This window comes from Flaviaestuariibacter amylovorans, from assembly GCF_039541815.1.
GTDB classification, from domain to species: domain Bacteria; phylum Bacteroidota; class Bacteroidia; order Chitinophagales; family Chitinophagaceae; genus Flavisolibacter; species Flavisolibacter amylovorans.
In genome coordinates, this window is the sequence record NZ_BAABGY010000001.1 from 401,185 (window position 1) to 457,859 (window position 56,675).

At 60.6% G+C, this 56,675-nt stretch carries 54 protein-coding genes (2 of these 54 only partly in view); 25 read left to right on the forward strand and 29 right to left on the reverse strand.

Annotated features, from left to right (window positions below):
- Both ABD937_RS01655 and ABD937_RS01660 read left to right on the forward strand, forming a co-directional pair.
- Positions 1-593, forward strand: the 3' end of a protein-coding gene (locus tag ABD937_RS01655) for a PKD domain-containing protein (protein ID WP_345252875.1). Its footprint begins 9,025 nt before the window's first position; 593 of the gene's 9,618 nt are visible here — the last part of the coding sequence; its start codon lies beyond the left edge, outside the window; it ends in the stop codon at positions 591-593.
- A 5-nt stretch (positions 594-598) separates the two neighbouring features.
- Positions 599-1,621, forward strand: a complete 1,023-nt coding sequence (locus ABD937_RS01660) for a PorP/SprF family type IX secretion system membrane protein (RefSeq protein ID WP_345252876.1) — start codon at positions 599-601, stop codon at positions 1,619-1,621.
- 258 nt (positions 1,622-1,879) lie between these two features.
- On the opposite strand, the gene ABD937_RS01665 is transcribed toward ABD937_RS01660, so the two are convergent.
- Entirely contained in the window at positions 1,880-2,332 is a 453-nt protein-coding gene (locus ABD937_RS01665; RefSeq protein WP_345252877.1) for a PPC domain-containing DNA-binding protein, read from the reverse strand.
- A 75-nt stretch (positions 2,333-2,407) separates the two neighbouring features.
- Here ABD937_RS01665 and ABD937_RS01670 point away from each other — a divergent pair, with 75 nt between their 5' ends.
- Positions 2,408-5,179 (forward strand): CHAT domain-containing tetratricopeptide repeat protein, encoded by a 2,772-nt coding sequence (locus ABD937_RS01670; protein WP_345252878.1) that lies wholly within the window; start codon positions 2,408-2,410, stop codon positions 5,177-5,179.
- A gap of 108 nt (positions 5,180-5,287) precedes the next feature.
- Here ABD937_RS01670 and ABD937_RS01675 read toward each other — a convergent pair whose 3' ends face one another.
- The 6 genes from ABD937_RS01675 to ABD937_RS01700 all read right to left on the reverse strand — a co-directional run bounded on the left by ABD937_RS01675 (position 5,288) and on the right by ABD937_RS01700 (position 11,849).
- Complete coding sequence (locus ABD937_RS01675) at positions 5,288-6,034, reverse strand: anti-sigma factor family protein (protein ID WP_345252879.1); 747 nt, start codon at positions 6,032-6,034, stop codon at positions 5,288-5,290.
- On the reverse strand, positions 6,024-6,635 hold the full coding sequence (locus ABD937_RS01680; protein WP_345252880.1) for an RNA polymerase sigma factor: 612 nt from the start codon (positions 6,633-6,635) through the stop codon (positions 6,024-6,026). The genes ABD937_RS01675 and ABD937_RS01680 overlap by 11 nt, the downstream gene beginning before the upstream one ends.
- Positions 6,636-6,667: 32 nt before the next feature.
- Positions 6,668-7,822, reverse strand: a complete 1,155-nt coding sequence (locus ABD937_RS01685; protein ID WP_345252881.1) for a glycosyltransferase family 2 protein — start codon at positions 7,820-7,822, stop codon at positions 6,668-6,670.
- Positions 7,823-8,186: 364 nt separating this feature from the next.
- Positions 8,187-8,642, reverse strand: coding sequence for a DUF983 domain-containing protein (locus ABD937_RS01690; RefSeq protein ID WP_345252882.1), 456 nt, complete (start codon positions 8,640-8,642; stop codon positions 8,187-8,189).
- A gap of 10 nt (positions 8,643-8,652) precedes the next feature.
- Positions 8,653-9,936, reverse strand: a complete 1,284-nt coding sequence (locus ABD937_RS01695; protein WP_345252884.1) for a UDP-N-acetylmuramoyl-tripeptide--D-alanyl-D-alanine ligase — start codon at positions 9,934-9,936, stop codon at positions 8,653-8,655.
- A 362-nt stretch (positions 9,937-10,298) separates the two neighbouring features.
- Positions 10,299-11,849 (reverse strand): SUMF1/EgtB/PvdO family nonheme iron enzyme, encoded by a 1,551-nt coding sequence (locus ABD937_RS01700; protein ID WP_345252886.1) that lies wholly within the window; start codon positions 11,847-11,849, stop codon positions 10,299-10,301.
- A 215-nt stretch (positions 11,850-12,064) separates the two neighbouring features.
- Here ABD937_RS01700 and porU point away from each other — a divergent pair, with 215 nt between their 5' ends.
- The 6 genes from porU (at position 12,065) to ABD937_RS01730 (ending at position 20,503) form a co-directional block, all read left to right on the forward strand.
- Positions 12,065-15,487, forward strand: a complete 3,423-nt coding sequence (gene porU / locus ABD937_RS01705) for a type IX secretion system sortase PorU (RefSeq protein WP_345252888.1) — start codon at positions 12,065-12,067, stop codon at positions 15,485-15,487.
- A gap of 75 nt (positions 15,488-15,562) precedes the next feature.
- Positions 15,563-16,768, forward strand: coding sequence for a type IX secretion system outer membrane channel protein PorV (gene porV / locus ABD937_RS01710; protein WP_345252890.1), 1,206 nt, complete (start codon positions 15,563-15,565; stop codon positions 16,766-16,768).
- Between the two features lie 575 nt (positions 16,769-17,343).
- On the forward strand, positions 17,344-17,823 hold the full coding sequence (ispF, locus tag ABD937_RS01715; RefSeq protein ID WP_345252892.1) for a 2-C-methyl-D-erythritol 2,4-cyclodiphosphate synthase: 480 nt from the start codon (positions 17,344-17,346) through the stop codon (positions 17,821-17,823).
- 34 nt (positions 17,824-17,857) lie between these two features.
- Positions 17,858-18,301: a dUTP diphosphatase gene (dut, locus tag ABD937_RS01720; RefSeq protein ID WP_345252894.1), complete on the forward strand. Its 444-nt coding sequence runs from the start codon at positions 17,858-17,860 to the stop codon at positions 18,299-18,301.
- Between the two features lie 5 nt (positions 18,302-18,306).
- Positions 18,307-19,122, forward strand: a complete 816-nt coding sequence (lolB1, locus tag ABD937_RS01725) for a lipoprotein insertase outer membrane protein LolB1 (RefSeq protein WP_345252895.1) — start codon at positions 18,307-18,309, stop codon at positions 19,120-19,122.
- A 49-nt stretch (positions 19,123-19,171) separates the two neighbouring features.
- Positions 19,172-20,503, forward strand: a complete 1,332-nt coding sequence (locus ABD937_RS01730; RefSeq protein WP_345252896.1) for a murein hydrolase activator EnvC family protein — start codon at positions 19,172-19,174, stop codon at positions 20,501-20,503.
- Between the two features lie 200 nt (positions 20,504-20,703).
- Here the strand turns inward: ABD937_RS01730 and bshA are convergent, their stop codons facing one another.
- Positions 20,704-21,840: an N-acetyl-alpha-D-glucosaminyl L-malate synthase BshA gene (gene bshA / locus ABD937_RS01735; protein WP_345252897.1), complete on the reverse strand. Its 1,137-nt coding sequence runs from the start codon at positions 21,838-21,840 to the stop codon at positions 20,704-20,706.
- Positions 21,841-22,008: 168 nt separating this feature from the next.
- Between bshA and ABD937_RS01740 the strand changes: the two genes are divergently transcribed.
- A complete protein-coding gene (locus ABD937_RS01740) occupies positions 22,009-23,397 on the forward strand; it encodes a M20/M25/M40 family metallo-hydrolase (protein WP_345252899.1) in 1,389 nt (462 codons plus the stop codon).
- A 221-nt stretch (positions 23,398-23,618) separates the two neighbouring features.
- Here ABD937_RS01740 and ABD937_RS01745 read toward each other — a convergent pair whose 3' ends face one another.
- A complete protein-coding gene (locus ABD937_RS01745; protein ID WP_345252901.1) occupies positions 23,619-24,320 on the reverse strand; it encodes an SAM-dependent methyltransferase in 702 nt (233 codons plus the stop codon).
- Complete coding sequence (locus ABD937_RS01750; RefSeq protein ID WP_345252902.1) at positions 24,317-25,075, reverse strand: EI24 domain-containing protein; 759 nt, start codon at positions 25,073-25,075, stop codon at positions 24,317-24,319. Before ABD937_RS01750 ends, ABD937_RS01745 begins: the two co-directional genes overlap by 4 nt.
- A 384-nt stretch (positions 25,076-25,459) precedes the next feature.
- Between ABD937_RS01750 and ABD937_RS01755 the strand changes: the two genes are divergently transcribed.
- The 3 genes from ABD937_RS01755 (at position 25,460) to rimM (ending at position 27,486) form a co-directional block, all read left to right on the forward strand.
- Positions 25,460-26,071, forward strand: coding sequence for a DNA-3-methyladenine glycosylase (locus tag ABD937_RS01755; protein WP_345252904.1), 612 nt, complete (start codon positions 25,460-25,462; stop codon positions 26,069-26,071).
- 144 nt (positions 26,072-26,215) lie between these two features.
- Positions 26,216-26,674, forward strand: a complete 459-nt coding sequence (gene rpsP / locus ABD937_RS01760) for a 30S ribosomal protein S16 (protein ID WP_345252906.1) — start codon at positions 26,216-26,218, stop codon at positions 26,672-26,674.
- A 293-nt stretch (positions 26,675-26,967) separates the two neighbouring features.
- Positions 26,968-27,486 (forward strand): ribosome maturation factor RimM, encoded by a 519-nt coding sequence (gene rimM / locus ABD937_RS01765; RefSeq protein ID WP_345252907.1) that lies wholly within the window; start codon positions 26,968-26,970, stop codon positions 27,484-27,486.
- 173 nt (positions 27,487-27,659) lie between these two features.
- On the opposite strand, the gene ABD937_RS01770 is transcribed toward rimM, so the two are convergent.
- Positions 27,660-28,289 (reverse strand): DinB family protein, encoded by a 630-nt coding sequence (locus ABD937_RS01770; protein ID WP_345252909.1) that lies wholly within the window; start codon positions 28,287-28,289, stop codon positions 27,660-27,662.
- Positions 28,290-28,632: 343 nt separating this feature from the next.
- A complete protein-coding gene (locus ABD937_RS01775) occupies positions 28,633-29,235 on the reverse strand; it encodes a Crp/Fnr family transcriptional regulator (RefSeq protein ID WP_345252910.1) in 603 nt (200 codons plus the stop codon).
- A 287-nt stretch (positions 29,236-29,522) separates the two neighbouring features.
- Between ABD937_RS01775 and dinB the strand changes: the two genes are divergently transcribed.
- The 3 genes from dinB to ABD937_RS01790 all read left to right on the forward strand — a co-directional run bounded on the left by dinB (position 29,523) and on the right by ABD937_RS01790 (position 32,976).
- Complete coding sequence (gene dinB / locus ABD937_RS01780; protein WP_345252911.1) at positions 29,523-30,683, forward strand: DNA polymerase IV; 1,161 nt, start codon at positions 29,523-29,525, stop codon at positions 30,681-30,683.
- Complete coding sequence (locus tag ABD937_RS01785; protein WP_345252912.1) at positions 30,683-31,423, forward strand: FkbM family methyltransferase; 741 nt, start codon at positions 30,683-30,685, stop codon at positions 31,421-31,423. The genes dinB and ABD937_RS01785 overlap by 1 nt, the downstream gene beginning before the upstream one ends.
- A 176-nt stretch (positions 31,424-31,599) precedes the next feature.
- The gene (locus ABD937_RS01790; protein ID WP_345252913.1) at positions 31,600-32,976 is read left to right on the forward strand and encodes a dipeptidase; all 1,377 of its coding nucleotides are present in this window, start codon (positions 31,600-31,602) and stop codon (positions 32,974-32,976) included.
- A gap of 191 nt (positions 32,977-33,167) precedes the next feature.
- Here the strand turns inward: ABD937_RS01790 and ABD937_RS01795 are convergent, their stop codons facing one another.
- On the reverse strand, positions 33,168-33,641 hold the full coding sequence (locus tag ABD937_RS01795) for a hypothetical protein (protein WP_345252914.1): 474 nt from the start codon (positions 33,639-33,641) through the stop codon (positions 33,168-33,170).
- A gap of 77 nt (positions 33,642-33,718) precedes the next feature.
- Here ABD937_RS01795 and ABD937_RS01800 point away from each other — a divergent pair, with 77 nt between their 5' ends.
- The 5 genes from ABD937_RS01800 to trmD all read left to right on the forward strand — a co-directional run bounded on the left by ABD937_RS01800 (position 33,719) and on the right by trmD (position 36,998).
- Positions 33,719-34,909, forward strand: coding sequence for an acyltransferase family protein (locus tag ABD937_RS01800; protein WP_345252915.1), 1,191 nt, complete (start codon positions 33,719-33,721; stop codon positions 34,907-34,909).
- Entirely contained in the window at positions 34,872-35,291 is a 420-nt protein-coding gene (locus ABD937_RS01805; protein WP_345252916.1) for an RNA-binding S4 domain-containing protein, read from the forward strand. The genes ABD937_RS01800 and ABD937_RS01805 overlap by 38 nt, the downstream gene beginning before the upstream one ends.
- A gap of 92 nt (positions 35,292-35,383) precedes the next feature.
- Positions 35,384-35,818 (forward strand): energy transducer TonB, encoded by a 435-nt coding sequence (locus tag ABD937_RS01810; protein ID WP_345252917.1) that lies wholly within the window; start codon positions 35,384-35,386, stop codon positions 35,816-35,818.
- An 82-nt stretch (positions 35,819-35,900) separates the two neighbouring features.
- On the forward strand, positions 35,901-36,317 hold the full coding sequence (locus tag ABD937_RS01815) for an energy transducer TonB (RefSeq protein ID WP_345252918.1): 417 nt from the start codon (positions 35,901-35,903) through the stop codon (positions 36,315-36,317).
- 6 nt (positions 36,318-36,323) lie between these two features.
- On the forward strand, positions 36,324-36,998 hold the full coding sequence (trmD, locus tag ABD937_RS01820; protein WP_345252920.1) for a tRNA (guanosine(37)-N1)-methyltransferase TrmD: 675 nt from the start codon (positions 36,324-36,326) through the stop codon (positions 36,996-36,998).
- A 302-nt stretch (positions 36,999-37,300) separates the two neighbouring features.
- On the opposite strand, the gene ABD937_RS01825 is transcribed toward trmD, so the two are convergent.
- Both ABD937_RS01825 and upp read right to left on the reverse strand, forming a co-directional pair.
- Positions 37,301-38,314, reverse strand: a complete 1,014-nt coding sequence (locus tag ABD937_RS01825) for a PorP/SprF family type IX secretion system membrane protein (RefSeq protein WP_345252921.1) — start codon at positions 38,312-38,314, stop codon at positions 37,301-37,303.
- Between the two features lie 62 nt (positions 38,315-38,376).
- A complete protein-coding gene (gene upp / locus ABD937_RS01830) occupies positions 38,377-39,027 on the reverse strand; it encodes a uracil phosphoribosyltransferase (protein ID WP_345252923.1) in 651 nt (216 codons plus the stop codon).
- 329 nt (positions 39,028-39,356) lie between these two features.
- Between upp and ABD937_RS01835 the strand changes: the two genes are divergently transcribed.
- A complete protein-coding gene (locus ABD937_RS01835; RefSeq protein ID WP_345252924.1) occupies positions 39,357-40,448 on the forward strand; it encodes an anhydro-N-acetylmuramic acid kinase in 1,092 nt (363 codons plus the stop codon).
- A gap of 213 nt (positions 40,449-40,661) precedes the next feature.
- Entirely contained in the window at positions 40,662-41,681 is a 1,020-nt protein-coding gene (locus tag ABD937_RS01840) for an aspartyl protease family protein (RefSeq protein ID WP_345252925.1), read from the forward strand.
- Positions 41,682-41,818: 137 nt separating this feature from the next.
- Here ABD937_RS01840 and ABD937_RS01845 read toward each other — a convergent pair whose 3' ends face one another.
- The 6 genes from ABD937_RS01845 to ABD937_RS01870 all read right to left on the reverse strand — a co-directional run bounded on the left by ABD937_RS01845 (position 41,819) and on the right by ABD937_RS01870 (position 49,077).
- Positions 41,819-42,664 carry a hypothetical protein gene (locus ABD937_RS01845; RefSeq protein WP_345252927.1) on the reverse strand — a complete coding sequence of 282 codons (846 nt, stop codon included), beginning with the start codon at positions 42,662-42,664 and terminating at the stop codon, positions 41,819-41,821.
- Between the two features lie 146 nt (positions 42,665-42,810).
- Positions 42,811-43,719 carry a YsnF/AvaK domain-containing protein gene (locus ABD937_RS01850; RefSeq protein WP_345252928.1) on the reverse strand — a complete coding sequence of 303 codons (909 nt, stop codon included), beginning with the start codon at positions 43,717-43,719 and terminating at the stop codon, positions 42,811-42,813.
- A 34-nt stretch (positions 43,720-43,753) separates the two neighbouring features.
- The gene (locus ABD937_RS01855; protein ID WP_345252929.1) at positions 43,754-44,254 is read right to left on the reverse strand and encodes a YsnF/AvaK domain-containing protein; all 501 of its coding nucleotides are present in this window, start codon (positions 44,252-44,254) and stop codon (positions 43,754-43,756) included.
- 207 nt (positions 44,255-44,461) lie between these two features.
- Entirely contained in the window at positions 44,462-46,123 is a 1,662-nt protein-coding gene (gene ade / locus ABD937_RS01860; protein ID WP_345252930.1) for an adenine deaminase, read from the reverse strand.
- A gap of 243 nt (positions 46,124-46,366) precedes the next feature.
- A complete protein-coding gene (locus ABD937_RS01865; RefSeq protein WP_345252931.1) occupies positions 46,367-48,073 on the reverse strand; it encodes a hypothetical protein in 1,707 nt (568 codons plus the stop codon).
- Complete coding sequence (locus ABD937_RS01870; RefSeq protein ID WP_345252933.1) at positions 48,070-49,077, reverse strand: NHL repeat-containing protein; 1,008 nt, start codon at positions 49,075-49,077, stop codon at positions 48,070-48,072. Before ABD937_RS01870 ends, ABD937_RS01865 begins: the two co-directional genes overlap by 4 nt.
- A gap of 151 nt (positions 49,078-49,228) precedes the next feature.
- On the opposite strand from ABD937_RS01870, the gene ABD937_RS01875 reads away from it, so the two are divergent.
- Positions 49,229-49,846 (forward strand): DUF1684 domain-containing protein, encoded by a 618-nt coding sequence (locus tag ABD937_RS01875; protein ID WP_345252934.1) that lies wholly within the window; start codon positions 49,229-49,231, stop codon positions 49,844-49,846.
- 159 nt (positions 49,847-50,005) lie between these two features.
- Positions 50,006-50,998, forward strand: a complete 993-nt coding sequence (locus tag ABD937_RS01880) for a glycoside hydrolase family 43 protein (RefSeq protein WP_345252935.1) — start codon at positions 50,006-50,008, stop codon at positions 50,996-50,998.
- A 254-nt stretch (positions 50,999-51,252) separates the two neighbouring features.
- On the opposite strand, the gene ABD937_RS01885 is transcribed toward ABD937_RS01880, so the two are convergent.
- The 8 genes from ABD937_RS01885 to ABD937_RS01920 all read right to left on the reverse strand — a co-directional run.
- Positions 51,253-51,576, reverse strand: a complete 324-nt coding sequence (locus ABD937_RS01885) for a hypothetical protein (protein WP_345252936.1) — start codon at positions 51,574-51,576, stop codon at positions 51,253-51,255.
- A 28-nt stretch (positions 51,577-51,604) separates the two neighbouring features.
- The gene (locus tag ABD937_RS01890) at positions 51,605-52,282 is read right to left on the reverse strand and encodes a hypothetical protein (RefSeq protein WP_345252937.1); all 678 of its coding nucleotides are present in this window, start codon (positions 52,280-52,282) and stop codon (positions 51,605-51,607) included.
- 223 nt (positions 52,283-52,505) lie between these two features.
- Positions 52,506-53,243 (reverse strand): hypothetical protein, encoded by a 738-nt coding sequence (locus ABD937_RS01895; protein ID WP_345252939.1) that lies wholly within the window; start codon positions 53,241-53,243, stop codon positions 52,506-52,508.
- Between the two features lie 194 nt (positions 53,244-53,437).
- Positions 53,438-53,797, reverse strand: coding sequence for a hypothetical protein (locus ABD937_RS01900; protein ID WP_345252941.1), 360 nt, complete (start codon positions 53,795-53,797; stop codon positions 53,438-53,440).
- Positions 53,798-53,913: 116 nt separating this feature from the next.
- A complete protein-coding gene (locus tag ABD937_RS01905; RefSeq protein WP_345252942.1) occupies positions 53,914-54,483 on the reverse strand; it encodes a hypothetical protein in 570 nt (189 codons plus the stop codon).
- Positions 54,484-55,010: 527 nt separating this feature from the next.
- A complete protein-coding gene (locus ABD937_RS01910) occupies positions 55,011-55,616 on the reverse strand; it encodes a hypothetical protein (RefSeq protein ID WP_345252944.1) in 606 nt (201 codons plus the stop codon).
- 152 nt (positions 55,617-55,768) lie between these two features.
- A complete protein-coding gene (locus ABD937_RS01915; protein WP_345252946.1) occupies positions 55,769-56,254 on the reverse strand; it encodes a hypothetical protein in 486 nt (161 codons plus the stop codon).
- A 139-nt stretch (positions 56,255-56,393) separates the two neighbouring features.
- Positions 56,394-56,675, reverse strand: partial view of a hypothetical protein gene (locus ABD937_RS01920; protein WP_345252948.1) — the 3' end only. It continues 375 nt past the right edge of the window; 282 of the gene's 657 nt are visible here — the last part of the coding sequence; the start codon falls outside the window, past its right edge; its stop codon occupies positions 56,394-56,396.

Consider the following 56,675-nt stretch of genomic DNA (forward strand, 5'->3'; position numbering starts at 1 on the left):
TCGACGGCGCCGACTGCTTTACCGATACGGCCTTCGTGACCGTAGCCGTAGGGCGCTACCCGACGGTAAGCCTCGGTCCTGATCTCGTGCTCGCCACCGGTTCGCGGCAGCCGCTCAACACGGTGGTCGTCAACGGGCCGATCCGCGACTGGGCCTGGTCGCCCGCTACGGACCTTAGCTGCAGCAACTGCCCGCTGCCCTTCGCCACGATCCGCAACGACGTCACCTACTCAGTGATGGTGACGACGCCGTATGGCTGCTCGGCCACCGACACGCTCCGCATCAAGGCCTTCTGCAAGGAGACGCAGGTATTCATGCCGAATGCCTTCACGCCCGACGGCGACGGGGTCAACGACGTGTATTTCGTGCAGGGCTCAGGCATCGCGCGCGTAAAGACCTTCCGCATCTTCAACCGCTGGGGCGAGCTCGTGTTCGAAAAGAATGCGGTCAATGCCAATGACGTCACCGCTGGCTGGGACGGCCGCATCCGCGGGGTGCCGGCAAGCCCGGACGTATACGTCTACACCGTAGAAGTACTGTGCGAGAACCATACACCCTATACCTATAAAGGAAACGTAACCTTGTTAAAATGATCGCCATGAAAAAGATACTGATGGGGGCGGGGCTGCTGGCCCTCGCCATGACGGCGGAAGCGCAGGACATCAACTTTTCGCAGTTCTACGAGCTGCCGATGCTGCGGAACCCCGCGCTGGCGGGCACCTTCCGCGGTGATATCCGCGGCACGGCCGCCTTCCGCAGCCAGTGGGGCTCTGTGACCACGCCGTTCAAGACGGCCTCGCTGGGCACGGAGCTGCGCCTCGGCGCGGGCGCCAACTCCGACAACTACTTCGCGGTAGGCATGCAGCTGACGCAGGACGTGGCCGGCGACTCGAGGCTCAGCCGCACACAGGCGCTGCCGGTGCTGGCCTTTCATAAATCGCTCAACGGCGAAACCGATACCTACCTCTCCGCGGGCTTTATCGGTGGCTGGGTGCAGCAGCGGTTTGATGCGGCTGCGCTCACCTTCTCCGACCAGTTCGTGAACGGCGCATATAGTCCCACCAATCCCACGCGGCAGCGGCTGCCCGCCTCCAACGTCACGTATATGGACGCGGGCGCCGGCATCACCTTCAGCTCTGTGCTGGGCTATGATGTCCGCTACTATGCCGGCGTCGCGCTCTTTCACTTCAACCAGCCAAAGGTGGCTTTCGATGCGGCCAGCGACATCCGCCTCAACCAGAAGCTGATGATCAACGCGGGCCTCTCGGCACCCACCAGCGACCTCGACCGCGTCATCCTTTACGGCGACCTGTTCTTCCAGGGCGGGCACCGGCAGTTCCAGGGCGGGGCCATGTACCGCCACGGGCTCTTCGAGGCCGACGACGATTACGGTGTCGCCCTTTCGCTCGGCGGCTTCTACCGCTGGGGCGACGCGGTGGTGCCCGTGGTGAAGCTCGATTATTACAACTGGGGGGTGGGGCTTACCTACGACATGAACGTGAGCAAGCTGACGAAGGCCTCGACGCTGCGGGGTGGCTTTGAGCTGACCGTGCAGTACCGCAACTTCCTGAACGTGCGCAGCTCCTCGGCCAACAAGGTGCGTTGCCCGGTAAGCTTATAGGTAGTTTAGTCAGTGATTTGGAAGGCGCACGAAGTGCGCCTTTCTTGTTTGATGAACCGGCCGCTAGCGGCCTATTCACGCAACGGCGCGGCGACGCAACGCCCTTTTGAAAAGTACATGATGACGGAAACGCTTTTTTCTATCCTGGTACGCTGAGGCAACGGGTGGCGCCGTGCGATATGCGTCTCTACGCAACATTCGTTTCGCCGCGCCGCCCTTCGCCGCGCCGCTGCGTGCATACGGTGAGCGCAGCGAACCCTACTCCTTCGGCCGCACCTGCAGCTCCTCCCAAGGCGTGGTGCCGTCTTTTTCGCGGGTGAAGCGGAGCCCCGTGTCTTCCTGCAGCACGATCTCGGCGGTGGTGTAGATGAGATTGCCGTCGAGCAGGTGCCCACCGATCGTGCGGCCGGTGCTGTCGGCAATGGATAGGTGAATATGGGAGCCGTTCTTCGATACCGTGCCGCTGAGGCTTACGATCTCGAAGTGGCCGTCGCCCCGGGATCCGTCGGGCTGATTGGCGAAGCGAATGTTGTAGGAGGTCAACGAACCCGCGCAGGTAGCGATCCAGCCAGCTTCGATGCCGGCCCGGTCGGCATAGGCTTGTAGCTCTTTACGGAGGTCGGCGCCCGGTTTCAGGCGAAAGGCATGGGTCTTCGTCATATCGGAGCGGCAGGCGGTGAGGAATAGCAGTAGCGGCAGGAGGCGTTTCACGCCACGAACATACGAATTGCCTGCGGCGGCGGGGCGGGCGATTGCGCATTGCCGCTAAAGCAGGAACTTTAGGGCGTGTGGCGTTCCGTAACCTTATGCTTCCTCCTGCTGGCTGCCGGCTGCCCTGCGCTGGCCCAGGTGCCCCCTGCCGCGCGGGCGCGCTTCACCGAAGCCGACCGCTACTACGGGCAGGCGCTCCTGAGCGGGCTTACCGACGAGGCGGCCGAGGAGCGCCTCAACCGGAAGGCGCTGCAAGGCTTCCAGGCCTTTCTCCGGGAGCCGCTGCCGCCGGGGCGTACATCCGATTCGCTGCTGCTCGCGGCGCATATCAAGGCGGGAGAGCTCGAGCAATACTTCGGCGATAACACCCGCGCCCTCGCACACTACACAGCCGGTATCGCCGCACACCGACGCGCCCGCTTGCTGCCCGATTCACTCCTGTTCCGTCCGTATATCTTCTGTGGCATCATCTCCTATGCGCACAGCCGGCTCGACAGCGCCCGGTACTACTTTGACCTGGCGGAGCGGGTGCAGGCAGCCTACCCCAAGCCGCTTCACGAGTCGGAGCGGCTGTACAACAATATGGGTGCGATCTTTTTCGAGGCCGGCAACTACCGGCAGGCGCGCAATTATTTCGAGAAGGCGCTCGAGGTGCTTCCGCGCAGTCATCCCTATTACGCCGCGCAGTACGTCAACTACCGCAGCAACATCGCCGCGGGGCTTGTGCGGCTCGAGGAGTACGACAAGGCCATGGCCGCCTACCGCGAGCTGCTTGCCTACGGCGCACATGCCAACGAGATCCGCAACGTGATGGGCATCATCCGCCTGCGGCAGGGCGCGCCCGCCGAGGCGATCCGGCTGTTCCGGCAGGTGCACTACGGGGATGCCCGCGCCGCCGGCCTCCACAACGACCTCGCGCAGGCCTTTCTCGAAAACAGGCAACCCGATTCGGCGGCAAGGCACATCGTGGAAGCGATGACCCTGGGCCGCCGCTACAACGGCGACCGGCCTTCGACGGCGCTTGGCCAGAGCCTCAAGCTGCGCGGCGACCTCGCCCGCATGCTGGGCCGGTACGACGCCGCGCTTGCCGATTACCAGGGGGCGCTGCATCAATTCTATCCTGCCTTCACCGGCACACAAGTGGCTGATAACCCGACGCGGTATTCCGGCCTCTTTCCCTATCTCAACGTATTCCAGGCGCTGCTTGCCAAGGCGGAAGTGTTGCAGGAACAATATGCCCGTGGCGGCGCGCTGGTGCGCGGCGATGCGGCACTCGCAGCCTATCGCTCCGCCTTCGCACTCGTAGACCATATTGGCCATACGTATGAAAGCGACGAGGCAAGGCTCTTCCTGCAGAAGGCGCGGTACACGGTGCATGGCAAGCCGATCGACCTGGCGTTTGCACTCTACCGGAGCACCGGCAACACGCAGTACCTCGAGGGCGCGTTTACGTTCGATCAGCAAAACAAGGCTGCGGTGCTGGCCTACAACGAAGGGACCTGGCGCAATGCGCGGGGCGGCGACACGCTCTGGCAGCGGGAGCAGGCACTGCGGGCCGACATCACACGCTGGTCGCTACGGGCACAGCGCAGCCAGGATTCAGCAACGCGGGCGACCGCGGAGGCGGCCATCCGCAGCGGCGAGATCGCGCTCGGGAAGCTGCGGCGACAACGTGCCGAACGTCATCCCCTGGCGCTCCCGGAGCTGCCCTCCGTAAAGCACCTGCAACAGGACTTGCTCGATAACGATACCCGTCTTCTTTCCTTTCACCTCGCGGGCAACCAGCTTACGACCTTTGCGCTTACGCGTGATGGCTTCACCGGGCTGCAGCAACCGCTTTATGCCGGCTTCCACCGCGAGCTCGAGGCCCTTGTACGGAGCCTGCGCGTCCCCGACAGTGTCCGCACGGATGCTGCTGCGGTGCAGCGCCTCCACCGCCTCCTGCTGGGGCCGGTGCGCGGGCCACAGAAGCGCCTGCTGATCATTGCCGACGACGAGCTGCACTACCTGCCGTTCGAAGTGCTCCACGACGGCGCGCGCTATGTGGTCGAAGACCACCGCGTGCAATACCAGTATTCCACGGCGCTGCTGAAGAAAGAGCGGCTGGCGCTGGGCGACGCGCGCGTCCTGGCGTTCGCGCCATTTGCCCGCAGCGGCTTCTCCGGCGGTGGCCTCTCGTTTGCTGCCCTGCCGGCGACATCCGTAGAAATACCCTCCGGCGCGGGCCGTGCCTGGACCGGTGCCGACGCCACCCGGCAGCGTTTTCTCGACGAGGTGGCCCGCTATGATATCGTGCACCTCGCCACGCATGCCGTGGCCAATACGGAGCAGCCCGCGCTCTCGTACATCGCTTTTGCACCCTGGGCGGCTTCAAAACCTGAGGCTGCGCTGCTCTATGCCGGAGAGATCTACGACCTGCAGCTGCGGCGCAACCGCCTCATCATCCTCAGTGCCTGCGAAACGGGCAGCGGGGCGCTGGTGCGGGGCGAGGGGTTGCTCAGCCTGAGCCGTGCCTTCGCCTACGCCGGCTGCTCGAACATCATTACCTCGCTCTGGAAGGCCGACGACGAAGCCACCGCGGCCATCATAAGAAGGGTGCACCATTATCTTGAAAAAGGCGATGCCCCCGATGCAGCGTTGCAGCAGGCCAAGCGCGATTACCTCGCCGACCCGAAAGTGCACCCGCGCCGGAAGCTTCCGGCATACTGGGCGCACCTGGTGTACTCGGGTGCATTGCCGGAGGCGCGGGATACGCGGTGGATGCCCTGGCTTACCAGTGGGCTGGCAGCCGCGCTGCTGGTACTTCTCTGGATCGGTTGGAGGCGGAGGAGGAGCCGCTTCCCATGAGTGGGTTTTTTGGCCGACCGTATAATTACGGGTGCATGCCTTTCCAGCAAATGTAAAAAGCGGCAATCGCCGCTTTTTTGATGCTCATTATCGATTACGTGGCCCTCGTTAGTCAAGTGTTTGTACCTGCCTGATCATCTCTTCGGTCACCCGGCCGTGATACAGGTGTGCGGGGTTGTTGCGGATCGGGAGCAGCAGGTCCAGTGCTTCGAGGGGGCGTTTCAGTTTGATGAGGGCGAGTGCGCGGTAATAGGCCGCGTCTTCCGCAAACGGTCCTCCTTCAAGGGGTTGCAGCAGCGCCGCCGCTTCGGAGGCCCGGTTCAGGTGCAGGGCAGAGAGGCCAACGAGCAGCCGTTGTTGGGGCGACAAGCGGCTGTTCGGCTCCTTTCCCAGCGCATATGCCTGTCCGTATTTCTCCTGTGCGTATGCCGCCTCGATCGGCGACGCGGTATCGCTTCCCCGTTGCGCCGAAAGATCGTAGTTGATAAAATGGCGCGTGTATACCTGGTTCGGCGTCAGGTGCGTGCTGTCGTACCAGCGGATGCCAATCCAGAGTCCGGCGAGCACGGCGGCCGCGGCGAGTGCGGGGCGCAGCCAGCGCAGCGGCCGCACCGGTGCTTCTTTTCGTGCGGTGGCTTCTGCGGGGATCGCCTCGTGCTGCCTGCGTGCGGCCGCCACCTGCTCGTTCAGCGCTCCCCAGTGCAGCGCGCGGGCAGCGAGCCGCAACCGCTCGTAGCCTGCCTGCAGCTCGGGCTCCTGGCGGAGGCGGGTCTGCAGGGAAGCTTCTTCGGCGGGGTCAAGCGCGCCGTCGAGATAGCGGATCAGCAGTTCTTCATCGGTATCACTAAGGGGCATACAGCAGGTTTTTTAGTTGTTGGGCGAGGGCAGGTTCCGATTCGATCAGTTCCGACAGCTTTTTCAGGCAGCGGTGCTTCTTGTTCCGCGCCACCTGCTCGCTGCCAAGGCCAAGGTCGGCGGCGAGCTCGCGCATGGAGCGCTCCGCGTAGTAAAAGCCGGTAAGCAGTTCGCGGCAGCCTGCACCAAGCCGCTCCAGCGTTGCCTGCAGCCCTGCACTCGCCTCCTTGTGCTCCAGCAGCTGCGTGGCACTCTCCGGCAGCGCGTCGCGCTCCTGCTCGAAGATCGCCGCCCGGTCCTGTGCGCGGCCGCGGCGGCGCAGCTCGTTGAACCACTTGTTGCGGGTCATGGCGAACAGGAAGGTCCGGATGCCCGACTCTTCGCGGTACCGTCCGTCCTGCACGCTGTATACGAAGGCGAGCGCTACTTCCTGGAACACATCCTGCCCGTCGTCGTACGTGCCGCCGTGGCGTTGTACCAGGGCCGCCATATCCGCCGCATAGGTAGCATACAGCCGGGCGATGCCTTCGCCCGCGCGGCGCCGGTCGCGCAGCAGTGCCAGGAGTTCGATGTCGGTGTCGATCGTTGAACCTTTATTCATTAGTACCGGCTGCCGGTGGTTTTGTAATCAAGCTACCAATTTTTTTCGCCCTTGTCGGCACGGAGCTCCGAAAGCGGGTAAAAGTGCCCGCGCCACCAGATGCCACCCTGCGCCAGGTTGGTGACCGCTGCGCGCAGCATCACCCATACCAGCACGGCCCCGGCTGCCGGCACCAGCAATCCGTGCCCGAGGCGGCTGTACTTACCCCGGCCCGTACCCACGGCACCGAGCTGACCCAGCAGCACCAGTGCAGCGAGGATCCATTCGCGCGGACCGCCGAAGAGCACCAGCAGCGGGAGCGGCAGCACCAGGAACAGGAGGGTGGGCAGCACGCCGGCCACCAGCAGCAGCGGCAGGCGGTAGTTGTATACCGAGAACATGTTCTTCATGAGGCCGTCTACGAAGGCTCCCACGCTGTCGTACCATTCGAGGGCGATGGCGCCGCGCCCGTAGAGGGCGTCGCAGCGGCCGCCGGAGGCCTTGATGCGGGCGCCGAGCTGCAGGTCGTCGTCGGGGCGGAGGGCGAGGGCTTTGTGCGTGCCGGCGCGCTCGTAGGCGCTGCGGCGCACGAGGTTGAACGCGCCCACGCCGATCGTGGCCGAGCTCTTGGGATCCCGCACGGCCCAGGGGCGCTGCCGCATCTCGAGCATCGTGGCAAAGGTGGAGAGGAGCGCATTCAGGGCTTCGGAGCGGGAGCGCACGTAGGGGAGGAGCGTGAGGTGGTCGAGCCGGTGGCGGCGGCTCCAGGTAAGAGCCTGCAGGAGGGTGTCGGGGGCAAATTGAATATCGGCGTCGGCAAAGAGGATCCACTCTTCGCTGCTGGCGCGGTAGCCTTCGTAGAGCGCGTGGTTCTTCCCGAGCCAGCCGGCCGGCAGCTCCGCGATGGTACGTACCTGCAGCTGCGGGTAGCGCTGGGCATAGTCGGCGAGGATGGCGCCCGTGCCGTCGGTGGAGCGGTCGTTGACCAGCAGGATGCGCAGGTTCGGGTAGCGGAGGCGCACCAGCGTGTCGAGCGCCCCGGGGAGGTCGGCTTCCTCGTTGCGGATGGCGATGATGAGGGCCACGGCTTCGGTGCCTGGCTCCGGTGCCACATCAGCCAGGAACGGGATGCGGCGGCGGTAATAGGTGAGCGCCACTGCAAGGCCGGTCCAGAATAGCGCGGCGAGGATCCCGTAGTAAAATAGCATCGCGGCAAATGTACTGTGCTGATGAGGTAATGTGCTGATGGGGTAATGTGCTAATGGGGTAGTAAGCAAATAGAGATAATGCGAACAGGAAATAAGGACCAAGGAATGGAGAGAAAGCACGCGGATTCTTATGATCGATACGATGAGCGTGGGTGGAGGCATTATGAGACACAGCATTCGGTCTACCCGTAGCGGCGTTTGTGATGTACGTGTAAGATTTGTATGACATTGGCATCGGGAGGAAGAACGCAAGCACCGGAAAGCATACGCACTTCCACCAGGGAAAAGCAGGAGTAATAAGTTCCGTTCCACAGAGTCACCCCTTCCCTTGGGGAAGGGGCCGGGGGATGGGCTGGGGGTGAGGTCACCAGTTATTGGCTTGCTCCGCATTATGACGCTCGCCGGCATCGGGCGGGTTGGTGCGCCAGTGCGGGTCGTACGAAACGAAGCAGGAGAGCCAGAAGGCGCGGGAGAAGCGCATCAGCCAGGGCTGCCCCAGCAGAAGCCCCACCGAGTTGCAGCCCAGCCACCAGAAGAAGCGGCGGTCGGAGAACGAGAAGCCGATGAGCAGCCACCAGAGCAGGAACGACAGGGCGCTGATGGCCACGGCGATGAGGTAGCTCACGTACCCGGTGCCATAGTAAAAGCCGACCTCGATCTCCGTGGGTTGTGCGCATACCGGGCAGGCGCGGTGCATCTCCATGTTGCGCCCCACGCGTAGCGACACCGGGTGCTGAAAGAGCGCCCCTTTGCGGCAGCGCGGGCAGTAGCAGCCGAGCAGGGTAGACAAATAGCCACGGGTGGCGCCTTCGGGATGCATCGGGGAAAGCTTATAGGTAGTCGAGCACTTGCTCCATACCGGTGCTGCGCGAGCCTTTCACCAGCAGCTGCGCGTCCTGCACGTTCTGCTCCTTCAGCCAGGCGCCGGCCTCCTGCGCGGTGGCGAAGCGGCGGTACGGGTGATCGATCTTCCCGAAGTCGCCGCCTACGAGCAACACTTCCTGCCAGGGATATTCGGCGATCAGGGACGCTATGCCCTCGTGCTCGGCAAGGCTTTCTTCACCCAGCTCGGCCATCGCGCCCAGCACGAGCCATTTGCGCCCGCCGCCCGCGCGGGCGAAGTTCTCGATGGCGAGGCGCATGCTGCTCGGGTTGGCGTTGTAGGCATCGAGGATGATGCGGTTGGAGCCTTTCTGCACGAGCTGAGAGCGGCTGTTGGACGGCGTATAGGCCTCGAGGGCTTCCCGGATCTTTTCGGGCGCCACGCCGAAGTGCCGCCCGATGGCCACGGCGGCGAGCACGTTGGGCAGGTTATAGCCGCCCACGAGCTGCGTGCGGACCGTTCCTTCGAAGCCGCGCGTAAACGCCACTTCGAGGAAGGGATCAGACTGCACGGCATCGCCGGTGTAGGCGGCCGCGTGCGTGCCGTAGGTTACGAGCTCCACGATGCCGGTGCTCATGGTATGGAGGTAGTCGTAGTCCCAGTTCACGAAGGCGGTGCCGCCGGTAGCGCGCAGGTGGTCGAAGAGCTCGCCCTTGCCTTTGCGTACGCCTTCCACGCCGCCGAAGCCTTCGAGGTGGGCTTTGCCGCAGTTGGTGATGAGGCCGTGCGTGGGCAGCGCCACGCGGCAATAAGCCGCGATCTCTTTCTGGTGGTTGGCCCCCATCTCGATGATGGCGAATTCGGCATCATCGCGCACCTTGAGGAGCGTGAGCGGAACGCCGATGTGGTTGTTCAGGTTGCCTTCGGTGGTATAAGTACGGTAGCTCGACGATAGCACCGCGTGAATGAGTTCCTTCGTGGTCGTCTTTCCGTTGGAGCCGGTGATGCCGATGAAGGGGATGCGGAACCGGCTGCGGTGGTGCAGGGCGAGCTCCTGTAGTGCCGTGAGCACGTCGGGCACCAGGAAGGTCTTCCCGTCAACCGCATAGGCCTCCTCGTCGATCACACAGGCGGCCGCGCCCGTTTGGAGGGCCTGCTGCACAAAGGTATTCCCGTTGAAGTTGGGTCCTTTCAGGGCAAAGAACAGATCCCCTTCCTTCAGCTTGCGTGTGTCGGTCTGCACCGAGGGAAAGTTGCGGTACAGCTCGTATAGACGTTCGATCGAAGACATGAGCAAAGGTAATATGCTAATGGGGTAATGGGGTAATGGGGGAATAGGAGATTGAGTTTTGGAGGTTTTGGAGGTTTTGAGGGTTTTAAAGGTTGGGTGCCAACTAGCCCACGGCTTCAGCCGTGGGTTTTCGATTTTTACCAGCCCATGGCTTTAGCCATGGGTTTTCGAAAGGTGGGCATTGATGGATTAGTTGTGGCAGTGAGAGACGGTCAGGCGTATTAAAAGTACGCTTCCCGGTTACCTCAACGACATCTGCTCTGTAGGCGACCAATTACCAATAAACAAATAGACCAATAGACCAACAGATAAAGAAAAGCCCCGACCTGCGTCGGGGCTTTTCTTTATCTGTTGAAACGTGATTAGCGCTTCTGCTTGCGGGCTTTCCAGTAGTTGCCGGTCTTGCGGCCCTGGCCTTCGGGGCTGCCCATACGGTCCATGGCGCAACGGAAGCCGACCATGCTCGACGCCTGCTCTTCTTCCATGTAGCGGCGGGTGCCGGGGCTCAGCCAATAGGCGCGGTCGTTCCAGGAGCCACCCTTGTAGACGCGGCTCTTGTCGGAAACGAGGGTCGTCTTGCCGTAGCCGTAGGAGGCTTCGGAGAGGGTGTCGCCGTCGAGGAAGTTGATCACGTTGCCGCGCTGGTAGTTGCGGCGGGTCTTGCTTTCTTCGTCGGTCACGGCTTCCATCTTCACGCGGCCCAGGGAGTCGATCTCGGCTTCGCCGTTACCGTTCTTATAGAGCTTCATGAACTTGTTGCCACGGAAGGGCGCTACGTCGTCGGCATCGAGGGAGGTGAGGGGACGGTATACGTCGGATACCCACTCGCTCACGTTGCCGGCCATGTTGTAGAGACCGAAGCCGTTGGGGAAGAACGACTGAACGGGCGCGGTGTAGATGGCGCGGTCGTTAAGACCACCGGCCACACCGGCGTTGTCGCCGGCGCCACGCTTGAAGTTCGCCATGAACTGGCCATGCCAGGAGCCGTGCTTCGTTTCGCGGAGGCCGCTGTAGTTCATGTTGGCCGTCCAGGGATACACCTGCTTGTTGGTCACGAGTTCCTCGCCGCGCTTGCCTTCCTTCTTGGAGGGGCGGGGGTTGTTGTTGACGTAGCCGTAGGCCGCGTACTCCCACTCGGCCTCGAAGGGCAGGCGGTAGTCGGGCATCAGGATACCGTCTTCCATCGTCACGTTTGTGCGCGGGGTGCCCTGGGGCGTCTTCAGCGGGTTCTTCTTGGAGGTTGCGGTCTTGCCGGGCTGGGCCTGGTAGAGACCGAGGAGGTACGACTTCGTGGTGAAGTTCTGCTCCTGCTGCTGCGAGGCGATGCCCTGGGCGGACACATAGCCTTTCTTCATCAGGATGCCTTCGTTCACGCGGTCGGAGCGCCACAGGCAGAAGTCGTGGGCCTGCTTCCAGCTCACGCCCACCACCGGGTAGTCGTTGAAGCCGGGGTGACGGAAGTAATATTCTACGAGGGGCTCGTTGTAGCTGAGCTCGGAGCGCCATACCATCGTATCGGGGAGGGCGGCGTCGAGGATCTTCTTGTTGGCGGGGTCGTCGGCGGGGAAAATGCGGTTCAGCCAGAACAGGTACTCGCGGTAGTGCACGTTGGCCACCTCGGTGCGGTCCATATAGAAGGAGGGAACGGTCACGCGGCGGGGAATGTTCGCCCAGTCGCCCATGACGTCTTCTTCCGTCTGGCCCATGGTGAAGGTACCGCCGGGAACGAATACGAGGCCCGGGCCCGTGCCCTGGTCCTTCGCCTTGGCTACCTGGTAGCCGCCCATCTTTTTGTCGTTGTAGTTCCAGCCCGTGACGTCGGACTTACCACCTTTGTTCTTCTTGCCCAGGATGCCGCAGGAGGAGAGCATCGCTGCCGAGGATAAGAGGATTACGAAATTTTTCACTTGCATAGTGCGTTTGATTTGTCTTTCAGAAGGACAATTGAATTGGGGTCCGGGGAGAACCTTCAGATTCGAATACCATTAACGCCGCACTTACGGTATTATTGTATCCGCCTCGGCGGAGGTTCTTCATGGAGATTGCGAATATAGAAAGATTGTGCTAAAACCGGAAGCGGTTTTCGTTTTTTTGGGGATATTACAGTCTGATCTGTTACTTTATTACGATGACTGCCTTTTGCCGCTCTTTATTGCTGTTTGTGGGGATGGGTTTGTGGATGCCGGTGCTACGCGCGCAACGCACGTATAAAGACCATTCGGTGCTGGTCTCGGGCTCCTGGTACCGGGTGGCGGTGCCGGCCGAGGGCGTCTATAAGATGGACGCGGCCTTCCTGTCGGGCCTCGGCCTCGGAAACAATATTCCTTCCTCCGCCCTCCGCGTCTGGGGCGCCACGCCGGGCATGGTGCCGGAGGCCAACGCCACTGCCCGCGTCGACGATTTCCGGGAGATCGCCCTGGCCGTTTCCGACGGGGGCGACGGCTCCCTGGGCGGGTCCGACTACGTGCTGTTTTACGCCCCCGGCCCCAACCCCTGGCAGAAAGACTCCCTCAACCGCTCCTTCACCCACCGCAAGCACCTCTATAGCGACGTCGCCTACTACTACGTCACCGTGGGAGGCACCGGCCGGCGCATCGCCACCGCCACCGCCACGCCTGCGGCCCCCCAGGCCGTGACGGCCTTCGACGAGCGCTACTTCTACGAAAAAGACTCCGTCAACTTCCTCTCCAGCGGCCGCGAATGGTTCGGCGAGGAGTTCTCCGCCCTGCCCGGCCGGAGCCTGTCGCGCTCCTTTGCCGTACCGCTGGGCGGCGCCCTGCCCGGCACCCAGGTAGGCCTCCGCACCCGCGTGGTGGCCCGCTCCATCGGCGCCGGCAGCCGCTTCGACATCGCCCTCAACGGTGCCCCGGCCCTCCAGGCAGGCGTGCTGCCCGTCACCGGTATCTACAACGACCTCTTTGCCCAGGCCACGCTTCAGCAAGGCGCTACCATCCTGGCCGGGAATACACTCAACCTGACCTACAACTACCTGCCCGGAGGCCCTAACGCCCAGGGTTGGCTCGACTGGTTCGAGGTCGTGTACCGCCGCCAGCTCGCGTTTTCGGGGAGCGGACAGCTCCTTTTCCGCGACTGGAGCACCGTGGGTACCGGCACGGCCACCTTCCGGATCGGGGGCGCCCCCGCCGGCGCCGAGGTCTGGGACGTGACCGACCCCTTTGCTCCCGAGCGGATGCCGGCCACGGTAGCCGGGAACGAGCTTTCGTTCAGCCGAACGACGGAGCGCCTCCGCGAGTTTGCCGCCTTCGGGGCCAGCCTGCCGGTGCCTGTAGCTGCCGGGGCCGTGCCTAACCAGGACCTCCATGCCACGACACCCGCCGACTACCTCATCATTACCCACCCCGACTTCCGCCCGCAGGCGCTGCAGTTTGCGGCCTTCCACCAGCAGCGCTCCGGCCTCCGCCCGGTAGTGGTGACCACCAGCGAGGTATTCCACGAGTTCGGCGGCGGCGCCCCCGACCCGGCGGCCCTGCGCGACTTCGTCAAGATGTATTACGACCGATACCGTTCCACCTGGACGGCCTCCGGCAAATACCTGCTCCTGCTGGGCCGCGGCTCCTTCGATCCCAAGGACCGGGTGCGCAACAACACCAACTACGTTCCCGCCTGGGAAAGCCCCTCCTCGCTCGACCCGCTCTCCACCTACACCTCGGACGATTTCTACGGTTTTCTTGACGACAACGAGGACATCAACACGCAGCTCATCACCAATACGCTCGACATCGGCATCGGCCGCATCCCGGTGCGCAGCGCCGCCGAGGCCCGCAACTTTACCGAGAAGCTGCTCGCCTACCACAGCCCGGCCTCCCTCGGCCCCTGGCGCAACAACGCCACCTTCGTGGCCGACGACCAGGACCTGAACCTGCACCTCGAGGACGCCGAAACGATGGCGGCCACCACGCAGGCGCGCGCACCCTTCCTGAACCTGGCCAAATTCTACCTCGACGCCTACCGGAAGGAGGGAGGCACCGCCGGCGGCACCTACCCCGCCGCCAACGCGGCCATCAACAACAACATCCTCAACGGCACCCTCATCTGGAACTACAGCGGCCACGGTGGCTATGCGCGCCTCGCGGAAGAAACGATCCTCGACCAGGACATCGTCAACAACTGGAACAACGCCAATCGCCTTCCGCTCTTCATTACCGCTACCTGCGATTTTGCGCCCTACGACCTGCCGGGCATCAACTCGCTGGGGGAGAACCTGATCGTACGGCCGAAGACCGGTGCCATCGCCCTCATGACCACCACGCGCGTCGTGTTCGCGTTCTCCAACCGCATCATGAACGACAACTACCTGCGCATTGCCCTGGAGCCGGATGCCAATGGACGCTACAAGACACTCGGCGAAGCCGTGCAGGCCGCCAAGAACTTCACCTATATCAATAACGGCGACATCACCAACAACCGGAAGTTCGCCCTCCTCGGCGATCCCGCCATGACCCTCGGCTTCCCGAAAGGCCGCGTGCGCCCGACGCTCGTGAACGGCCGCCCGATCGCCACCGCCGATACGCTGAGCGCCACCGAGTTTGCCGAGATCGAGGGCGAGGTAACCGACGTATCGGGCGCCCGCCTCACCGACTTCAACGGCACCGTGTCGCTGACCCTCTTCGACAAGCCGCAGGCCGTGCGCACCCTGGGCAACAACCCTACTAGCCCGCCGGTGACCTTCCAGACACAGACGGCCACCCTGTTCCGCGGCAAGGTGAGCGCCACCGGCGGCACGTTCCGCTTCCGCTTCCGGATGCCGCGCGACCTGAATTTCCAGTACGGCGCGGGCCGAATGAGCTTTTATGCCCAGGACAGCAGCCGCGATGCAACGGGCGTTACGGGCAACGTGCAGATCGGCGGCATCGCCCCCGGCGCACCCACTGATAAGGAAGGGCCCGCCATCCGCGCCTACCTCAACGACGAGCGCTTCGTGAACGGCTCCGTCACCAACCAGAACCCCGTGCTGCTGCTGCGCCTCGCCGATACCTCGGGCATCAACACCGGCTCGGCGGGCATCGACCACGACATCGTGGTGACGGTAGACGACAACAACCGCCAGTATTACGTGCTGAACGATTTCTACGAGACCGACCGGGACTCCTACCAGAAGGGCAGCGTGCGCTTTCAGCTGCCGGAGCTGGCCGCCGGCCCCCACAAGCTCACCATCAAGGCCTGGGACGTGCTGAACAACTCGAGCACCCATACCCTGGAGTTCACGGTGGCCCGCGACGAGGACCTGGTGCTCGATCACGTGCTCAATTACCCCAACCCCTTTACGACGAAGACGCAGTTCTGGTTCGAGCACAACAAGCCCGGTATGGACCTGCGCACGAGCGTGGAGATCTATACCATTACGGGTAGAATAATAAAAACGATCCGCCGCACAATAAACACCGATGGAAACCGTTCGAGTGACGTCGACTGGGACGGTCGCGACGAATTTGGCGATCGGGTGGGCCGTGGTGTCTACCTGTATCGCCTGAGTGTGGAAAGTGCCGATGGACGCAAGGCGAGCCGCCTGCAGAAATTGGTGATTTTGTGAGGAGAACCTTCCGGAAGAAAAAATTGACGTTACACCAAAACTCTATATTTTCACACCTCTTTTCAAAACATGTCTATGAGAGCAACTGCTTTAAAACTAACTGTTGGAGCCCTTCTCGGCGCCTCCACCCTCACGGTGCAGGCCCAGCAAAAACTGAATGTGGTAACAACGGCCGTCCCCTTCCTTCGTATCTCTCCCGATGCCCGCGCAGGTGGTATGGGCGAACTTTCCGTCGCCACCAACCCCGATGCCGCCTCTTCATATTTCAACCTTGGTAAAGTGCCCTTCAACGAGCAGAAGGCCGGTGTTAACGTGACCTACACGCCCTGGCTGAAGCGCTTTGTGAACGACGTATACCTGGCCTCCGCCTCCGGCTTCTACAAGCTCGATGAGAACTCGGCGGTCTCCGGCTCGCTGCGCTACTTCTCCCTCGGCGACATCCAGTTCACCGACGAGAACGGCAACAACATCCAGACCGGCCGCCCCCGCGAGTTCGGCTTCGACCTCGGGTACAGCCGCAAGCTCTCCCCCCGCACCGGTATCGGTGTCGGCCTGAAGTACATCCACTCCAACCTGGCCGGCAACGCCAACATCTCCGGTACCTCCTACAAGGCGGGTAACGCCGTAGCCGGCGACATCGGCCTGTACCACAACCGCCAGGCCACCAACGGCAACGGCTGGGCCTTCGGTCTTGCGCTGACCAACCTCGGTTCCAAGATCGCGTACACCAACAACGCCCAGCAGAAGGACTTCATCCCCGCCAACTTCGCCCTCGGTACCACCTACACGGCGGTATTCAACGAGAGCAACAAGCTGATGGTGGGTGTGGACTTCAACAAGCTCCTGGTGCCCACGCCGCCTACCTTCGACGAGAACCCCACTAACGACCCGAACATCGACGCCGACAACACGGCCCGCGCTACCGCCTACCGCAACAAGAGCGTCGTGGGCAGCTGGGTGAGCTCCTTTGGCGACGCCCCGGGCGGCTTCTCCGAAGAGCTGAAAGAGTGGCAGGTGTCCGTAGGTGCCGAATACTGGTACAACAACCAGTTCGCCCTCCGCGCCGGCTACTTCTACGAAGACAAGACGAAAGGCAACCGCCGCTACTTCACGGCCGGCGTAGGCGTACACTACAACGTGTTCGGCCTCAACTTCTCCTACCTCGTTCCTTCCGGTGGCAACAACGTGAACCAGAACCCGCTCTCCAACACGCTGCGCTTCTCGCTGCTGTTTGATCTCGGCGGCAGCAACAATGCAACCGGTACCACGACCGCACAGTAATTCTACGGTAACATGATATCAATGTAAGAGCCTCCTTCGGGAGGCTTTTTCGTTGGGGAGGGCAACAGGAGAACAATGGAACAATGGAACAAGGAACAGGGAGCTGCAGAATAGAGAAGGGGAGGGACAGTGTTTCCTGCTATTTTGTAGGCAGGGGTAGCCGGGGGGCAAAAGAGAGAAGGAACGCAGATGTGACGGATTTGATAGGATAGTTGCGGATGATTACTTACTGCGCGTCAAGATCCGGGTCTGCAGGCTTCGCAAAGGTATGATCTGTCGGTACGATAAAGTGTACCGCACCGAAACGACCACCGGAGCTTCGGCGGACATCCCGACAAGCTTCGCTTCGTCGGGATCTTACAAATAGACAAATAGGCAACCCCTCCTTTGCGCATACCATAGCCCCTTCTTTTCTTGGCCGTAAAAATCTCGTTTTTACCTTACTCGCCTTCATCTGTGCCGCCCTGATTGCTGTCCGAACGCCTTCTGCTGTTCAATATTCGTTGTTCCTTGTTCTACGGTTGATGTCCGTGGTCTCTGACCGCGGACTTATCTTCGCCCGAAAACCACCCTACATGTCTTTCCGAATCGGCTCCGGTATTGATTTTCACCAGCTCGGCGAAGGCCGCCCGCTCATGCTCGGCGGCGTACACGTGCCCTACGAGCGCGGCTGCATCGGCCACAGCGATGCCGACGTGCTGCTGCATGCCATCTGCGATGCGCTCCTCGGCGCCCTTGCCCTCGGCGACATCGGCGTGCACTTCCCGGATACCGATGACCGCTATAAAGGCATCGACAGCAAGGAGCTCCTGCGTCATACCTATATGCTCATTCAACAGGAAGGATACCGGGTGATCAACATCGACAGCACGCTTTGCCTGCAGGAGCCCAAGATCAAGCCCCACGTGCCTGCAATGCGCGCCGCCATAGCCGGCCTCACGGGCCTCACGGAGCAGGATGTGTCGATCAAGGCAACCACCACCGAGGAGCTCGGATTCGTTGGCCGCAAGGAAGGCGTGGTGGCGTACGCCACCGTTTTATTGCAACGCTTTTAACATCTTTCGCCCCCCGGGCGCTTATCTTTGGCCCATGACCCCCGTAGCGGTTCGCGTGCGCAATCTCTCGCCGTTCCCCCTGCCCCAGTACGCCACCGAAGGCAGCGCGGGCACCGACCTGCGCGCCCACCTCGACGCTCCCGTTACCCTCCAGCCGCTCCAGCGTAGCCTCGTACCCACCGGCCTCTTCATAGAGCTGCCCGCGGGCTTCGAAGCGCAGGTGCGTCCCCGCAGCGGCCTCGCCCTCAGGCAAGGCATCACCTGCCTCAACAGCCCCGGCACCATCGACTCCGACTACCGCGGAGAAATTAAGGTTTTGTTGATCAATCTCGACGCTGCCCCGCAGGTCATAGCACCCGGGGAGCGCATCGCGCAGCTGGTGCTGCAGCGCACTGAGCGCATCGAATGGGTGCCCGTGACGGAGCTCGCCGGCAGCACCCGCCAGGAAGGTGGCTTTGGCTCCACCGGAAAAGAATAAGAACTATGAAGCAACTCCTATCGGTCCTTGTCCTCGTTGTGCTGCTGTCGGCCTGCCGGTCTACCAAGAAGATCGGTGCCGCCATCTCGAAAAAGGATACCACCGCACAACAGGTAGTGGGCGTGCCCTCCTCGCCGAAGTCGGACTCGATCGCTTACATTAGCCGCACCCTCAGCACCCTGCGCGGTCACCAGATCAACTTCACTACGTTTACGGCGAAGGTGAACATCGACTATAAAGACGCGGCCGACAAGAACTACAATGTAAACGCCACCGTGCGGATGTACAAGGACAGCGCCATCTGGATCTCGGCCAATGCCCTCCTCGGCATCGAGGCGCTCCGGGCGCTCATTACGAAAGACTCGGTGAAGATCCTCGACAAGCTGAATAAAGTGTACACCGCGCGGAGCATGGAATACCTCCAGGACGTCACCGACCTGCCCCTCGACCTGCCGACAATGCAGGACCTGCTGCTGGGCAACCCGATCTACCTCGACTCCGCCGTGGCCTATGGGCAGGCACCGGGCGCCGTAACGCTGGTCAGCGTAGGTGAGTGGTTCAAGCACCTGCTGACCCTCAACGAGAAGGACCTCACCCTGCAGCACGGCCGCATCGACGACCTCGACCCGACCGCCAACCGCACCGCCGAACTCGACTACAGCGATTACGAGACGAAGAAGGGCTTCCCCTTTGCCACGAAGCGCCGCATCCTGCTTTCGGTGGCCAAGAAGCTTGATGTCCGGCTCGATTTTCGGCAGTATGATTTCGGGGGAACGGTGAGCTTCCCGTTCAACGTGCCCAAAAATTACAAGACCAATTAAAATTTATCGGACCGGAAGCCGTTATACCCTTCCAGCCAAACCCTGACGGATGAAGAAACACTTCCTTTTCCTTTTCAGCCTGCTGCTCAGCCTCGGCGTATGGGCGCAGGGCCAGCCCGGCTCCGAGCGCGCGCGCATGGAGAGCGAGCGCAAGGCCATCCAGAAGGAGCTGCGCGAGCTCCAGGAAGAATACAACCGGGTGCACAAGAACAAAAAGGCCACCCTCGGCCAGCTTGCCGCCCTCCAGGACGAGATGCGTACCCGCGAGCGCCTCCTCGGCAACATCAACAAGGAGATCCGCATCCTTTCTGACGATATCTATACCAGCACGCTCGACCTCAACCGGCTCCAGCGCCAGCTCGATACGATGAAGCGCCAATACGCCCATAGCGTGGTGTATGCCTACAAGAACCGGAGCTCGTACGATTACCTCAACTTCATCTTCTCGTCGAGCTCCTTCAACGATGCGCTGAAGCGCGTGCGCTACCTCCGCAGCTACCGGTCGTACCGGCAGCAGCAGGTAAACACGATCCGCGAAACGCAGGCCGCTATCGAGGACCACAAGCAGGCGCTGCTGGCCAAGCGCAGCCAGAAAAATCAGGCCCTTGCCAGCCAAACGGAGCAGTTTAACGAGCTCGAAGTGAAGAAGAAGCAGAAAGACGAGGTGGCGGCGAAGCTGAAGTCGCAGGAAAGTGCACTCTCGAAGCAACTGGCGTCGAAGAAAAAGCGCGACAACCAGTTGAAGTCGCAGATCGCGATCGCCATCCGCCGCGACATCGAGGCCGCCCAGGCCGCCGAGCGCAAGCGTCTTGCCGAGGTGCGCCGCCGCGAGGAGGAAGCCCGCAAGGCTGCTGCCGCCAATAAGCCGGCCGCCGGCTCATCCGGCACCACCGCGCCGCCCGTAGCATCGAAGCCTGCCGCCAAGCCCCGCAACAGCGACTACGTGCCGCTCAACGAGGGTGAGCTGCGCCTCGCCAACTCCTTTGCCAGCAGCCGCGGCAGCCTGCCCTGGCCGGTCGATAACGGCCGGGTGAGCATCCCCTACGGGCCGAGCAAGGTAGGCGGCCTTAGCTTCGATAATCCCGGCGTTACGATCGAAACACCGACTCCCGGCGCCGCTGTAAAGGCCGTGTTCGAAGGCGTAGTGAGTACCGTGTCGAATACCGAGGACGTGATCACCGTGCTCGTGCGTCACGGTGAGTTCTATACCGTGTACAGCAACCTCGCCTCGGCCTCGGTGAACAAAGGCGACAACGTCCGCGTGGGACAATCGATCGGAACGGCAGCCCGCGCCGACGATGGCGACGGCGGTCAGGTCGACTTCATGCTCATGAAAGGCAATACCCGGCAGAACCCGAGCTCGTGGCTGCGGAGAAGGTAGGAATATCGGACAAAGAATATCGAATATTGAATGATGAAGTGGGGGCTCCGGATGCGGTAGCCCCTTTTTCGTTGGCTCCCTTCCCGTCACGCTATCTACATCCTTGCTTCAATGGTGAGATCGTAGCTATAAAAGGAAAAGCGGCCATCAGGCCGCCTTACTTCGATATTCAGTATTCCTTGTTCGATATTCGATATTCTTCACGAAACGAGTTCCCCGCTCAGCACCTCATCGTAAAGGCGCTCGTACACGGGGATGATGTTGCCGATATCGAAGTGGTTGGCGTGCTCCGCCGCGTCCCGCTTGAATTGCTGCAGGCGCTCGTCGTCGCGCAGTATTTCTACGGCCCGCGCGCTCATGGTGGAAATGTCGCCGATGGCGCCCATATAGCCCGTCTTGCCCTCGACCATGATCTCGCCGAGGCCGCCGGCATTGGTGGAGATCACGGGCACGCCCGCGGCCATAGCCTCGAGCGCGGCGAGTCCGAAGCTCTCGTATTCAGAGGTAAGCAGGAAGAGGTCGGCGATGGCGAGGATGTCTTCCATCTGCTCCTGTTTTCCCACGAAGCGGATGTCGTCGCACACGTTGAGCTGCCGGCTCAGGTCCTCGGCCGTGGCGCGCTCGGGGCCATCGCCCACGAAGAGCAGCTTGGCAGGGATCTCCTTGCGCACCTGCGCGAAGATCTGCACCACGTCCTGGACGCGCTTCACCTTGCGGAAGTTGGAGGCATGCAGCAGGATGCGCTCGTTGCTCGGCGCGATCACCTTGCGGAAGGCGTCGATGGGCTTGCGCTGGAAGCGGGCCACGTCCACGAAATTGTGGATGACATGGATCGGCTTTTTGATCTTGAAATGCTTGAAGGTCTCGTCCTTCAGGTTTTGCGACACCGCGGTGATGGCATCGCTCTGGTTGATGGAGAAGGTGACCACGGGCTCGTACATCTTGTCGCGGCCCACGAGCGTGATGTCGGTGCCGTGGAGCGTGGTGATGACCGGGATGTGGATGCCTTCCTGCTCGAGGATCTGCTTGGCCATATAGGCTGCCGAGGCATGCGGGATGGCGTAGTGCACGTGAAGGAGCTGCAGGTGGTTGTTCTTGATCACGTCCACCATCGTTGACGCCAGCGCCGTTTCATAAGGCGGGTAGTCGAAGAGCGGGTAGGTAGGCACCTGCACCTCGTGGTAAAAGATGTTAGGGATAAAGCCGGTCAGGCGCACGGGCTGCTGGTACGTGATGAAATGCACCTGGTGGCCTTTCTGGGCGAGCGCCTTGCCGAGCTCCGTGGCCAGAACGCCGCTGCCGCCGAAGGTGGGGTAGCATACAATGCCGATTCTCATGGGTCCTTTCTCCATTTGCGGGCTAAGGTACGCCGGGGGGCAACGAATATTGAAAATCAGGAGCAAGGGTTTTAAAAGGTTTTTAATGGTTTTGCACGGTTTTGACGGGTTTTGAGGGAGCTGCCTTCATGCGGCAGCCATTCGCTCCGGTTTGCTTAATTTGAGCCCATGAAACGTTCCCTTTTCCTGTCGGCCGCCCTCTTCGCCGCCGCTGCCCTGCAGGCACAAACCTCCGATTCCACCTTTATCCGGCGCCTGTCCGACGAGATCCTGACCAACGGGACGGCCTATGAGAACCTGCGGCAGCTCACCAAAGGCATCGGGCCCCGCCTCTCCGGGTCGCCCGGCATGGTGAAGTCGGAGCAATGGGGCGCAACAGCCCTCAAGGCCGCCGGTGCCGACCGCGTGTGGATGCAGGAATGCCTGGTGCCGCATTGGGTGCGTGGCGGAAAAGACCTGCTCCGTGCCGAACATTTCGTTTCCCCGGGTGGCAAAAACCGGAAAGGCAGCGTGCGCAACCTCAATGTGCTGGCGCTTGGCAATACGAAGGGCTCCGGCTCCGCGCTGCGCGCGCCGGTGCTGGTCGTGTCTGACTTCGCCGACCTCGACCGGCAGAAGGATTCGGTGAAAGGCAGGATCGTTTTCTTCAACTATAAGTTCAACCCGCGTTTCGTGCACACCTTCGAGGCCTACCGCGATGCGTCGGTGTACCGCAGCCAGGGCCCGGTGCGCGCGGCCCGCTATGGCGCAACGGCGGTAGTGGTGCGCAGCATGTCGCACAGCACGGACAATCATCCGCATACCGGCGGTACGGCCTGGGGCGACACGGTGAAGACCGTTCCTTCCATGGCCCTCGGCCTCCGCGACGCCGACTGGCTGGCGGCCGCCGCAAGCAACGGCACCGTATGGGCCACCTTCAAGACGGGCGGCCGCTTCCTGCCCGACACCATCGGCCACAACGTGATCGGCGAGCTGCGCGGCACCGAGTTTCCGGACAGTATTATTACGATCGGCGGTCACCTCGACTCCTGGGATCCCGCCGAGGGCGCGCACGACGACGGCGCCGGCATCGTGCATACCATCGAGGTGCTGCGCGCATTCAAGGCCCTGGGCTACCAGCCGCGGCACACGATCCGCTTCGTGCTGTTCGCGAACGAGGAGAACGGCCTCCGCGGTGGTCGTAAGTATGCAGAGGAGGCGGTAGCGAAAGGGGAGAAGCACCTGCTGGCCCTCGAGAGCGATGCCGGCGGCTTTACCCCGCGTGGCTTCGGCTTTTCCGGCACCGATGCGCAGTGGGAGAAGTTCCGCAGCTGGCAGCCGCTCGTAGCGCCCTATGGCGCCTCTGACTGGAAGCGCGGCGGCGGCGGCGCCGACATCGGCCCGCTCAACACGGCGCTGAAAACACCGGTGGTGGGTTTCATCCCGGATTCACAGCGTTACTTCGACGTGCACCATGCCGCCAACGACGTGTTCGAGCTCGTGAACAAGCGCGAGCTGGAGCTCGGCGCCGTGAACATGGCGGCGCTCATTTACCTCGTGGATAAATATGGACTGTGATTAGTGTGCTGGCGGTGGTCTAAAAAAAACAAGAACGCCTGAACATTCGTGAAGCGTCCGGCGGCAGGCGTGAGCAGGAAGCCGCTCCTGTCGGATCCTTCACCTCACGCTTCTGAAAAGAGCAAATCCGTTCCTTAAAGGCGGCCGCGCGCATTCTGGAGGAAATGACCGGCCTCAGGAAGATCTGAAATCTGAGATCACAGATCCCGGATCGTATGGCATTAGCCTGCATGCAGGAGGAAGATCGCCGGGCGCTTGTGCAGCTCCGGCAACGACGCCCGCCATTGCGCGGGCGTTTTCGTGCGCACCCACTCCTCCGGGCCGGTAAGGTCCACCGCCACGCAGATCTTCGTTTGCGGCGCGCAGGTCTTGAGCAGCACTTCCAGTAACTGGTTATTCCGGTACGGCGTTTCGATGAAGATCTGCGTGCAGCTTTTCTGCCGCGATTCGTTCTCCAGCGCGCGGATGCTTTTCTGGCGCTCGCCCGCTTCGATGGGCAGGTAACCCACGAACTGGAATTGCTGCCCGTTCATCCCCGAGGCCATCAGGGCGAGCAGGATCGACGAAGGGCCGACGAGCGGCTTTACGGTTGCGCCGGCTTCCTGCGCCAGTGCCACCAGCAGCTGCCCGGGGTCGGCCACGCCGGGGCAACCGGCTTCGCTGAGGATGCCGATGCTTTTGCCCTCCTTCATGGCTTGTAGAAATGCGGTACGCACCTCCGGGGTGAGCTCCTTCATGTTGTGCCAGGCGTAGTCGTCGATCACGATGTCGCGGTCCAGGGCCTTCAGGAAGCGGCGGGCCGTGCGCTCGTTTTCCACGAACAGCACGGAGCAGGCCCGCACGGCATCGAGCAGGTACGCAGGCAGGCATTGGGTGGCGCCCTCGTGCAGCACGGTGGGGATCAGGTAAACGGTGGCGTTCATGCGTTCTTGATTTTGTGCACGCTCAGGGTGGCGGCAATGACGGCGTAGGCAGGGGCGAGCACCCAGCCTAAGATGGGCACGAGGTGCATGAGGTAAAAAAGCATCCCGTTGCCGATGGCGAGGCCCTTGTGCCGTGCCACGAAGTCGATGCTCTGGGCCGTACTCATACGGGCGCGCTCCAGGCTGTAATCCAGCATTGAGAAACCGTAGTAATAACATTCCACAAACAGGGCGATGAGCGGTGTGATCCAGCCCGCCACGGGGATGAGGGAGAGCAGCAGCAGCGAAAACATATACACCGTTTGCCAGAGCCCGTTGCGCAGCGAGAGCCGGATGCCGCGCAGGATGTCGTGCAGCAGCTGCCGGAAGGAGAAGGGGAAGTCTTTTCCTTCGAGGAGGGCCTCGGTCTTTTCGCTCAGGTACGCGAATACGGGCGAGCCCAGGATAAGGAAGAAGTATTTGAACAGCGAGAAGTAGAACAGCAGCAGGATGAGACGCAGGAAGAGGCCGGCCATCATGAAGAGAAAGGAGAGGAATCCGTTGCGCTCGCGCTGCAGCCAGGCCTCTAGCCCCAGCTTGTGGCTCAGCCAGGTAACGGCGCCGTCGGAGGATTGCCAGAAGAAGTAGATGCCGAACACAAAAAGCAGCAGGTAGAGGAGGCCCGGCAACAGGATCCAGCGGCCGAGGCGGTGCTTCCGGATGAAGGCATGCGCCTCGAAATACGACTGGATGGCAATAACGATCTCTTTCAGCACGGGCGACGGTTGAGGTACAATGTTACGAAATCGGCAATCGGCAATCGGCAATCGGGAATCGGCAATCGGGTGAGCGGGTGAGCGGGTGAGCGGGTGAGCGGGTGAGCGGGTGAGCGGGTGAGCGGAAATGATGAACTCAGTAAGGTAGGTGATTGCCAGGAGCGACCCAACCAGCCCATGGCTTCAGCCGTGGGGCAAGATCGGCAAGGGGCATTGCGGCAAACGGCCCTTCCGCGTAACGCAGGAGATTGCTTTCCTTCGACTTCGCTCCCGACAGGCTCGATCGCATCGTTGTTCCGCTACTCGCAATGACTTTGACCCGTTAAACGGCCCCATTACGAATAGACCAATAGACCCGACGCGTAGCGTCGTTACCTTGCACCCATGCCCCGCCTCCGAAAGCTCCCCCTCTCGTATTTCCACGGTCCCGACCCGGTGGCCCTAGCCCGCGACCTGCTGGGCAAGGTGCTGGTGACGGAATTCGGCGGGGAGCGCACGTCTGGCCGCATCATTGAAACGGAAGCTTATCACGGCGCCCAGGACCGCGCCTCGCATGCCTACAAGGGCCGCACAAAGCGCACCGAGGTGATGTTTGGCCCCGGCGGGCGGGCTTATGTGTACCTCTGCTACGGACTGCACCAGATGTTCAACATCGTTACCAATATCGAGGGGATCCCGCATGCGATCCTGGTGCGGGCGCTCGAGCCGCTCGAAGGGGTGGACGTCATGCTGCGGCGCACGGGCAAGAAGCAACCCGACAGGACCCTCACCCGCGGTCCGGGCAATGTGGGCAAGGCGCTCGGCTTCCATGTGCGCCAGTGCGGCACGGAGCTGAACAGCCCGGAGCTGTACATCGCCGACGATGGCTTCCGGTACCCGGCGGAGGCGGTGGGGGTGTCGGCCCGCATCGGGGTGGACTATGCCGGGGAAGATGCCGCTCTGCCGTACCGGTTTTTCGTGAACGGACACCCCTCGGTGAGCGGGCGGCAACGCTGAGCCAACGGGGAAAAGCGGCATTCCGGCCCCCATTTACAAAAAAGTTGGCGAAAAGTGGTTCGCCGGTTTGCTGAAATCCGCTGCAGGACGTAGATTTGTAGCCCTAATTTTATTTTTTCACCGCATTTAAAATTTCTATTTAGAATGCCAGTTAAAATCCGACTGCAAAGACACGGGTCGAAGAAGCGCCCGTTCTATTTCATCGTTGTTGCCGACGCACGCAGCCCCCGCGACGGTAAGTTCATCCAGAAGCTTGGTACGTACAACCCCCAGACGGCCCCCGCTACGGTCCAGCTCGACCGCCAGCGTTCGCTGGAGTGGCTGAACAAAGGTGCCCAGCCTACGGACACGGTTCGCAAGATCCTGTCCAACAAGGGTGTACTCTACCTGAAGCACCTGCTCCGCGGTGTTTCCCTCGGTCTGTTCGACGAGGCAACGGCCATGGAAAAGTTCCAGCAGTGGCACACTGAGCACGAAGCTCAGTTCCGCAAGAAGCAGGAAGAGGCCATGCGTGCCCGCCGTGCCCAGCGGAATCCTGCCTACCAGCGTCGCGAGCGCCCCGCGCCCGCTCCGCAGGCTGACAACGCAGGTTCCGAAGGCTAAGCCACCCAACCTCGAAAGAATTAAGGCCCCGCTTTGGCGGGGCCTTTTGTAATGGGGGACTTCCGGGGAGCGCTTTTCTCACGGGTTTGAGGCCTGCTAATAGCGCATGTCTATTGGTCTATTGGTAAGGGGCAAAGCCCGGCAGCCACAATCGTTACCCGCTCCGGGCTTGATAGATTCGAGGCAAGTGGGCGGCAACGCGACCTGAGCAGAAGGAAGAATGCCTACTTTGCAGCCTGTAGCACCGAAACGACCTTACTAATAGACAAATAGACCAATAGACTAATAAACCCATGGAGTATTTCAAGATCGGCAAGTTCGTCGCGGTCTTCGGCCTGAAGGGCGAGCTCATCCTCAAGCACAGCCTGGGCAAGAAAACGAGTCTTAAAGGACTGCAGGCACTCTTCACCGAAGACGGCCGCGACCGTTTCCTGCCCTGGTTCCTGGCAGGGGCACGCATCAAGGGCGAAGACGAGCTCTATATCCAGGTCCAGGACGTCAACAGCCGCGAGGCGGCCATGCGGCTTGCCCAGAAGGAAGTGTGGCTGCAGGAGCCCGACTTCAAAAAATTCTCGGGTAAGTCGGCACCCATTACCCTGCTGGGCTACCACATCGTGGAGGAAGGCAAGGACCTGGGCCCTATCCTCGAAGTGATCGAGCAGCCGCACCAGGTGCTGTGCCGGATCGAGATCGAAAGCAAGGAAGCGCTCATCCCGCTCAACGAAAGCACCATCCGCTCCGTCGACCATAAAAAGCGCCTTGTGCACGTAGAGCTGCCGGAGGGCCTGCTGGAGATCTACCTGGGAACGTGAAGCGTGAGTCGTGAATCGTGAATGGGTCGTTTCTGCTGAAACACTCTTTCTGGTTGGACGAGCCCGATAAAAAAGGCCGCAAAGCATTGCTTTGCGGCCTTTTTTATCGATTAATAAAATTAATGTGGCTACAGGAGGAGCACTGCCGACCGCACGAATTCACGATTCACGATTCACGAAGTTGCCAGCACTGCCTTCTTATGCCCCGTCTCCACGATCACCGGGAAGCGGTCGGTGGCGATGCCGAGGCCTTTGAGCGTGTTGCGTGCCTGGATCATGTGGCGCTGCTGGTGCGCGATGAGGAAGCGAAGGGTGTCGCCCAGCTTCAGCTTGATGAGCTTGGTGATGGTGATGGGCACCTTTACGGCGCCGAGGTCCACGTGCTTCGAAAGCTCGAGCAAGCGCAGGAGCTCGTCTTGCTGGCGGATGAACTCGTTCACCACCGTATCCACGTTGAGGCTGTTGGGGAAGCTGTAGGCCTTCATCGCCTTCATCTTGTTTTTCACCTCGTACACGTTCGTGGGCTTCATGGATTTCGTGAAATAATCACCCCAGAAGCCCGACTCGAACCAGGGCGCACGGCCCGTCACCTTCTCGGTCATCGCCCGCTCCATGGCCGGCAGGTAGTAGCGGCCGTAGGCGTTGAGGTGCTCCAGTACCTGCACCACGCTCCACTTTTCGGGAGAGGAGGTATAGATCATCTTATTCTTATCGACTTCCTTAAAGAACCGGCCCGCGGCCGCAAGTCGCTCAACATCAGTACGCAGGGATTGCAGGAGTTCTTCGCTGTTGTATTTAGCCATAACGGAGGATTTATGTAGCAAAGCTACCTGGGTAGGTAGTGCAAAATCTTTGCCTATACCAAGATTAAGGCCGGGGCATTCCCTATTTGGGGAATCGAAGACCAGCAGAAAAAGGCCGGTTTAAGTAGAATAAGGTTGTTATCACCGCTAAGAAAAGAAGGAGCTAAGGGCTTCGCTAAGGAGGGGTTGGTTTTTGTCTATTTGTCTATTTGTCTATTAGTAAGTCGAGTTCAGCGCAACCTACCTTCTCGTACCCGAAAAATCTTACCGGTAGAAGAGGGCGGCAGCAGTAGCGCTTAAGGCATCAACCGCAATCATACGCGCTTATCGGATCAGATCCGTATCATCTGCGTTCCTTCTCTTCCCCGCCGATGCGCACGCTGCCCAACAACTTGCTGAACGTGGTGGCGTCGAGCGCGAGGTAGGAGGCGAGGTACTTGTGCGGCACCAGGCCCAGCAGGTGCGGGCTCCGCTTCATCAGTGCCCGGAACTTCTCTTCGGCGCCTGCTGTCTGCAGCTCCGTCATGCGCTCGAGCACGCCCTTCAGCGCAAAGGCGGTTGCCTTGAGTACGAGGGCCTGTATGGCGGGGTGCTGCTGCATCAGCGCCAGCAACTGCCCGTACGTGCAGCGCAGGAAACGGCTCGCGGTGAGCGCTTCAAAGCCGTAGGGCGACGGCGTTTGTGTGAGGAGGGAGTCGGCCACACCGGAGAAGGAGCAGGGGTAGGTGAATACGAGCGTTGCTTCCTTGCCCGCCGGCGTGCTGAAGTAGCTGCGTTGCACGCCTTCGAGCACGAAATACAGGTAGCGCTCCGTTTCGCCCGGCGCCGTCAGCAGGGTCTTACGGGAACAGGAAAACGATTGCCACACCGCGCTGAACGCTTCCCACTCTTCTTCGCGGAGCGGGGCGATGGCGGATACGAAGCGGTGGAGTTGCTCGAGGGGCATGCGGGTAAGATAAATCAAAAGTCAAAAGTCAAAAAACTTGTGGTGCACGGGTTCCCACAGGACAGGGACTTTTCCCAATTCAAAATCCAGAAGCTGGGGGGACATCCTTGTGCAGGTGTGCCGTCGTTCGAAAGTGTTGTGTTGCAACGATTGGATAGCCGCCAGGAAACCCAGGGGAACCGGCAGTCTTTGAAGTGATTGCGCGCTGAGGATTTTTTGATTTTTACTTTTGAATTTTGACTTTTCCCACAGGGAAACCCCGCCCGAAATGAAGTAAATTTACCCCCTTGTTCAGCCCCCGTCATATCGCGCATTTCGACCTCGACGCCTTCTTCGTGTCGGTGGAATTGCTGAAGCGTCCCGAGCTGCGCGGAAAGCCCCTCATCGTAGGCGGCGACGGGCAGCGCGGCATCGTAGCGGCCTGCTCCTACGAGGCCCGCAAGTTCGGCATCCAGAGCGCCATGCCTTCGATGACCGCTAAGAAGCTCTGTCCGGAGGCGATCTTCATCTCCGGATCCCACGGCGAATACAGCAAGTACTCCCGAATCGTGACCGGGATCATCGCCGACACGGTACCGCTTTATGAAAAGGCGTCCATCGACGAATTCTACGTGGACCTCACCGGCATGGATAAGTTCTTTGGCGTGTCGCAGTACACCCGCGAGCTCCGCACCAAGATCACCCGCGAAACGGGCCTGCCGATCTCCTACGGGCTCTCGTCCAACAAGCTCGTAAGCAAGATGGCCACCAACGAGGCAAAGCCCAACGGCTACCTCGAGGTGCCGCACGGCCGCGAGACCGCCTTTCTCTGGCCGCTGACCGTCGATAAGATCCCCGGCGTAGGCGGCGCCACGCAGCAGCAATTATACGGGCTCGGCATCCGCACCATCGAGCAGCTGGCACATACGCCGGTAGCCCAGCTCGAAGCCTATTTCGGCAAGTGGGGACGCAAGCTGCACGACAAGGCGCACGGCATCTCCGACTCGCCGGTGGAGGCCTACAGCGAGCAAAAGTCGCTCTCGCACGAGACTACCTTCGATGCCGACTCGGCCGACCCCGAGTTCCTGCACCGCGCCCTCGTAAAGCTCACCGAAGAGAATGCCTACGACCTGCGGCAGGAAGGCAAGCTCACAGGCTGCGTCACGATCAAGCTGCGCTACTCCGATTTCACTACCGTATCGCGGCAGGAGGTGATCGATTACACGGCGCTCGACCCGGCGCTCATCGGCCGCGTCAAGGACCTCTTCGGCAAGCTGTGGAAGAAAGGGGAGAAGGTGCGCCTCCTCGGCGTGCGCTTCAGCCACCTCATCCCCATGACGCTGCAGATGGACCTCTTCGACGATACCGCCGAAAAGCTGGAGCTCTTTAAGGCGGTGGACGATATCAAGAATAAGTTCGGTACTTCGCTCGTGCAGAAAGCCACCACGCTCAAACGTAAAGATCCCTGATGAACCCCCTGCTGCTTCGCCTCAAAGACACCGTCAAATGGGTATTGCGCGTGCTTCCTTTTGCCGTAACGCAGAACCAGCGCTACGACCGGCAAACGGAGGCCGTGATCCGTTCCGTGTGCCGCCGCAACAGCAACTGCATCGACGTGGGCACGCACCGCGGCGAGATCCTGGACCTCATGCTCCGCGTGGCGCCCGAGGGTGAACATTTCGGATTCGAGCCGCTCCCTCATTTCTACGGGGGGCTGCAGGAGAAGTACAAGGGGCACGACAACGTGCATGTGTTTCCCTACGCGCTCTGTGCCGAAGAAGGTGTTTCCTCGTTCAACTGGGTCGTGTCCAACCCGGCCTACAGCGGGCTCAGGAAGCGCCGCTACGACCGGCCGGTAGAGGAAGACACCCGCATCGAGGTGCCCACCCGCCGCCTCGACGAGGTGGTGCTTTCCTACAACGCCCCGGTGCAGCTGATGAAGATCGACGTGGAAGGCGGTGAGATGGACGTGCTCCGCGGCGCCGAAGGGCTGCTCCGGCGCGACCACCCCGTCATCATCTTCGAGTTCGGCATCGGCGGCTCCGACATCTACGGCACCACCCCGCAGGTGCTGCTCGATTTCCTGGCGCCGCTCGGCTACCGCGTCTCCCTCATGGGCCGCTACCTCAAAAAGCAGCCTCCCTTCACGCCCGCCGAGCTCGACGCCCAGTTTTACGGGCAGAAGAACTTCTATTTCATCGCATATTGATCTCAGATGGGAGATCTCGGATCTGGGATCTGCCTGGCGGCGTTAGCGTACATCTGAGATCTCCGATCCCAGATAAAAGATCCGGTTGGCGTCGCACGCGTACATCTGAGATCTCCGATCACAGATCTGAGATCCCTCCCTACCTTAGCAGCCAAACAACAATCAATAGCCGCTATATGCAACATACCCATACCGCCTGGACCGACTACCAGAAGCAGCACCAGCAGCGCTTTCTCGACGAGATGCTCGAGCTCCTCCGCATTCCCTCCGTTTCCGCCAAGAGCGAGCACAAGGAAGATATGCGCACCTGCGCCGACCTCGTGCGCCAGCGCCTGCTCGACTCGGGCTGCGACCGCGCCGAGGTGATGGAAACGGCCGGCCACCCGGTGGTGTTCGGCGAGAAGATCGTGGACCCTTCGAAGCCTACGGTGCTCGTATACGGCCACTACGATGTGCAGCCCGCCGACCCGCTGGAGCTGTGGCACAGCGGTCCCTTCGAGCCGGTGATCAAGGACGGAAAGGTGTATGCCCGCGGCTCTGCCGACGACAAGGGGCAGTTCTACATGCACGTAAAGGCGCTCGAGACGATGGTGAAAACCAATAGCCTCGAGTCCAACATCAAGTTCCTCATCGAGGGCGAAGAGGAAGTGGGCTCGCCCAACCTCGGCACCTTCGTGAGCCAGAACAAGGAGCTCCTGAAGGCCGATGTGATCCTCATTTCCGACTCGGCTATGATCTCCCTCGACACGCCCTCCCTCGACGTGGGCGTGCGCGGACTTTCGTACATCCAGGTGGAAGTAACGGGCCCCAACCGCGACCTGCACTCGGGTGTCTACGGCGGCGCCGTGGCCAACCCCGCCACGATGCTGTGTAAGATGATCGCCTCGCTGCACGACGAGAACAACCACATCACCATCCCGGGCTTCTACGACGACGTGGTGGAAGCAACGCCCGAAGAGCGTGCCCTGATGGCCAAGGCGCCGTTCAACGAAGCGGAATACAAGCAGGACCTCGGCGTACAGGAGCTCTGGGGCGAGAAAGGCTATACCACCAACGAGCGCACCGGCATCCGGCCCACGCTCGAGGTGAACGGCATCTGGGGCGGCTATACGCAGGAAGGCGCCAAGACCGTGCTGCCTTCGAAAGCCTTCGCGAAGATCTCGGCCCGCCTCGTGCCCAACCAGAATTCGCGCACCCTCACCGACATGCTGCTCGAGCACTTCCGCAAGATCGCCCCCGAAGGCGTGACCGTGCATGCCGAGGAGCACCACGGCGGCGAGCCCTATATGACGCCCATCGACTCGAAAGGCTACCAGGCGGCGGCCAAGGCCATCCAGACCACCTTCGGCAAGCTGCCGATCCCGGTGCGCGGTGGCGGCTCCATTCCGATCTGCTCCATTCTCGAGCGCGAGCTCGGCACCAAGATCATCTTCATGGGCTTTGGCCTCGACAACGACAACCTGCACTCCCCCAACGAGAAATACAACCTGGAGAACTACTACAAGGGCATCGAAACGATCCCGTATTTCCACAAGTTCTTCGCACAGGGATGATCGCGTCAGGCGTGAATCGTCAATCGTGAATTTGTGCGGTTGGGGATGTTCTTACTGGTTCTCAGATTTACTCGTATCGATGTAAAGAAAAGGCCGCAAAGCATTGCTTTGCGGCCTTTTCTTTATGGTGATTGCAATCGTAAGAAAGTTCCGGTCCGAAACGACCCATTCCCGATTCCCGATTCCCGAACTCACTTCCGCACCTTGTCTTCCGGAGCGGGAACATGGGCATTGGGCATATCGCTGCGGAAGGAGTGGAAGCGCCCGGGCGTGGCGTTCGGCATCGCGGCGATGCCGTTCGTGTCGGGCACGATGCAGGGCATGCCGTCCTGCGGAAGCGAATAGGTGCCGGGCGTACCCTGCAGTGGCTTAAAGGGAAGGGTCACGTTGCCCAGCGAGTCGACGATGATACCGGGCGCCTGCAGTGGCTTGTAGGGAAGGATTACGGTACCCAGCGAGTCGACGGAAATACCGGGCGTCTGCAGGAGCAAGGGCTTCTTCCCCGGTGCAAAGGCATTGGGCATCTTCGGGTAGCGTTGCTCGAAGCGGTCGCGCAGCTTTTTTTGCAGTGCGTCCAGCTGGGTGCGGTCTCCAAACGACTTCGGGGCCTGTGCCGAGGCGGCAAGAGAAGCAAGCAGGAACGCGGGAAGCAGCAGCGTTTTCATAACCGGAATTTTGGTCCTGCAATATTAAGAAAAAATCTTCTATACGATCTATTTCGTATCGGCTATCTTTAAGCGACGTGACCCATCCTTCCACCCACCTCCCCGGCCTCGACCACCTGCGCGCCCTGGCCATCCTCCTTGTTTTCTTTTGTCACTACGCCGGCCTCTTTCCGCACCCTGCCTGGCTCGATGGGGCGCCGGCCATCGGCTGGACGGGTGTCGACCTTTTTTTCGTGCTGAGCGGCTATCTCATTGCCGGCGGGCTTTTTTCGGAGCTGCAGCGCTCCGGCACGGTCAGGCTGGGCCGCTTCTACGCCAGGCGCAGCCTGCGTATCCTGCCGGCTTTTTTCGTGGTGCTGGCGGTCTACTTCCTCTTTCCGGCGGTGCATGAGCGGGAGGGGCTGGCACCCTTCTGGAAATATGCCACGTTCACCCAGAACCTCGGGCTCGACCTGCGCACGCAGGGCACCTTTTCGCACGCGTGGTCGTTGTGCATCGAGGAGCAGTTTTACCTGCTGCTGCCGGCCGTGCTGCTCGCGGCCCGCCCCTACCCCAGGGCCGTCTGGCTCCTGCCGGCACTCCTGCTGGCGGGCCTGGCGCTACGCGGGTGGCTCTGGCATACCCAGCTCGCCGGCCGCACGGGTGCCGACTACCTGATCGACTGGCACCGCTCGATCTATTATCCTACCTGGGCGCGGCTCGACGGATTGCTTGTGGGCATCGCGCTGGCGGCGGCGGCCCGCTACCGGCCGGCTGCCTTTGCCCGGTGGACGCGGCGCCCACTGCCGCTCCTGCTGGCCGCCAGCGGGCTCTTTGCCGCCGCAGCCTGGACGGGGCGCGCGCCCGAAGGGCTGGCCCTGACCCTTTGGGCTTTCCCATTGGTCGATATCGCCTATGGACTTGTGCTGGCCGCGGTGATCGGCTCCGCAGGCCTGCGCTCCCGCAGGTGGATCGTAACGGAGCGCCTGGCCGCCTGGTCGTTTGCACTTTACCTCGTTCATAAGATGACGATCCACGGCAGCCAGCGCCTGGCCACGCACTGGGGATGGGAACCGGAAAGCAACGGGGTGCTGCTCCTCAGCATCGGTACGACCCTGCTGGCCGCCGCCGCATTGCGTGCCCTGGTAGAGCGACCGGCGCTTTGGCTTCGCGGCCGGCTGCTACCGGAGCGCGAACGGCGCGTATCTTTAACGCCGGACCGAACGCCGGTTCACCCGAAAATGTTCCCCCGTGAAGTCAGAAACGAAAGAGAAAGTACGCATCGATAAATACCTCTGGTCCATCCGCCTCTTCAAGACCCGCTCCGAGGCCGCCGCCGCCTGCGATTCCGGAAAGGTGCGCCTCAACGGCTCGCCCGTAAAGGCAGCCCGCAATGTAGCCGTGGGCGACGAGTACGAGGTACGCACCGAGGCCCGCAAGTGGCTCATCAAGGTGACGGCCCTGCTGGCCAACCGCGTAGCCTATCCCGAAGCGATCAAACATTACCTCGACCTTACCCCCGAAGAGCAGGTAGCGCCCAACAAGCACCTCGGCTCCTCGTTCCACACCGGCAAGCGCCCGAGCAAGATCGGTCGCCCCACCAAGAAGCAGCGCCGCGACCTCGGCGACATCCTCGGCGAGGAAGGCGCGCCGGAGGAGGCTGACGATTAATGGGTTCGCTGCAGGCTGGTACTGAACGCCGGCAGGGGAACCGTATTTCCACGGTGCGGCTTCATATAAGCCGGAATCGTTATTTTTGCGGCATGCGCACACTGCTTATCGGGCTGGCCCTCTGCGCCGCCACTCATTCCGCCTCCGCACAGGTAGCCGACAGCACTGCCGTTGGCATTACCCGCGACTCTATCGGGGCCTTCCGCAAAGTGGAAATAGAGGCTGATTACCCCGGCGGCATACCGGCCTGGAAAAATTTCCTGTACAATAACCTGAACCCCGACGCGGTGGCCAAGGCCCTGCCGAAAAAGACGAAGCATTTTCAGCAGACCGCCCGCGTGCAGTTCATCGTGTGCACCGACGGCACCGTCTGCAATGTGCGGGTCATCAACGACGTACACCCCGCGGTGCGTAAGGAGGCCGAGCGCGCCATTCGCGAGTCGGGTGTTTGGGTGCCTGCCCAGCAGGGCGGCCGCAAGGTGAAAGCCTACCGCACCCAGCCCATCACCTTCGTCATTACCGAATAGTCTTCCACATTCAGGCTGCTTTAACACCGGTTCGCGCAGCCCTTCGCCAAACGGTGCGGGCGAATAGTCGTTATTTTGCAGTATGAAGAACGTATGGATCCTCGCTTGCCTGCTGGCCTGCGGCAGCGCCCTGCAGGCGCAGGTCATCACCTCCGATACGGTGTCGGTGGCCGCTTTTGTGCAGGATTATCCTACTTACGGTACTGATGCCGACTGGCAGGCCTACTTGTCCAAGAAACGGGACCTTGCCACTGCCTACCGCGACGTGGACGCCGCGGGCCGCGCCAAAGAGCAGAAGGTTTGGGTGCGGGTATGGGTCGATAAGAGCGGCACGGTTACCAGGGTGCGTCCCATCGGCGATGCGCCGGCTTCCCTTACCGCAGAGGCAGTGCGCCTCGTAAAGGCGTCCGGCAGCTGGCGTCCCGCCCTGCGCCAGGGCAAGACCGTCAAGGGCGCCGTCAGCCTCGCCATCACGTTTCCGCCTTACCCTTCCAACTAGTTTGCCGTGCACATCGACATCCTCTCCGTACTTCCCGAGCTCCTCGAAAGCCCGCTGAACCACTCCATCATGAAGCGCGCCCAGAGCAAGGGCCACCTCACCGTGGCGGTGCACCCCCTGCGCAAGTGGGCGGTAAACGCCTATGGCCAGATCGACGATTACCAGTTCGGCGGCGGCGCCGGCATGGTGATGATGTGCGAGCCGCTGGTGAAGGCCATCGAGGAGCTGCAGCAGGAAGGACCCTACGATGCGATCATCTACATGACCCCCGACGGCGAGCGCCTCGAGCAGAAGACGGCCAACCGCCTCTCGCTGAAGGAGCGCCTCCTCATCATCTGCGGCCACTACAAGGGCATCGACCAGCGCGTGCGCGATCACTTCGTGACCCACGAGATCTCCATCGGCGACTACGTGCTGAGCGGCGGCGAGCTGGCTGCTGCGGTGCTCGTGGATGCCATTGGCCGCCTCCTTCCCGGCGTGCTCGGCGACGAGACCTCCGCCCTTACCGACTCTTTCCAGGACGGCCTGCTGGCTCCGCCGGTATACACCCGCCCCGCCGATTTCCGCGGCTGGAAGGTCCCCGACATCCTCCTCTCCGGCGATCCCAAAAAGGTAGACGAATGGCGCCACGACCAGGCGGTGAAGCGCACGGAGGAGCGGCGCCCGGACCTCCTCGATTGATCTCCGATCTGTGATCTCGGATCTGTGATCTGCCCAAGGCCGACCTTTTCCTACAAACTTTTCCCCTTTCCTGTTCCTTGTACTTGTAACGGATTGCTACAGATTTGGCTTTGTGCAACGCGTTCCGGACAACCGGCCCTGGCAGGCGCTGATGCATCTTCGGTCTAAGGAAGATCTGAGATCATCACATCTGACATCTAAGATCGAAAAAGCGCCCCGAAGGGCGCTTTTTTAAGCAGGCAGTTCGACACGGCGTACCGTGTGCGTTGGAACAAGGTTTCTGAAGGTGATCAGGGAAGGACTTAGAAGATCGGGCAACCAAGGCGGCGACCGCTACGGTCGGGCTTCTGGTGCACGTAAATAAGGGAGATCTCCGCGCCGCCGCGCATGTTGGAGGCCGGCTTCAGCTTGGAGGTGTTGACGTCGTAGGAGGCGCCGAAGCGCAGGGAGCCGAACTCGAGGCCCACGTAGGGGATGATGGCATCCTGCAGGCGGATCCAGGAGCCGACGTAGAGCGTAGCGGGCTGATCGCTCTCCGCACCCAGGTTCATCTCGTAGGCGCCGCCGATCATGCTGTTGGTGGCATTGGCCTGGCGGCTGTAGTTGGCGCTGAAGTGGAAGGCATTGAACTCGCCGATGGGCAGGCGGGCGCCGCCGTGCACCGTAAAGCGGGGCTGGAGGAAATACTGGCCGTTGTTGAAGGTCTCTTTGTGGCGGTTGATGTGGTACATCGAAACGCCGAGGTAGATGTTGTTGTCGCCGTTGGTGGTGCCGCTGTACATCGCGCCGGCGTTTACATCCACGTACGAAACCGAAAGGCGGCTTTTGTCGGAGAAGTCCTCGGTGGTGACGCCCGTGAAGCCGTCGGAGCGCAGCATGTCTTCGAAATGAAGGCCCACCACGTTGAGGCGCTTATTGACGTAAGAGCCCTGGAAGCCAAGGCCGATCTGGTTGGAGCCGTCCTCGTCGAGTGATTTGTGGTAGGAGATGGAGCCGGAGAGGTAGTTGTTCTGGAGCACGCCGTTGCCGCTCTTATCGGAGAAGGCCATGATGCCGATGCCGAAGACATCGTTCTCGGAGATGCGGTCGCGGAGGATGCTGGCGTCGGCGGAAACGGTGTAGGTGGTGAAGGCGTTGTTGATCGTCGGCCATTGGTTGCGGTAGTTACCGGCAACACGAACCATGCCGTCGAATTTACCGGTGAGAGCCGGGTTCAGCGTCAGGGGGGAAACGAAGAACTGCGAAAAGTTGGGATCCTGCGCCCGGGCGTGTAACATTCCCAGACACAGTACCATGGTTACGTACAGACGGCTCATTTCTCACATAAGTTAGATGGGAAAATTACGATAATTTATCATACGGCCGGAATTTAATCGGCTCAGGACTGGATTTTGGCGCCGAACGCGAGGTCTCCGGCGTCGCCGAGTCCCGGAACGATATAGCCTTTGGCCGTCAGTTCCTCATCAATGGCGCCGCACCAGATGGTAGCATCCGGGATGTGGCGCTGTACGTACTCGATGCCCACGGAGCAGGCGATGGCGGCCACGATGTGGATGCTCCCGGGCTCGCCTTCCTCGCGGATATACTGGACCGTTTTCACCAGCGAGGCGCCGGTGGCGAGCATCGGGTCCGACACGATTACGATCCGGCCCTCGAGCTCGGGGGAGGAGAAGTACTCCAGGGCGATCTCAAAGGAGCCGTCGGCGGCGTGCTTGCGGTAGGCGGATACGAAGGCGCAGTCGGCCTTGTCGAAGTAGTTGAGGAGCCCCTGGTGGAGGGGCAGGCCCGCCCTCAGGATGGTGGTGAGCACGGGCTGCTCGGTCAGCACCTCGGCCGTGGCCGTGCCGAGGGCGGTGGTCACCTCGATGGTCTGGGACGCCAGCACCTTGGAGATCTCGTACGCGGCGACCTCGCCGATCCGCTCCAGGTTGCGCCGGAAGCGCATCCGGTCCTTTTGGATCTCGGTGTCCCGTAATTCTGCGACCCAGTTGCTGACGAGGGAGTGTCCCTGGCTTAAGTTGACGACCATTCCTAATGACATAGCGGCGTCAAAACTAAGCTAAAAGAATGATGGGGTAATGGGGTAATGGGAGAATGGGATAATTAGAGACCAGGAGAAAGCCGGTTTGGAAGCGCAGAACGGGAAAAAGCCTCGTTGCCTTGCCCAAGGCGCAGCACTTCGGCAGGGGCGAAAAACTAACGAATGATAAACTCTCAGGTCGGTGCGGGGAACATCTCCTTACCTGGCAGGGCAATCACTCCTTAACCTGTTCGAACCTAATTACCCCATTACCCCATCATCCCATTACCCCGTTCTTCCGGGATCCCATTATGTTTGCAGCACTAAACTCAAAGAAGATGATCTACCGGGCGATCGGGCTCATGAGCGGCAGCTCCCTGGACGGGCTGGACGTAGTATGCGCAGAGTTTCATGTGAACGCCGGCCACTGGGCCTGGGAGATCCTTGCGGCCGACTGCCTTCCGTACAGCGCCGAATGGCGCGACCGCCTGGCGGGGGCCACGGAGCTTTCCGCCCGCGACTACCTGCTGCTCCACAGCGAATACGGCCGCTACCTCGGCCGGGCCGTCAATGCATTCATCGAGCAGCACGAGCTCCATTATAAGATCGGCCTTATTGCCTCCCATGGACATACCACCTTTCACCTCCCCGGCAGCGGTATGACGGCCCAGCTGGGCGACGGCGCCGCCCTTGCCGCCGAAACGGCCCTCCCCGTCGTCAGCGACCTCCGGGCCCTCGATGTAGCATTCGGCGGGCAGGGCGCACCCATCGTGCCGCTCGGCGAAAGCCTCCTGTTCCGCGACTACCGCCTGTTCCTCAACCTCGGCGGCATCGCCAACATCGCGGTGCACGATGGTCCGCCGGTAGCCTGGGACGTATGCCCGGCCAACCGGGTGCTCAATGCCCTCGCGCAGAAGGAAGGCCAGGAGTACGATGCCGACGGCGCCCTCGCCCGCAGCGGCCGCCTGCACGAAAGCCTCCTCGCGCAGCTCAACGAGCTGCCCTTCTACTCAGCGCCTGCCCCTAAGTCGCTGGCCAACGATTTCGGTACCGGCACCGTGCTCCCGATGATCGAGGCCGCCGGTATTTCTACGGCCGACGCGCTGCGCACGGTAACCGAGCACATCGCCCTGCAGGTGGCACGCGCCCTCGCGGGCCATCCCTTTTCGGTACCGGGTCCGAAGTCGCTGCTCATCACCGGCGGCGGCGCCTTCAACAGCTTCCTCGTGGAGCGCCTCTCCGAGCTCCTGAAGCCCCTCGAGGTATCGGTGCAGGTGCCGGAAGAAGCGCTCGTGCAGTACAAGGAGGCCCTCATCATGGCCGCCCTCGGCGTGCTGCGCTGGCGCCAGGAGTACACCGTGCTCGCCTCCGTTACCGGCGCCCGCCGCGATTCGATCGGCGGTGCCTTGTGGACGGGGCAGGAAGCATGAGGAATGTGCTGATGTGCTAATGGGATAATGTGCTAATGGGGTTGTGGGTCTGTCCGCTGTAGCCTTCGAGGGGGCGCGGGTAGGTGCGAGCCAGACCATGTTTCTTTTCGTAGCGATCGCGTAACAGGGGGCCGCCTTTGATTCGGGGGGGCGGTGGGGGCCTTGTATCCTTCCCGGTTAGCCATCGGGTCCTGATTCCGTATCTTGCCCGCGATGCGTCGCCAAACACTTGTGCTGCTGCTTATTTTTCTTTCGCTGGCTTCTGCCGCACAGACGCGGCTCTCAGACAGCTATATATCTACGAAGGAGGGGGTTCCCATTATGGTACGCCATCTCCTGATCGATCAATGCCTGGAGTCGCTCAACACCGACCGTGCCGATACCATGGCGCTTGCGATGTGCACCTGCCAGGCCGACGGTCTCGACCGCCGGTTCACCAACAAGCAATTACGCCAGAATACCCGGAAAGGAGAGGTCGACTACGACCGGCTGATCAACACCGACACGGTGCTGCGCAAGGAGCTGGGAAACTGCTTTCGCCGCTCGGGATTCGGGATGCTTTTGAGCGCCCGCAACTTCCCCGAGCTTGCCCGGGAGTACTGCCGCGAGCAACTTCAAAAAATGTCAAAAGAGCCGCTCAGCGAGCGGCGCCTTGATGCCTACTGCGATTGCCAGGTGAAACTCGTGCAGGCGAAAGGGCTGAGCGACTCGGCTATAAAGATGCTCGGGGAAGCAGGCAGCCTCCTGTCGCTCGAATTCCTGCATGACTGCGGCGATCCCTTTTCCGACAAGGGCGCCATCGCGCGCAACTGGTATACCGGCGCCAGCGCCGACCTTACAGGGCCGGACGCAGATACCCTTCGGGTGGTGACGGTGCGTGGCATGACCTACGTCAAAATGCGAATCGGCAAGCAACTCCGCGTCTGGATGCTCGACAGTGGCGCTTCCGACCTGCTGATCAACGAGGAGCTGGAGGAGCAGTTGAAGCAAGAGGGCGTATTGGGCAAGGAGAATTACCTCGGTACCTTTCCGTACACGATGGCCAACGGCAGCATCGACTCGCTGCGCCAATACCGCGTTCAACAGCTTGTGCTGGGACGTTATACCATCAATAACCTGCTGCTGGGAGTAACAAAAAAAGGGCGCACGCTGCTGATCGGCAAGACGCTGCTCAACAAGTTCAGCCGCTGGTACCTCGACAATCGTCAGAACCTTCTCGTGCTCACCCGCTGAACCTCACCCCCAGTTACCTGTTTGCGTCTGCACCCTCCCCTTGCAGGCCCTCCCCGTAGTAATACGGACCGGCCATCTGGCTCCATTTGGCCGGTGTTGCCGGCGTGGCGGGCTCCAACGGAACATGCTGCCTGAGCCTACCATCGGATAAAGGTCTGGTAGCCGACCCGGATCTGCAGCAGGTTGAGCCGGTTGCGGTATACCTCGGCCAGCGTATGGCGGTGCACCTCCCGGTTGCCGGCATTGACGAAGGTGGCCTGCAGTGCTTTGCCATCGCCCGTGGGCACCGGGCCGTCGTGGTGTTGCAGCTTGCTCACATTGACGTAGTCGACGAAGCCGCCTTGCGTATGCTGTGCCGAAAGGGAGATGAAGTCGCCGCGGCCGCGATCGCCTCCGGTGAAGATCCGCAGACCTGCGCCGTACCCATAGTACCAGGTGCCGTCCGACTGCAACGTGCGCGCATCCAGCACCCGGCAGGAAGCCAGGCTGTTCTCCTCCACCCTGAACGTGCTGAAGAACCGCGTGTAGCCGGCCCGGAGGCTGAGGAAAGGCGTAATGCGGCGCAGCGGACCGATCTGGTATTGTCCCTGCAGCCCACCCTGGAAAACGATGCTTTCATAATTGACGTTCGCGTCGATCTTGTTGTTGCCGGCCTGGTACGCCACGTTGTAGCTGCGCATGGCATAAGCGCCCAGAGACGTTTCGGCGCCCAGCATGAGCCGACCGTTCAGGAGCAGCCCGCCCTGCAGTGCCAGGCTGTGCACCGGCCGCATCCCCTGGTGGAAGGAGTGTTGCGGCAGGGCCAGCTCGTAGCCCGCGCCCCAGCTCCAGCCGGGTGCGGGCAACACCGGGGTGCTGCGGCTTTTCTTTGTCTGGGAATTGGGGAGGAGAACATGCTCGCTCCCCCTACCGGAAGCGTCTACCTGGGCATGGAGAAAGCCGGCCGGGGCCAGCATGAAGATCAAGAGCAGGATCTTTTTCATAGCAGACCGTTTAGTATAGCAGAAAATTACAAACGGGCTGTCTAACCCGCGGCAACCAGCTTATCACTATTAGCTATACCGACGCGCGCCGTTAAAAAGTTGAAGGCCCCGCGAAACGGGGCCTTCAACGAGATCTTCCTGATTTATCAAAGTGTTGTACCTGAGGAGCCGAAGCCACGGTCCCGGTCTTCACTTCCTGCGGGCGGTGCGCCGCCCAGGTCGCTGCCGAAGGCATTGCCTGTGCCCGCATGCCCGGTGCTGCCGGTAGCTCCACGGGCATCGTTGCGGAGCTGCTCCACATCGATGTCGGTGCGCCGCAGGGTCTCGCGCACGGTCTCGTCGTGCTCGCTTACCTCGGTGCGGATGCGCACTTCCTCTACCACGCGGGCCTGCTTGTGGATAACGGGTATCTCGGCGCGCTCGGTGAGCTCGATGTCGCGCTCGCGGAACTGGTTCACCCGCTCGTGCTCCGCCACCGGGCGGTCTACCGACTGACGCTCGATGCGCACGTTCTCCTCGCGCAGGCGGATGCTTTCCTCCACCGGCTTCTCGATGATGCGGCTGTGCACGCGCACGCCGCCGGCCTCCACCTCGCGCTTGCCTACGTGCAGCTGCTCTTCGATGCGGGGAACTACCGTAGTTCTACGGTCGTCGTCAGCATCCGTGCGCTCGCCGCGGCCCTGCGCGAAGCCCGAGGAGCGGGCCCGCTCGTCTACGTCGATGGCGCCGCACCGATCGAGAATGCCGGCCGCGAGCTCCGCTTCGGAGCGCGATACGGCATGTACGGTTACGATGGTGCTGGCCCGCTCCGCCACATGGCTGTAGCGGGCGCTGTCGGCATTGTCGCCCCCGAACAGGGAGCGGAAAAAGTTGGAAACGGGGTTGCGGTCGTTGCTGCCGGCGCTGCCGCGGGTGCTGCCGGTTCCCTCGGTAGCGCCACGGCCCCCGCTGGAGAGGTCGATGCGCTCGCGGGTGATGCCCCCGCTCATGAGTTCGCGGATCGCGCTCTGCGCGTCGCCGGCGCGGTCAAAAAGACCGATCACGGTCTGTGCCATAAGTTGCCTCCTGTGTTTTCGGTGATGAATGATGTTATTCGAGGCGGTTGCGGCCATCGGCATCGGTGCGGATGACCTCCACGCGCTCCTTCATGAGCGTGACCTGCTGGATGTGCGGCACCGAAGATACCTTGCGCGTGAGGCGCACTTCTTCGATCACCTCGTAGCGCTTTTCGATCACGAGCACTTCCTTTACCACGGGCACGATGATGGTCTCGCCTTCCTGCCGCGGCACGGGCGCCTTTTCGTATACCTTGCTGGTGGGCACGCGCTCCACATCGTAATATTCCTGGATCAGGGGCATGTTGATCGAATGCTCTTCCGCGGTCACGATCTTACGCACACGCACCTTGCCGGTCTCCACGAGCTCCTTGTCCACCGTCATCGACTCCTCAATCACGGGGATCACGAGCTCGCCGGGGTTGGCGGAGGCCGCCGCCTGCAGGGGTTGTTCATTGCCGACCTGTTGTTCCTGGTGGGTGCTCACCGGATTCCCATCCGGCCCGAGCACGATCCGGTCTTTGTTCTCGTCCATAGTACCGCAAGCGCCTCCAATATTGTGCCTAGGTAGCGCGTGGATGGGCTTACCGTTTTGTAAAGACGGGAGGAAAGAGTTTGGGGTAGGAGGTTTGTGGGTTGACGTTTCGCTGATACAGCCAAGCTTTGCCTGCAAGAGCTGTCGGCACGTCACGTAGCCTTTGATTTACCGAGACAAGGTGTGATACCAGCAACTTCAAACTGATCATCCTCCGCCTGTGGGTGCAGCCACCGGTGCTACAAAGCTAAAGCGGTCGCCGTCGAAGAGCCCGAGGTCGGAGAGCTTCAGGTGCGGGATCACGAGCAGGGCCATAAAGGAGAGCGTCATGAAGGGAGCGCCGAGGGGAGAGCCCAGCGCTTTTGCGGCGGCGTCGATCTCCGAGTATTTCCGGGCTACCGTATAGCCGTCTTCCGTGCTCATGAGGCCGGCCACCGGTAGCGGCAGCACGAGCTCCTGTTCCCCGTCCACGCAGCTGACGCCGCCCTTTGCCGCAATCACCGCGTTGACGGCGCGGGCAAGGCTTTCATCATCGGTACCCACGGCCACGATGTTGTGCGAGTCGTGCGCTACCGAGGAGGCGATGGCGCCGCGCTGCAGGCCGAAGTTGCGGATAAAGGCGGTGGCTACCGGCGCAGGCTTGTAGCGGTTCACGACGGTGATCTTGAGGATGTCGTTGGCTACATCGGCTACGGCGAGGCCGCCTTCCACTTTGGGGGCGAGCTCCAGGCGGTTGGTGATGAGCTGCCCGTCGAGCGCCTCGATCACCGGGAGGGTGGCTTCGCCGTTCCAGGCCACGGCGAAGTCAGTAGCCGTCTTGGGTGTGCAGTCAAATTGGTTGATGACCGCGGCTTTCTTTGCTTCGATGCGGGTCTTGCCGTTTTCGGCCACCAGTTGTCCGTCGATCCAGGTCTGGAGTACGTCAAAGCCTTCGAGGTCGCGCACAACGATCAAATCTGCGGGATCGCTCAGCTCGAGCTGCCCCACCTTCATGCCGTAGTGCCGCACAGGGTTGACGCAGGCTGCCTGGAGCACGTGGAACACGTCGATGCCGGCTGCCACGGCGCGCGCGCAGAGCGTGTTGATATGACCTTCCACGAGCGAGTCGGGGTGCTTGTCGTCGGAGCAGAACATGAGGTGGTCGGCATGCCCGTGCATGAGGCCGATGAGCGCGTCGAAGTTGCGGGCGGCCGATCCCTCGCGGATGAGGATCTTCATGCCGTGTTCCAGCTTGTCGAGCGCCTCTTCGGCGGTAAAGCACTCGTGATCCGTGGAAATACCGGCGTCGATATATTGCTTCGCTGCGTCGCCGCGGAGGCCGGGCGCGTGGCCGTCGATGGGCTTCCCGTACTTTTTGGCGAGGGCGATCTTTTCGAGTACCACCGGGTCGCCGTGGAGCACGCCGGGGAAGTTCATCATCTCGGTGAGGTATACGATCTCCTTGCGTTGCAGCAGGGCGTCGATGTCGGCGGCGTCCACCACGGCGCCGGCGGTTTCGAAGGTAGTGGCCGGCACGCAGCTCGGCGCGCCGAAGTGGAACTTGAAGGGTACCGTGCGGCCGTTGTCGATCATGTAGTCGACGCCGGCCACGCCGCATACGTTGGCGATCTCGTGCGGGTCGGAGATGGTGGCCACGGTGCCGTGCACCACGGCGAGGCGCGCAAATTCCGAAGGCACGAGCATCGAGCTCTCCACGTGCACGTGCGCGTCCACGAAGCCCGGGAGCAGGTAGGGGAGGGCATCGGCGTCGGGCCCGGTGTACGGAGCGAGGGCAGCGATGCGGCCGTCTTCGATGGTGATCGTGGTGGGCTCGATGCTGCGCTGCGCGATGCGCACGAGGCGGCCGGAGATCGTGGTGGGGGTGCTCATGCGGCTAAGCTAGCGAATCCGCGCCCTTCCGGCAAGCGCCGGCGCCGAATCCGGTCAGGCCTTCAGTTGCGCGGTGCCGTGGAACTCGTCGGCCCACGGCGGGTGAGCGCGTCGAGGGCCGGATGCCAGCAGGATCAGCGTCACGAGGCTGGCGACGACGATGCCGGGGAGCCTCCAGAGTTCATGGCACCGTGAGGATATGAAATTGATACCTGCCGTACCGGGGCAACCGCAGGGCGGCCGTTACTTGCTGCTCCCATTGCTGAACAGGTGCCCGTATTTTTGAGCGATCGCCGGGGGCGCGTAGAGCGGCAGTGTCCAATACCGGGCTTTTTTTGCTTCCTCGTCGCCCATCTCGCTGGCGCAGCAGTAGTAGACGTAGCTGTACCGAGATCCGGAGTGCCTGCCGTTTTTGGGACTTGTAAGCTGCTTCCAGGATTTCTTGAAGTTGCCGCTGAAAAAGCTGAGGATGGCCCGCACACTGAGCTCGTTGCTCTCGTACCTGATGTGCTTGCCATGGGCGTCGAGCCACTCGTCGGCTTCCTTCAGGCGGCCGAGGATGGCGAGGTTCACCACGTATTGCTCTCCGTATTGATACAGCTGCTCCTTCGGAAGCAGGGCGAGCAGGTCTACTACCTGCTGGTATTTGCCGCCTGTCTCCATCACGTTCAGGTACATAATGAAATATTCCGGGTAGGAAGGGTAGAACCGGTCGTCACGGTCTATGTCGGGGCTTCCCTGCGACCATTGCCGGGCGAGTTCCGCGGGCGTCCAGGTCTCGAGGTATTGGTGGGCGCTTTTCCGGTCGGGGGCTGCCGCGGCCATCAGGATGTCGGCGCTCAGCAGCTTACCGCGCTCGTAGCCGACTTCTGCGAAGCACTTGCGCGCGAAGGCGAGTCCCTCTTCACTGAACGGCTGCACCGACTTTTCGCCATTGTAGGTTTTGGTATACTCCTTCTTGTTGTTTTGAAAATAGGTGAGGGCCCCCTGCGGCGGGGCCAGCTTTTTCAACTTTGCGACGAGCTCCGCGGCGTAGCCCGCTTCGGCGCTGCGGGCCTTGGCCCACACCCGTACGATCTCGCGCGCGGCGGCCTCCCGCTCCTCGTGGATCTTCTTCTTATCGCCTTCGGGGGGAGCTGCCGGGAACAGCGGCTTGCCCGCTCCGGCCAGCGCGGTGTAGTCGGGAACGATGCCCGGGTGGGTATCGAGGAAGCGCTTGATCGAATAATTGCCGTTGATCTCCGGGGTCGAAAGCAGGTAAAGCTCGATCGCGTCGCCGGAGGTTTCCGCCCAGCGGAGGTAGTCGTCGATCACCGTAGTCCAGCTGTAGGCGGTGCCGAGCGAGTAGCCCTCATTGCGCGCCGCCACCGCAACCACCTCGCTGAGCCAGCCCACGGCCCGCCGCTCGGGCGGGATCTTCTTCAGCGCCTCGAACTGCAGCTCGGCGGAGATGTCGGCCTGCCGGCATTTCGCGTAATGCGTCCAGAAGCGCACGGCTTCGTCGTAGCGCGCTGGCTCCTGCAGCAGGGCCCCGAGGAACACCGCCATCGTATTGTATTTCTCCTCCTTGTACGGCAATCGGGCATAAACGAGCTCGATCTCAAAGGCATACTTTTCGACCAGCTCCTGCGTGCTGCCCTTTTCGTGCATCAGCGCCCAGATGAGATTCTGCACCCGGTCTTCGGGTGTGATGCGTACTACCGGCGCGGGCTCGTTCTTTTCCGTACGGGTGGTACGGCCAACGGGCGGGGGCGTATACGTTTTTGGAGGCGTCGCATTGCGGGCCTGTTTGATGTTGTATTCCTCGCGGCGGATCTCCTCCCTCCCTTTCATCCGGAAGCCGCCGTTGCTGTATACGAAGGGGCTGATGTAGCCCTGGGCGCCGGCGGTGAAGCCCGCAAGTGTCAGCAGCAGCGCAAGGGCCGGTGCCGGGTTCGGTTTCCTGCTCATCGTTTATTATTGACATTGTTATAGATGCCGAGGCGCTTCTGGCCGATGTAGTAGAGCCGGCCGGGCGATACGGGATACAAGGTGCAGCACATGGTGCCCGGTGGGTACAGCATCCATTGTTGCCACTTGCCGTCGGTCAGCTTGTAGAGTACGTAGGTGCGCGTGTCCCTGATCGTGCTGTGCAGGAATACCTGCCCGTGTTGCGTCCTCATGAAGGTGGCCGTTGCCAGGGCTTCTGCCGGCGCGGGCACGTCCGTCCACGAAACACCGTCCCACACTTTCCGGAACGCATCCTTATCCAAAAAGCCGCTAACATACAGCCTGCCGTCCTTGTCCATGGCCATGTCCGTTACATTACCCGGCATGTCCCCGATGCTTTTGAAGGCTTTGCCGTCCCAGCGCAGCACCAGCTTCTTCTTGTTTTCCGGGTTTTGCAGGTCGGAGTGGTACATATACACCGTGCCCTTGCTGTCGATAGCCTTCTTGAAATAGCTGCCCGGGTGCGATACCGCCTTCTTGTCGGAAAACCGGAGAAAGGTCCAGCCGCCGTCCTCAAACTTGAGGATGGAGTGGTCGGTGTTGAGGTAGACGTTGTCGTCGAGCCCTACCTGAAGCGCCGTGGGAAAGCGTTCGGGGATGTCGTCGCCGATCTGTGCCCAGGCGCCGTCCTCCCGCCGGTACAGCTTGTTGTCGCAGATGCAGTACAGCGTCCCTTTCGAGTCCATGGCCAGGTGGTAGACCTTTTTCCTGAGGTTGGCCTTGATCGACTTGAGCGTGCTCCCTTCGAGCTCGAGGATGTCTTCGTGGTCGTAGCTGAGCGTGAAGAGGTTGCCCTTCGGATCGATCAGCGTGTTGTACTCGTCTACCTGCGTGTTTTCAAGAAGCTGGTTCGCCTTTTCGGAATAGCTGACAAATGCAGGTGTCTGGGCGGATGCGCCGGGGCTGCCGCCGCAAAAGAGCAACAGGATGAGGACTAAACCTTTCGGTGTGATTGCCGGTCTCATAAGCAGTGATTGTTGGTCTTGTTAAGACTCCTAATTTATGCATTCGGGAAAACAATTGCAAGGGACGATAAAAGTGGCGTGGGGCGCAGGGCTGGAGGCGTCCCGTTTCTGCCGATCCCCTTACCTTCGGATGGCATAAACAAAAGTCCCGATGAAGCCTGTTCCGATGCTCTGCTCCCTGGTCCTCTTTTCCTGCCTGCTGCCTGCGCAGGGCGCCTTTGCCCAGGCTGCCCCGGGCAGCTATGCGGCCACCATCAGCGCGCATATCAAAAAGTACGTGGAAACCCATGAAGTGGTGAAAGGCGACGACCGCAGGCACTTGCGCTTCTTCGCGCCCGACAGCACCTACCGCGTAACGGCCACCTTTGAAAGGAGCAGCGACGCCGTTGGTTTCGGCATGATGACCTCGGGGCGCTCGGTGCAGGAATATTTCCGCTACGGCACCCTCCGCTTCGCGGTCAACGGGGCGGAGCAGCGGCTCACGATCTACCAGTCGAAGCAGCTGATGCACAACGAGGCGTACAAGAACTACCTCTTCATCCCCTTCACCGACGCCACCACGGGTAAGGAGTCGTACGACGGCGGCCGCTATCTCGATCTTTCCATCCCCGATATCCGGGAAGGCAAGGTGCTCCTCGACTTCAACAAAGCCTACAACCCGTATTGCTGCTATGTAGCGGGCTACCAGTGCCCGATCCCGCCGAAGGAGAATGCATTACCGGTGGCTATCCGTGCCGGCGAGATGAATTATGGCAAGCCGGGGCATTGAGGAGAGCGAGGAAACGCAGATTTCTTATGATGCATACGATGAACGCAGATGGTTCGTAGACGAAGTCTCCCAACTCTGCGTCATTCGTTTGGTAAGATTTGAGAAGTACGATTTCTTTTGATCAACATATCCCGGTCCATCACACCAAAATCGCTTTTGATGCCGCTCCGCGCTCTTCGTCACGTTGCGCTGATCCTGCTCTGCTGTGCCTGTGCGCTATCGTCTTACGCCCAGAAGAACCCCATCTCGGAGGAGTGGTACGCCGATCCGGAGGGCGTCGTGTTCGGCAAGGAGTACTGGATCTATCCCACGTATTCGGCCCGCTACGGGAAGCAGGTGTTCTTCGACGCGTTCTCGTCCACCGACCTCGCCACCTGGAAGAAGCACCCGCGCATTCTTGATACTGCCGCCGTTACATGGGCACGCATGGCCCTGTGGGCGCCCGCGATCGTGAAGAAGGACCAACAGTACTTCCTGTTCTTCTCGGCCAACGACATTCAAAGCAAGGCCCGCAACGGCGTCGCCGACGATACCCTCGGGGGCATCGGGGTTGCGGTGGCCGACCACCCCGCCGGCCCGTTTAAGGATTACCTCGGCAAGCCGCTGATCAACCACTTCTACAACGGTGCGCAGCCCATCGACCAGTACGTGTTCCGGGACCGCGACGGCCAGTACTATATCTTCTACGGCGGCTGGGGCCACTGCAACGTGGGCCGGCTCAACAGCGACTTCACCGCCCTTGTGCCCTTTGCCGATGGAGCGCTCGTAAAGGAGCTCACGCCAAAGGGATACGTGGAAGGACCGACCATGTTCGTGCGCCAAGGCAGGTACTACCTGATGTGGTCGGAGGGCGGCTGGACGAACGGCTCCTACAAGGTTTCGTACGGCATTTCCGACAACGTGCTGGGCCCCTTCGAGCGGCGCGCCACGGTGCTGGAAGCCGATTCGGCCGTAGCCACCGGCGCGGGCCATCATTCCGTCATCAATATCCCCGGCACCGACGAATGGTATATGGTCTATCACCGCCGGCCCATCCCCAACAAGGACCGCGACCACCGTGTGGTCTGCATCGACCGGATGTATTTCGAAAGCGACGGCGGCATCCGCAAGGTGCGGATGACTTTTGAAGGGGTGAAGCGGAAACTGAAATAGGCTTAGCCGCTGTTCGAACTAATGTACTTTCCTAAAAGTTCGGGAATGTCGGCCGCACGCGGTCGGCCGTAGCCTATGGCGCGGAGGCCGAAGCGGCCTTGGCGCGCCCCCGAAGCTTCGGGGGCGCAACGACGCGGCGAGAAAATGCTAAAGAAGAATCTTCAGCACATTGCCGCTTCGCTGTGCCGCCGCGCCGCCGTGTGAAACAGGCCGCTAGCGGCGTCGCCAGCCTATCTAGTTACTCACACAGTCTCTTAGCCGGGGCGCTGCTTTTTCGAAACGGACTCGTAGATCCACCAGCCCGCGCCGGCGATCATAAACAGGATCCCCTGCCAGCCTCCGAATACGAACAGCACGAGTCCGCAAGCGAAGAGGAGGAGCGCCGCAGTGGGGATGAGCCGCTGCTCCTTGTGGGCGACCTTTTGGCCGATGCGCGCGCCCAGGGCTTGCATGAACGCGTCGGCGTCCGCTTCGCTGTAGCCCCGCTCCAGCAGGTCCTGTCGCACCTCGCCCAGCGGGTAGCCCTTGCGGGTTTGCGCGTCGTATTGCTGCAGCAGGGCTTCGTCGGGTGGGTTCATCTACCGTGTAATTTTGGGTTCATGTGGGTCATTTCCGTAATTCCAGTTGCTTCAGGCTTACGGCGCCGCAAGTCGTTTCGTGGCCATTGATGCGGTAAACCAGTTGTTGCCCGTTAACGCGGAAGCCTGTGCGCGAGGTGCCCGTTACTCCCTTGTTCGCAAGTACGACCACATAAAACGCACCCGACGCGCCCGGGTCTCGGGTGCGCATCAGTGAAGCCGGTTGCAACACTCCAGAATCCAGGATCAATTTCAGGTTTGCCAGTCCGTAGTTATACAAGGATGCGTTTTCGGGGTTCATGGCAACGGAAGGAAGAACGACCCTGTAGTAAACACCCGGGGAAGACGGCAGCGCACTTGCTTTTGCCGGGAACTCAATGGTCAAGGTACAGGGTTGATCGGTTTCGTTGAGAACCCGGGTCCAGAAAACGGCATAAACGTGCGCCTTGCCCATCGGGTCGGTGTGGGTGAGTCCGCCTTTTGGCAGGCTGTTCTGGATAACGAGGCGCTTGCCGGAGGAATCCGTGTAGACATACTCCGTATCCACATATTGTTCCCCGGGAAGGCTCGGAGATGGTTGTGCCAAGGCACCTACCGTCGTCATCGGGGTTTCCTTTTGAGCAGGAGCTGGCGTTGATGCACCGGGATGCCAACAGGAAGGGGAACCTCCTGTCGCTACCGACAGTATGATGAGCATGTTTTTCATATGGTTCGCTTACGCCCTAAGGTTTGTCGAAATTAAGCGCTGGTGTGCGTTCTCCTCTCCATGAAGTTCTTAGAAGTCGTCTCCAAATCGCAGTCTTCGTGCTTTGCCGTCAGGCGTGAGGCGTAAAGCGTTCCGTGAAGGATCCGACAGGAGCGGCTTTCTGCTCACGCCTGATGCTGGACGCCTCACGAAATTTCAGGTGCTCCTGTTTTAGAAACCATCTCTAGTCATACATCCCGTACCGATCCTCCGCGAAACGCCGAATCCGGTATTGATCGGGATATTCCAATTGTAAGGCAATGTGTACGAGGGCCTCGAACGAATACCAAACCCCGTGTCGCAACCGTTCAAGAACCCATTCTTCCCCGTTCATCTTTTCGTAGACCTCCAGGTGTTCCCTGCTTAACATTCGTTGCTCTTCGTGCTGGATGCCCGCCATTTGCTTTTGAAGCACCAACTTTAAGCCGGCAACGGTAGTAATTCCGAATGTGCTCAGCTCATGCAACAGCCGCCTGTAGTCACTTTCCCCAAACTCGTGTTTGCTTGAGAACAACTCCCGCATCGATTGCACTAAATTGTCGGCGTTCAGGCCTGGGCTCAACGTGGCCGACGGTTCGCGCACAACTTCCCATGTTCCTGAAATGGTTACGCTTTGGAGATCCGGATATCCGAAGAAAGCCAGGTATCGCTTCTGACATCCCTTACAGCGCCATTCTTTGCATAAAGCAGCTCCTGGGAATATGAAAACTTCTCCATGACCATTCTCTTCAGGGCGGATGTTTGCTTGCACCGCCCCGATCCCGACAAGATGTTCTTTAGACGGGAACGTGCCTTCATGTAAAAGCTTATTTACCGGAATCGCGTCCTCGTCTTCCTGAAGATTTATGTAAATCAGGCTGTCGCATGTCAAGCAGGGAAAGTTGATTGCCTCGCCAATCGACCGAAATTCCTGCACCGGCATGCCCACGTACGGATACACACGCCTTCCCAAATACACCGGTTCACTTGATCCTGGACTCATCTCAGTAATTTGAAGCGGGCACCGATACCGAACAACAGCCAATGTTGGCCGCAGTGCTCAGAAAGGTTAACCAGGATTTTCGGAAAGTCACACCCGAACCAATTCAAAGACAAAATTTTTCATCCGGTATTTCATCAGCAGGTCCAGAATGTCTTTTTTTTGAAATCAATTACACGCGGACCATCGGAGCAGCCGCCTACCTCCGGTGCATGTTGGTCCTGTTTCCGGTGAGCGATGATCCAGTGACCCGTTTTGGCGTGCTTTAGCAGCATGCCCTCGTCGATTACGTTACCCTTGCCGGTCAGGTTGCTGTTCTTGCTCTTCAGGATCTTTATTCTGTCGCCCTTGATGATTACAATGCAGGTCTCTCCCAGGGTATCGCCATTCCATTCCGCAAATGCCAGGGCATACGTGTAGCGCCCGTCTTTGGGTCTCTGTGCCTGTGCTGTCGTGGCAACGAAGACGAGCAAAATGATAGCTAAGAGCCGTTTCATAGTTTGTTTTTTCAAGGTACTCGCTTACAAGCCAATCAATCGAGGTGTGTATCACTTCCGCTTACACGTTCGGGACGTGTCGGATAATGCCAACTGACATCCTGTGTGGGCAGCAACTAGTTGAAGGACACTGTTCCCAACACCGAGTTTACTACCTCGCCAAAAAGTTTCTCGTCTTTCGGAAGATAAAAGCAGGTCATGATGAAGCTGTTCGTTTCATTGTGAAAGGAAATTCCGCGATAGATACCGGAAGATGTCCCGATCAATCCAGACAAAACGATATCTGCTGTTTCGATCCCATTTACTGCCACCACCCTGGAAGAAACTACCTTCATTTTAGGAAACTGGTTCCTCAAACCTGCCTCAAGCCTTTGCCGAGCATCGTCTGCGCTTCCGAACAGGAGACCGCGATACGCCCTTATGGATACGATTTCTTTGTTGGGAGCAGCAAAGGAAACGATCTCGCTCTCGTTCGGCGTGAGTTGCTTCCAGGTCGCCGGAACCAGCAGCTGAATGCCATAGGCTTGGCTTTTCCAAAGCTTTGTCCTGGCTGCTGCGACCTGCTGCTCCACGTTCTCCCTGGGCGGAGGAGCCGGCGGGCGGGCGGACATGCCGGTCGCATCCTGTCCCAGTGTTCTTTCGGAGAGCAAGATGCACATAGCGGAAACGAGAAGCTTTTTGATCATCGTCAGGGTCTTTAATTGCAGCCAACAACCGTGAATCTAATACTGTGGCCGGGAATGAAGTTAAGAACAATGATCCATGTTCGCAGGCAGGGGCGCAACAGCCCGGACGGTGCGCAGCCGGCCCATCATGCGGAGCATCGTCGATGTCCGCAAGCCGCGCAGAATGCCGCTTTATCCGTCCGATAGGGCTTGCCGCAGCTTTCGCAAGGCGGTCCATACTGTACAATGGCGTGATGCATGATGGCGTTTGCCACTGTGGCTTGAAATCCGGTATAACTCGAGTACCAGTCAAGCAACGGTTGAAAGCGCTCCCCGACGCCTTTTGAGTGATCGCGAAAGCAGGTTTGGTAAAGGTCCTGCGCTTGCTCAAACTCTTTGTCGTCTAACATGGGTACGTCCATCTGGCAGCGCCAGCACCAAAGTGTCTTCATGATATTAATCGCGGGCGTTTGAATTGAGAAGGTGTCTTGCGGGCAAGAGCCCAGTTGATCCGCCGTTTTCCCGAGCAACGACACAAGCGAGCGGCGCTATAGGGAGAACGGAGCCTGTCGCTTACCGGGCTTCGATCCACACCTCACCGACTCGGTTCCGCAAATGGCACGGTAGTAACCAAACTTGCGGTAAGCTTGAATCCGCTGGAGCAGGCCATCCCGATATGGAAGCGCTGCGAGTCGTGCGCTTGCAAACTGATGGACAGAGTCTATATTCTGTGGTCCCCAGGGGCAATTAACTGCATAGAACACTTTTATCCTGTTGCCTTCCACAAACAAAATATGGCTCACCGAAGAAGATTTATAGATGTAGGCAAAATGGTAAAAGTGCTTGTCGATGAATTTTACGGATGAATTAGGCGATCTGGAAAAGTTTTCGGGGTACTGCCGGTTGGAGGAGTCCGACAAATCGAACACAAAAAAGTTGCTGATGTTGCCCATGTTATCAACTTCCGGGCTGGCGCTCTCGGCATACGCCCTGATGATATCACTAAGCTGGCTGAGTAACGCCACCCGGTCAACCGTCGGATCCGGAGCCTTGTCGCTGATACCGGGGCATGGCTGGGATAGACCTGACAAATTCAGGTGGGTAAAACACAACAACAACAGAACCGCCTTCGTTTTCGCAGACGTTGGCTTCATGACGATTTGGGTTTAGGGCGTATCCGGCCGGGGCGCCCCACCGACGGGGACGACGACCGGAGTTTTGCCGGGCGTTACGTTGAATGAAAATACAACTTTAAGAGGGCAGCCTGGCGCAACGGTCGATATTGCGCGCTGCCGCAGGCTGCCCGTTAAGAGCTCCAGCCGAAATGCAGTACAAAAACCCGAGTTTCAAACTCGAACAGCGTGTCGTCGTTGGCATGATCCCTTCCGATAGCGTAGATCGTATCGATTCCGTTTACTTCCCATGCACCTTTAAAGTCAGGAGCGTCGATGAATTGCAGGAGCCTATCGAGGAATACGTTCTCCAGTTCCGGGTACCGCTCTGTATAATGCTCAAATCGGTCCAGCGATGTCCGGTGGTCACGCCAATAGGCCAGCTTTTTCAGCAGGTATTGGGCTATCCTTTCAATTGGTTTGAGCATCAGGTTGGAGACATCGCGATCTGCCACATAGAACGTATGCTCCGGTGACCGATGGTAAGGGTCGGCATACCTAGGGTGCTGGAGCAAATACTGTTGCACCCTGCGTTCCAGGTTCGTCCCCGGGGGTATTTGCAGTTCAGAGAAATGGTATTCACCGCCGGAGTTCGGTGTTTCCTTCTGAAGCTCTTTCAAGAGCCTGTCTAAATGTAGGGCCTGGTTCATCTATTTGATGAGAGTGGTGATCGTCCTAACAATGAATTGATCCTGTGGTTTGCTTGCATAGACGAGCGTTCGGGCGGGAGCGTAACAGCTCCCATGGGCGGCAGGCGGGTCATCTGGTGAGGAAATGCCCGAATTGACGCTTGGCCTTGCCTTCATCCAGATGAAAGGTATCTACACTACGTTTGTTGAAGCTTGCCAAACGGAAATAGTCCCAGCGCTGGATGGAAGTGTCGTTTTCATTTTCGACGCTGTTATAGTGTAACTCTTCGTCCCAGGTAAAGCATCCAAAGCCATTCGGTTGCCGAAACAGCCAGGAGGTTCGGTTCGATACATCTCCGGCATCTCCTATTGATTCGGCAAGCTCATAATAATAAGTTATCACTCCTTTCTT

Bases quoted from the DNA above. Each gene is read 5' to 3' on its own strand.
- ABD937_RS01660 (WP_345252876.1), top strand. From the start codon at position 599: ATGAAAAAGATACTGATGGGGGCGGGGCTGCTGGCCCTCGCCATGACG.
- ABD937_RS01675 (WP_345252879.1), bottom strand. From the start codon at position 6,034: ATGCCCCTTAGTGATACCGATGAAGAACTGCTGATCCGCTATCTCGAC.
- ABD937_RS01680 (WP_345252880.1), bottom strand. From the start codon at position 6,635: ATGAATAAAGGTTCAACGATCGACACCGACATCGAACTCCTGGCACTG.
- ABD937_RS01685 (WP_345252881.1), bottom strand. From the start codon at position 7,822: ATGCTATTTTACTACGGGATCCTCGCCGCGCTATTCTGGACCGGCCTT.
- ABD937_RS01690 (WP_345252882.1), bottom strand. From the start codon at position 8,642: ATGCATCCCGAAGGCGCCACCCGTGGCTATTTGTCTACCCTGCTCGGC.
- ABD937_RS01695 (WP_345252884.1), bottom strand. From the start codon at position 9,936: ATGTCTTCGATCGAACGTCTATACGAGCTGTACCGCAACTTTCCCTCG.
- ABD937_RS01700 (WP_345252886.1), bottom strand. From the start codon at position 11,849: ATGCAAGTGAAAAATTTCGTAATCCTCTTATCCTCGGCAGCGATGCTC.
- porU (WP_345252888.1), top strand. From the start codon at position 12,065: ATGACTGCCTTTTGCCGCTCTTTATTGCTGTTTGTGGGGATGGGTTTG.
- porV (WP_345252890.1), top strand. From the start codon at position 15,563: ATGAGAGCAACTGCTTTAAAACTAACTGTTGGAGCCCTTCTCGGCGCC.
- ispF (WP_345252892.1), top strand. From the start codon at position 17,344: ATGTCTTTCCGAATCGGCTCCGGTATTGATTTTCACCAGCTCGGCGAA.
- dut (WP_345252894.1), top strand. From the start codon at position 17,858: ATGACCCCCGTAGCGGTTCGCGTGCGCAATCTCTCGCCGTTCCCCCTG.
- lolB1 (WP_345252895.1), top strand. From the start codon at position 18,307: ATGAAGCAACTCCTATCGGTCCTTGTCCTCGTTGTGCTGCTGTCGGCC.
- ABD937_RS01730 (WP_345252896.1), top strand. From the start codon at position 19,172: ATGAAGAAACACTTCCTTTTCCTTTTCAGCCTGCTGCTCAGCCTCGGC.
- bshA (WP_345252897.1), bottom strand. From the start codon at position 21,840: ATGAGAATCGGCATTGTATGCTACCCCACCTTCGGCGGCAGCGGCGTT.
- ABD937_RS01740 (WP_345252899.1), top strand. From the start codon at position 22,009: ATGAAACGTTCCCTTTTCCTGTCGGCCGCCCTCTTCGCCGCCGCTGCC.
- ABD937_RS01745 (WP_345252901.1), bottom strand. From the start codon at position 24,320: ATGAACGCCACCGTTTACCTGATCCCCACCGTGCTGCACGAGGGCGCC.
- ABD937_RS01755 (WP_345252904.1), top strand. From the start codon at position 25,460: ATGCCCCGCCTCCGAAAGCTCCCCCTCTCGTATTTCCACGGTCCCGAC.
- rpsP (WP_345252906.1), top strand. From the start codon at position 26,216: ATGCCAGTTAAAATCCGACTGCAAAGACACGGGTCGAAGAAGCGCCCG.
- rimM (WP_345252907.1), top strand. From the start codon at position 26,968: ATGGAGTATTTCAAGATCGGCAAGTTCGTCGCGGTCTTCGGCCTGAAG.
- ABD937_RS01770 (WP_345252909.1), bottom strand. From the start codon at position 28,289: ATGGCTAAATACAACAGCGAAGAACTCCTGCAATCCCTGCGTACTGAT.
- ABD937_RS01775 (WP_345252910.1), bottom strand. From the start codon at position 29,235: ATGCCCCTCGAGCAACTCCACCGCTTCGTATCCGCCATCGCCCCGCTC.
- ABD937_RS01785 (WP_345252912.1), top strand. From the start codon at position 30,683: ATGAACCCCCTGCTGCTTCGCCTCAAAGACACCGTCAAATGGGTATTG.
- ABD937_RS01790 (WP_345252913.1), top strand. From the start codon at position 31,600: ATGCAACATACCCATACCGCCTGGACCGACTACCAGAAGCAGCACCAG.
- ABD937_RS01795 (WP_345252914.1), bottom strand. From the start codon at position 33,641: ATGAAAACGCTGCTGCTTCCCGCGTTCCTGCTTGCTTCTCTTGCCGCC.
- ABD937_RS01810 (WP_345252917.1), top strand. From the start codon at position 35,384: ATGCGCACACTGCTTATCGGGCTGGCCCTCTGCGCCGCCACTCATTCC.
- ABD937_RS01815 (WP_345252918.1), top strand. From the start codon at position 35,901: ATGAAGAACGTATGGATCCTCGCTTGCCTGCTGGCCTGCGGCAGCGCC.
- ABD937_RS01825 (WP_345252921.1), bottom strand. From the start codon at position 38,314: ATGAGCCGTCTGTACGTAACCATGGTACTGTGTCTGGGAATGTTACAC.
- upp (WP_345252923.1), bottom strand. From the start codon at position 39,027: ATGGTCGTCAACTTAAGCCAGGGACACTCCCTCGTCAGCAACTGGGTC.
- ABD937_RS01835 (WP_345252924.1), top strand. From the start codon at position 39,357: ATGATCTACCGGGCGATCGGGCTCATGAGCGGCAGCTCCCTGGACGGG.
- ABD937_RS01840 (WP_345252925.1), top strand. From the start codon at position 40,662: ATGCGTCGCCAAACACTTGTGCTGCTGCTTATTTTTCTTTCGCTGGCT.
- ABD937_RS01845 (WP_345252927.1), bottom strand. From the start codon at position 42,664: ATGAAAAAGATCCTGCTCTTGATCTTCATGCTGGCCCCGGCCGGCTTT.
- ABD937_RS01850 (WP_345252928.1), bottom strand. From the start codon at position 43,719: ATGGCACAGACCGTGATCGGTCTTTTTGACCGCGCCGGCGACGCGCAG.
- ABD937_RS01855 (WP_345252929.1), bottom strand. From the start codon at position 44,254: ATGGACGAGAACAAAGACCGGATCGTGCTCGGGCCGGATGGGAATCCG.
- ade (WP_345252930.1), bottom strand. From the start codon at position 46,123: ATGAGCACCCCCACCACGATCTCCGGCCGCCTCGTGCGCATCGCGCAG.
- ABD937_RS01865 (WP_345252931.1), bottom strand. From the start codon at position 48,073: ATGAGCAGGAAACCGAACCCGGCACCGGCCCTTGCGCTGCTGCTGACA.
- ABD937_RS01870 (WP_345252933.1), bottom strand. From the start codon at position 49,077: ATGAGACCGGCAATCACACCGAAAGGTTTAGTCCTCATCCTGTTGCTC.
- ABD937_RS01875 (WP_345252934.1), top strand. From the start codon at position 49,229: ATGAAGCCTGTTCCGATGCTCTGCTCCCTGGTCCTCTTTTCCTGCCTG.
- ABD937_RS01880 (WP_345252935.1), top strand. From the start codon at position 50,006: ATGCCGCTCCGCGCTCTTCGTCACGTTGCGCTGATCCTGCTCTGCTGT.
- ABD937_RS01885 (WP_345252936.1), bottom strand. From the start codon at position 51,576: ATGAACCCACCCGACGAAGCCCTGCTGCAGCAATACGACGCGCAAACC.
- ABD937_RS01890 (WP_345252937.1), bottom strand. From the start codon at position 52,282: ATGAAAAACATGCTCATCATACTGTCGGTAGCGACAGGAGGTTCCCCT.
- ABD937_RS01895 (WP_345252939.1), bottom strand. From the start codon at position 53,243: ATGCCGGTGCAGGAATTTCGGTCGATTGGCGAGGCAATCAACTTTCCC.
- ABD937_RS01900 (WP_345252941.1), bottom strand. From the start codon at position 53,797: ATGAAACGGCTCTTAGCTATCATTTTGCTCGTCTTCGTTGCCACGACA.
- ABD937_RS01905 (WP_345252942.1), bottom strand. From the start codon at position 54,483: ATGATCAAAAAGCTTCTCGTTTCCGCTATGTGCATCTTGCTCTCCGAA.
- ABD937_RS01910 (WP_345252944.1), bottom strand. From the start codon at position 55,616: ATGAAGCCAACGTCTGCGAAAACGAAGGCGGTTCTGTTGTTGTTGTGT.